This is a genomic window from Dialister sp., from assembly GCF_051885895.1.
Classification (GTDB): Bacteria; Bacillota; Negativicutes; order Veillonellales; family Dialisteraceae; genus Dialister.
In genome coordinates this window covers 1-57,671 of record NZ_JBJEXP010000002.1, presented here as the reverse complement: position 1 = coordinate 57,671, position 57,671 = coordinate 1, and the positions used below count along the sequence as shown (strand labels likewise).

The 57,671-nt window shown below is 44.5% G+C and carries 49 protein-coding genes, 4 tRNA genes and 1 other annotated feature (1 of these 54 running past the window's edge); of the genes, 14 read left to right on the top strand and 39 right to left on the bottom strand.

Going from position 1 to position 57,671, the window contains the following annotated elements; all coding sequences use genetic code 11:
* Positions 1 to 155, bottom strand: partial view of a metallophosphoesterase gene (locus ACI4N7_RS00290; protein ID WP_439731367.1) — the 5' end (the start) only. 1,126 nt of this gene lie to the left of the window's left edge; 155 of the gene's 1,281 nt are visible here — the first part of the coding sequence; its start codon is at positions 153 to 155; its stop codon lies off the left edge, out of view.
* Between the two features lie 206 nt (positions 156 to 361).
* Here ACI4N7_RS00290 and ACI4N7_RS00285 point away from each other — a divergent pair, with 206 nt between their 5' ends.
* Positions 362 to 826, top strand: coding sequence for a MerR family transcriptional regulator (locus ACI4N7_RS00285; protein ID WP_439731366.1), 465 nt, complete (start codon positions 362 to 364; stop codon positions 824 to 826).
* Between the two features lie 122 nt (positions 827 to 948).
* On the opposite strand, the gene ACI4N7_RS00280 is transcribed toward ACI4N7_RS00285, so the two are convergent.
* The 4 genes from ACI4N7_RS00280 to ACI4N7_RS00265 form a co-directional block, all read right to left on the bottom strand.
* Complete coding sequence (locus tag ACI4N7_RS00280) at positions 949 to 1,746, bottom strand: TIGR03915 family putative DNA repair protein (RefSeq protein ID WP_439731365.1); 798 nt, start codon at positions 1,744 to 1,746, stop codon at positions 949 to 951.
* A gap of 114 nt (positions 1,747 to 1,860) precedes the next feature.
* Positions 1,861 to 3,105 (bottom strand): putative DNA modification/repair radical SAM protein, encoded by a 1,245-nt coding sequence (locus ACI4N7_RS00275; RefSeq protein ID WP_439731364.1) that lies wholly within the window; start codon positions 3,103 to 3,105, stop codon positions 1,861 to 1,863.
* 173 nt (positions 3,106 to 3,278) lie between these two features.
* Complete coding sequence (locus ACI4N7_RS00270; protein WP_439731363.1) at positions 3,279 to 3,461, bottom strand: tryptophanyl-tRNA synthetase; 183 nt, start codon at positions 3,459 to 3,461, stop codon at positions 3,279 to 3,281.
* A 15-nt stretch (positions 3,462 to 3,476) separates the two neighbouring features.
* Positions 3,477 to 4,421 carry a cytochrome d ubiquinol oxidase subunit II gene (locus ACI4N7_RS00265; protein WP_439731362.1) on the bottom strand — a complete coding sequence of 315 codons (945 nt, stop codon included), beginning with the start codon at positions 4,419 to 4,421 and terminating at the stop codon, positions 3,477 to 3,479.
* Between the two features lie 258 nt (positions 4,422 to 4,679).
* Between ACI4N7_RS00265 and ACI4N7_RS00260 the strand changes: the two genes are divergently transcribed.
* Entirely contained in the window at positions 4,680 to 4,940 is a 261-nt protein-coding gene (locus ACI4N7_RS00260) for a hypothetical protein (RefSeq protein WP_439731361.1), read from the top strand.
* On the opposite strand, the gene ACI4N7_RS00255 is transcribed toward ACI4N7_RS00260, so the two are convergent.
* The 4 genes from ACI4N7_RS00255 to ACI4N7_RS00240 form a co-directional block, all read right to left on the bottom strand.
* The gene (locus ACI4N7_RS00255; protein ID WP_439731360.1) at positions 4,930 to 5,496 is read right to left on the bottom strand and encodes a hypothetical protein; all 567 of its coding nucleotides are present in this window, start codon (positions 5,494 to 5,496) and stop codon (positions 4,930 to 4,932) included. The genes ACI4N7_RS00260 and ACI4N7_RS00255 overlap by 11 nt on opposite strands.
* A gap of 100 nt (positions 5,497 to 5,596) precedes the next feature.
* Complete coding sequence (locus ACI4N7_RS00250) at positions 5,597 to 6,889, bottom strand: FtsW/RodA/SpoVE family cell cycle protein (protein WP_439731359.1); 1,293 nt, start codon at positions 6,887 to 6,889, stop codon at positions 5,597 to 5,599.
* Positions 6,862 to 7,512 carry a tRNA (guanosine(46)-N7)-methyltransferase TrmB gene (gene trmB, locus ACI4N7_RS00245; protein WP_439731358.1) on the bottom strand — a complete coding sequence of 217 codons (651 nt, stop codon included), beginning with the start codon at positions 7,510 to 7,512 and terminating at the stop codon, positions 6,862 to 6,864. Before trmB ends, ACI4N7_RS00250 begins: the two co-directional genes overlap by 28 nt.
* A 102-nt stretch (positions 7,513 to 7,614) precedes the next feature.
* Positions 7,615 to 9,612 (bottom strand): phosphoethanolamine transferase, encoded by a 1,998-nt coding sequence (locus ACI4N7_RS00240; RefSeq protein ID WP_439731357.1) that lies wholly within the window; start codon positions 9,610 to 9,612, stop codon positions 7,615 to 7,617.
* Between the two features lie 515 nt (positions 9,613 to 10,127).
* On the opposite strand from ACI4N7_RS00240, the gene ACI4N7_RS00235 reads away from it, so the two are divergent.
* From ACI4N7_RS00235 to ACI4N7_RS00220, 4 genes are all read left to right on the top strand, one after another.
* Positions 10,128 to 11,456, top strand: a complete 1,329-nt coding sequence (locus tag ACI4N7_RS00235) for an MATE family efflux transporter (RefSeq protein ID WP_439731356.1) — start codon at positions 10,128 to 10,130, stop codon at positions 11,454 to 11,456.
* 340 nt (positions 11,457 to 11,796) lie between these two features.
* Positions 11,797 to 12,069, top strand: coding sequence for an ACT domain-containing protein (locus ACI4N7_RS00230; RefSeq protein ID WP_439731355.1), 273 nt, complete (start codon positions 11,797 to 11,799; stop codon positions 12,067 to 12,069).
* 11 nt (positions 12,070 to 12,080) lie between these two features.
* Positions 12,081 to 13,439, top strand: a complete 1,359-nt coding sequence (locus ACI4N7_RS00225; protein WP_439731354.1) for a PFL family protein — start codon at positions 12,081 to 12,083, stop codon at positions 13,437 to 13,439.
* 170 nt (positions 13,440 to 13,609) lie between these two features.
* Positions 13,610 to 14,377: an exodeoxyribonuclease III gene (locus ACI4N7_RS00220; RefSeq protein WP_439731353.1), complete on the top strand. Its 768-nt coding sequence runs from the start codon at positions 13,610 to 13,612 to the stop codon at positions 14,375 to 14,377.
* Positions 14,378 to 14,432: 55 nt separating this feature from the next.
* Here the strand turns inward: ACI4N7_RS00220 and ACI4N7_RS00215 are convergent, their stop codons facing one another.
* Positions 14,433 to 15,239, bottom strand: coding sequence for an HAD family hydrolase (locus tag ACI4N7_RS00215; protein WP_439731352.1), 807 nt, complete (start codon positions 15,237 to 15,239; stop codon positions 14,433 to 14,435).
* A gap of 32 nt (positions 15,240 to 15,271) precedes the next feature.
* The gene (locus tag ACI4N7_RS00210; RefSeq protein ID WP_439731351.1) at positions 15,272 to 16,150 is read right to left on the bottom strand and encodes a DMT family transporter; all 879 of its coding nucleotides are present in this window, start codon (positions 16,148 to 16,150) and stop codon (positions 15,272 to 15,274) included.
* Positions 16,151 to 16,370: 220 nt separating this feature from the next.
* Here ACI4N7_RS00210 and ACI4N7_RS00205 point away from each other — a divergent pair, with 220 nt between their 5' ends.
* Positions 16,371 to 17,315 (top strand): NAD(P)-dependent oxidoreductase, encoded by a 945-nt coding sequence (locus ACI4N7_RS00205; protein ID WP_439731350.1) that lies wholly within the window; start codon positions 16,371 to 16,373, stop codon positions 17,313 to 17,315.
* 40 nt (positions 17,316 to 17,355) lie between these two features.
* Here the strand turns inward: ACI4N7_RS00205 and ACI4N7_RS00200 are convergent, their stop codons facing one another.
* From ACI4N7_RS00200 to rplM, 17 genes are all read right to left on the bottom strand, one after another.
* Positions 17,356 to 18,330, bottom strand: a complete 975-nt coding sequence (locus ACI4N7_RS00200) for an RluA family pseudouridine synthase (RefSeq protein WP_439731349.1) — start codon at positions 18,328 to 18,330, stop codon at positions 17,356 to 17,358.
* A 19-nt stretch (positions 18,331 to 18,349) separates the two neighbouring features.
* Positions 18,350 to 19,708 carry an AMP-binding protein gene (locus ACI4N7_RS00195; protein ID WP_439731348.1) on the bottom strand — a complete coding sequence of 453 codons (1,359 nt, stop codon included), beginning with the start codon at positions 19,706 to 19,708 and terminating at the stop codon, positions 18,350 to 18,352.
* Entirely contained in the window at positions 19,705 to 20,916 is a 1,212-nt protein-coding gene (locus ACI4N7_RS00190; RefSeq protein WP_439731347.1) for a thiolase family protein, read from the bottom strand. Before ACI4N7_RS00190 ends, ACI4N7_RS00195 begins: the two co-directional genes overlap by 4 nt.
* Before the next feature lie 634 nt (positions 20,917 to 21,550).
* A complete protein-coding gene (locus ACI4N7_RS00185; protein ID WP_439731346.1) occupies positions 21,551 to 22,087 on the bottom strand; it encodes a biotin transporter BioY in 537 nt (178 codons plus the stop codon).
* A 166-nt stretch (positions 22,088 to 22,253) separates the two neighbouring features.
* Entirely contained in the window at positions 22,254 to 23,552 is a 1,299-nt protein-coding gene (locus tag ACI4N7_RS00180; protein WP_439731345.1) for a glutathionylspermidine synthase family protein, read from the bottom strand.
* Positions 23,552 to 24,070, bottom strand: coding sequence for a hypothetical protein (locus ACI4N7_RS00175; protein ID WP_439731344.1), 519 nt, complete (start codon positions 24,068 to 24,070; stop codon positions 23,552 to 23,554). The genes ACI4N7_RS00180 and ACI4N7_RS00175 overlap by 1 nt, the downstream gene beginning before the upstream one ends.
* A gap of 88 nt (positions 24,071 to 24,158) precedes the next feature.
* On the bottom strand, positions 24,159 to 25,013 hold the full coding sequence (locus ACI4N7_RS00170) for a mechanosensitive ion channel family protein (protein ID WP_439731343.1): 855 nt from the start codon (positions 25,011 to 25,013) through the stop codon (positions 24,159 to 24,161).
* A gap of 153 nt (positions 25,014 to 25,166) precedes the next feature.
* Positions 25,167 to 26,027, bottom strand: a complete 861-nt coding sequence (locus ACI4N7_RS00165; protein WP_439731342.1) for a bifunctional 5,10-methylenetetrahydrofolate dehydrogenase/5,10-methenyltetrahydrofolate cyclohydrolase — start codon at positions 26,025 to 26,027, stop codon at positions 25,167 to 25,169.
* Between the two features lies 1 nt (position 26,028).
* Complete coding sequence (locus tag ACI4N7_RS00160; RefSeq protein ID WP_439731341.1) at positions 26,029 to 27,696, bottom strand: formate--tetrahydrofolate ligase; 1,668 nt, start codon at positions 27,694 to 27,696, stop codon at positions 26,029 to 26,031.
* A 248-nt stretch (positions 27,697 to 27,944) separates the two neighbouring features.
* The gene (locus tag ACI4N7_RS00155; protein WP_439731340.1) at positions 27,945 to 29,915 is read right to left on the bottom strand and encodes a penicillin-binding protein; all 1,971 of its coding nucleotides are present in this window, start codon (positions 29,913 to 29,915) and stop codon (positions 27,945 to 27,947) included.
* Entirely contained in the window at positions 29,896 to 31,407 is a 1,512-nt protein-coding gene (locus tag ACI4N7_RS00150; RefSeq protein WP_439731339.1) for a CCA tRNA nucleotidyltransferase, read from the bottom strand. Before ACI4N7_RS00150 ends, ACI4N7_RS00155 begins: the two co-directional genes overlap by 20 nt.
* A 284-nt stretch (positions 31,408 to 31,691) precedes the next feature.
* Positions 31,692 to 32,903, bottom strand: coding sequence for an NAD(P)-dependent malic enzyme (locus ACI4N7_RS00145; RefSeq protein WP_439731338.1), 1,212 nt, complete (start codon positions 32,901 to 32,903; stop codon positions 31,692 to 31,694).
* A 31-nt stretch (positions 32,904 to 32,934) separates the two neighbouring features.
* Positions 32,935 to 33,702: an adenosylmethionine decarboxylase gene (gene speD / locus ACI4N7_RS00140; RefSeq protein ID WP_439731337.1), complete on the bottom strand. Its 768-nt coding sequence runs from the start codon at positions 33,700 to 33,702 to the stop codon at positions 32,935 to 32,937.
* Between the two features lie 162 nt (positions 33,703 to 33,864).
* Complete coding sequence (locus ACI4N7_RS00135) at positions 33,865 to 34,452, bottom strand: XTP/dITP diphosphatase (RefSeq protein ID WP_439731336.1); 588 nt, start codon at positions 34,450 to 34,452, stop codon at positions 33,865 to 33,867.
* 17 nt (positions 34,453 to 34,469) lie between these two features.
* On the bottom strand, positions 34,470 to 35,960 hold the full coding sequence (locus ACI4N7_RS00130) for a hypothetical protein (protein WP_439731335.1): 1,491 nt from the start codon (positions 35,958 to 35,960) through the stop codon (positions 34,470 to 34,472).
* A gap of 171 nt (positions 35,961 to 36,131) precedes the next feature.
* Positions 36,132 to 36,524, bottom strand: a complete 393-nt coding sequence (rpsI, locus tag ACI4N7_RS00125) for a 30S ribosomal protein S9 (protein ID WP_008859421.1) — start codon at positions 36,522 to 36,524, stop codon at positions 36,132 to 36,134.
* 22 nt (positions 36,525 to 36,546) lie between these two features.
* Entirely contained in the window at positions 36,547 to 36,987 is a 441-nt protein-coding gene (gene rplM / locus ACI4N7_RS00120; protein WP_296097056.1) for a 50S ribosomal protein L13, read from the bottom strand.
* Between the two features lie 757 nt (positions 36,988 to 37,744).
* Between rplM and ACI4N7_RS00115 the strand changes: the two genes are divergently transcribed.
* The gene (locus ACI4N7_RS00115) at positions 37,745 to 39,205 is read left to right on the top strand and encodes a carbon starvation CstA family protein (RefSeq protein WP_439731334.1); all 1,461 of its coding nucleotides are present in this window, start codon (positions 37,745 to 37,747) and stop codon (positions 39,203 to 39,205) included.
* A gap of 170 nt (positions 39,206 to 39,375) precedes the next feature.
* Here the strand turns inward: ACI4N7_RS00115 and ACI4N7_RS00110 are convergent, their stop codons facing one another.
* The 3 genes from ACI4N7_RS00110 to ACI4N7_RS00100 all read right to left on the bottom strand — a co-directional run bounded on the left by ACI4N7_RS00110 (position 39,376) and on the right by ACI4N7_RS00100 (position 45,647).
* Positions 39,376 to 42,258: an ATP-dependent DNA helicase gene (locus ACI4N7_RS00110; RefSeq protein WP_439731333.1), complete on the bottom strand. Its 2,883-nt coding sequence runs from the start codon at positions 42,256 to 42,258 to the stop codon at positions 39,376 to 39,378.
* 10 nt (positions 42,259 to 42,268) lie between these two features.
* Positions 42,269 to 43,630: a DUF6020 family protein gene (locus ACI4N7_RS00105; protein WP_439731332.1), complete on the bottom strand. Its 1,362-nt coding sequence runs from the start codon at positions 43,628 to 43,630 to the stop codon at positions 42,269 to 42,271.
* 283 nt (positions 43,631 to 43,913) lie between these two features.
* Positions 43,914 to 45,647 (bottom strand): DUF6020 family protein, encoded by a 1,734-nt coding sequence (locus tag ACI4N7_RS00100; RefSeq protein ID WP_439731331.1) that lies wholly within the window; start codon positions 45,645 to 45,647, stop codon positions 43,914 to 43,916.
* Positions 45,648 to 45,888: 241 nt separating this feature from the next.
* Here ACI4N7_RS00100 and ACI4N7_RS00095 point away from each other — a divergent pair, with 241 nt between their 5' ends.
* A complete protein-coding gene (locus ACI4N7_RS00095) occupies positions 45,889 to 46,899 on the top strand; it encodes a uroporphyrinogen decarboxylase family protein (protein ID WP_439731330.1) in 1,011 nt (336 codons plus the stop codon).
* Between the two features lie 67 nt (positions 46,900 to 46,966).
* Here ACI4N7_RS00095 and ACI4N7_RS00090 read toward each other — a convergent pair whose 3' ends face one another.
* Positions 46,967 to 48,271 (bottom strand): dicarboxylate/amino acid:cation symporter, encoded by a 1,305-nt coding sequence (locus ACI4N7_RS00090; protein ID WP_439731329.1) that lies wholly within the window; start codon positions 48,269 to 48,271, stop codon positions 46,967 to 46,969.
* Positions 48,272 to 48,354: 83 nt separating this feature from the next.
* Positions 48,355 to 48,597: a binding site (T-box leader), on the bottom strand.
* A 73-nt stretch (positions 48,598 to 48,670) separates the two neighbouring features.
* Positions 48,671 to 50,011, bottom strand: a complete 1,341-nt coding sequence (locus ACI4N7_RS00085) for an MATE family efflux transporter (protein WP_439731328.1) — start codon at positions 50,009 to 50,011, stop codon at positions 48,671 to 48,673.
* A 162-nt stretch (positions 50,012 to 50,173) separates the two neighbouring features.
* On the opposite strand from ACI4N7_RS00085, the gene ACI4N7_RS00080 reads away from it, so the two are divergent.
* The 4 genes from ACI4N7_RS00080 (at position 50,174) to ACI4N7_RS00065 (ending at position 50,867) form a co-directional block, all read left to right on the top strand.
* Positions 50,174 to 50,249: transfer RNA gene (locus ACI4N7_RS00080), tRNA-Val, on the top strand.
* A 384-nt stretch (positions 50,250 to 50,633) separates the two neighbouring features.
* Positions 50,634 to 50,709 (top strand) — tRNA-Asn (locus tag ACI4N7_RS00075).
* A gap of 2 nt (positions 50,710 to 50,711) precedes the next feature.
* Positions 50,712 to 50,786: transfer RNA gene (locus ACI4N7_RS00070), tRNA-Glu, on the top strand.
* A 5-nt stretch (positions 50,787 to 50,791) separates the two neighbouring features.
* Positions 50,792 to 50,867 (top strand) — tRNA-Val (locus ACI4N7_RS00065).
* Positions 50,868 to 51,374: 507 nt separating this feature from the next.
* On the opposite strand, the gene larA is transcribed toward ACI4N7_RS00065, so the two are convergent.
* The 4 genes from larA to ACI4N7_RS00045 form a co-directional block, all read right to left on the bottom strand.
* On the bottom strand, positions 51,375 to 52,622 hold the full coding sequence (gene larA, locus ACI4N7_RS00060) for a nickel-dependent lactate racemase (RefSeq protein ID WP_439731327.1): 1,248 nt from the start codon (positions 52,620 to 52,622) through the stop codon (positions 51,375 to 51,377).
* 242 nt (positions 52,623 to 52,864) lie between these two features.
* A complete protein-coding gene (locus tag ACI4N7_RS00055; RefSeq protein WP_439731326.1) occupies positions 52,865 to 53,896 on the bottom strand; it encodes a 3-deoxy-7-phosphoheptulonate synthase in 1,032 nt (343 codons plus the stop codon).
* Positions 53,897 to 53,932: 36 nt separating this feature from the next.
* Positions 53,933 to 54,172, bottom strand: a complete 240-nt coding sequence (locus tag ACI4N7_RS00050) for a TIGR04076 family protein (protein WP_439731325.1) — start codon at positions 54,170 to 54,172, stop codon at positions 53,933 to 53,935.
* An 11-nt stretch (positions 54,173 to 54,183) separates the two neighbouring features.
* Positions 54,184 to 55,023, bottom strand: coding sequence for a pyridoxamine kinase (locus tag ACI4N7_RS00045; protein WP_439731324.1), 840 nt, complete (start codon positions 55,021 to 55,023; stop codon positions 54,184 to 54,186).
* Between the two features lie 125 nt (positions 55,024 to 55,148).
* On the opposite strand from ACI4N7_RS00045, the gene ACI4N7_RS00040 reads away from it, so the two are divergent.
* Positions 55,149 to 55,964, top strand: a complete 816-nt coding sequence (locus ACI4N7_RS00040; protein WP_439731323.1) for a DNA-3-methyladenine glycosylase family protein — start codon at positions 55,149 to 55,151, stop codon at positions 55,962 to 55,964.
* A gap of 145 nt (positions 55,965 to 56,109) precedes the next feature.
* Here ACI4N7_RS00040 and ACI4N7_RS00035 read toward each other — a convergent pair whose 3' ends face one another.
* Entirely contained in the window at positions 56,110 to 56,535 is a 426-nt protein-coding gene (locus ACI4N7_RS00035; RefSeq protein ID WP_439731322.1) for a hypothetical protein, read from the bottom strand.
* 69 nt (positions 56,536 to 56,604) lie between these two features.
* On the bottom strand, positions 56,605 to 57,387 hold the full coding sequence (locus tag ACI4N7_RS00030) for an alpha/beta hydrolase (RefSeq protein WP_439731321.1): 783 nt from the start codon (positions 57,385 to 57,387) through the stop codon (positions 56,605 to 56,607).
* Positions 57,388 to 57,671 lie beyond the last annotated feature (284 nt).

The window sequence follows — 57,671 nt, the reverse complement described above, 5'->3', positions numbered from 1 at the left end:
GCCACCACCTGGTGTACATGATAGGGTTTCATGGTTTCCGTTACCGGCCCGGATTTCGCCTGTCTGGAAGCAGGTGAGCCCTGGTTCCCGCATCCTGCCATGAGACCAGCCGCCAGTCCTGCAGCCAGGACCAATGCTGTCCACTTTTTATTCATTATTATTCTCCTTTACCTTTCTATTTAAATTTCTTCTACTGCTTATTTTACCAACATTTGATGATTCCATTGCAGAACCAGGAAAATATTAACAACTCATATTTGTCAACAGTTCTCTTAAACCGCTTGACAATGTTCCTATAATAGCTTATTCTACAAGTTGAAGTTAACTTTAAGTCAAGTATTTTTTAAGGAGGAGTGGTCCTATGCTGTATACTGCCGGTGAAGCTGCTGAAATCCTGAATCTTCCTGTTTCCACAGTCCGCTACTATGATAAAGAAGGGCTGCTTCCCCATCTGGAACGTTCTTCCAGCGGTATCCGCCTTTTCAAAGAAGAAGATATTGAAGAGCTCCGATTAATCCAATGTCTGAAAAAGACAGGACTCTCCCTGAAAGATATAAAAATTTTTATCAATCTTCCTGAAGATGGGGAAAAAACGATTCATACAAGACTCTCCATCCTTCTTCAGCAGAAACAGGTTTTGGAAGAAAAGAAAAAAGAATTGGACAGTATGATGGGGGTTGTAGATTATAAATTATGGTTCTACCGGACTGCTGAAGCCGCCGGAACGACCCAGGCCGGTAAGGATCCTCGTAACATTCCAAAGTCCCTACGCAATGGCTATGAATGTCTTCATTTTCTTACAGGAAATAAAAAAAGTAAATCCTGAAAAAAGGCAGCCTGGACCGCAGGCTGCCTTTTTCTGCACCTTTGAAAAGCTGGAATTTATTTGCATAATTTGGATTTAAAATAAAATGGGGCAGTAAATGAAATCACAGCTGCTTTTGAAATTTATCTGTTCTTTTTCCTTTCTTCCATGCCCTTCAGCGGAAGATCCTGTCTGTTATAAGGATCCTTCATTTCAGTAAGATAAGCCCAGTATTTTTTAGGAAGGAAGCTCATTCGTTCCCGGGGGTTTCTTCTTTCTTCGATTCCCATATGCCGATAATAATTCTGCCACAGCTCACGGAAATCTTTTTCAGAAGCGCTGTAGTTTATATTTTTATTTATATTTTCTATGTTTACCATGGATATTCGGCCATTCTGGTATACTGCCGCCTCATGGCGCAGTGAGTCATAAATACCCCAGGATCTTTGGGAAAAACGGTCTTTGAAATGAACAGCCAATATAGGAAGTATGCAGCACTGCGGACGAATAACCGCATAAAGAAAGCCATCCTCCAGCTCACTGAACCGAAGAATACCCCGAAATTTTTCAGCTTCATTGCCTACCTTTCGATTCATGGCAAGGATATCCTGTATCCATGGCTCCTTTCTTCGAGCATAAATCTGCTTTCCTGTCTTGAATCCCTCTCTAATAAAATAAAAAATCTTCAGCTCTTTTCCCTCTTCATCAGAAAGAAAGGCCCGGTACATCCACCGCACTGCTTCCATACCGCATTTTTTCTCAAAAGCCGATACAACTTTTTCCGCTTTCAGAAATTGGGTCTCTACTCTGTACTGTTCTCCGAAAAGACAGTCTTCTCCCCTGTCAGGTGTGAGCCCTTCCATCGTGCTGGTACCAAAATGATAAATTTCATACACCGCAGTCAGAAATCCCGGATAGGTGCCATCATACAGAAAATACATATATCCTCCCTTTTGAACAAGTCTTATGCCAGCTGCTTCCTGCTTTCCGGAAAAGCTCTATATACCATCTGACACAGCTTGGAATCTACAAATAATACATCGCTCCTGAGCACCCTATACCTGTACATCAAAAAGGCTTGTTTCTCGCACTTCACGAACTGCTGACTTTGAAAGAAGATGATTTCTCAGATTTCTATCATCCAAAAATACGCCGCCATAATACCTTCCATTGACCGTCATAAAATAACGAGCTCTCTTCATGACCAGCCCCACCCGCTTTAAATCATCAAAATTCAGACTGCCATATCGCCGCAGGCGGACAATACGAAGCGCACTTTTGACCCCGATTCCGGGCACCCGCAGGATCATTTCATAGGGCGCACGATTGATTTCTACAGGAAAAAGCTCTCTGTGCCGAAGTGCCCATGTGCATTTGGGATCCAGTTCTTCATCAAAATTCGGTTCCTCCGGCGTCAGTATTTCTTCGGCCTGAAAATGGTAAAAACGAAGGAGCCAGTCTGCCTGATACAGACGATTTTCCCTGGCCAGAGGCGGTCTTGTCAGTGCAGGAAGATTCTTCCCTTTCATAACCGGCACATAGGCAGAATAATACACTCTTTTCAAGGCAGCTTTTCTATAAAGCACCTGGGTTAAAAGCAGAATCTGTCGGTCATTTTCACCACTGGCGCCAACAATGAGCTGTGTCGTCTGCCCGGCAGGTACAAAAGAGGGAGCCTTCCTGAAATGCTTTTTTTCTTCTTTATGTGCTTCGATAGATTCCTTGAAAAATTTCATAGGAGCCAGAATAGCATTTTTTGTCTTCTGCGGTGCCAGAAGATGGAGTGACTTTTCAGAAGGAAGTTCTATATTCACACTGACACGATCCACATACCTTCCCAATTCATTTAAAAGCGCCCTGTCTGTACCGGGGATTCCTTTCATATGGATATACCCATTGAAATGTTCCCTTTCACGAAGGAGCTTCGCTGTTCGGATAAGCAGTTCCGTCGTATAATCAGGAGAGCGAATGATACCGGATGATAAGAAAAGGCCTTCTATATAATTCCTCTTGTAAAATTCAATAGTCAGAAGTACGATTTCCTCTGGAGTAAGTATAGCCCTTGGTGTGTCATGACTTCGGCGGTTCACACAATATTCGCAGTCATAGATGCAGGAATTGGTCATAAGAATTTTTAAAAGGGACACACACCGTCCATCCGCTGTCCAGGTATGACATATGCCGCTTTTATGACCGTTCCCAAGGCCACCTGCGTTTGCCCGCGATGAACCGCTCGATGAGCAGGAAACATCATATTTGGCAGCATCTGCCAATATATCAAGCTTAGCTCCAATATCCATAATCTCCTCCATAGAACATTTTTTCTTGCTTTATTATATCATAAAGCAGAATAATTGTTCCAGCAAATAGATCGGGTTTTCCTGAGGTAGAAAATTAAATTTTCTATGAAAATCATCCCCTCCGGAGTTATTTTTTACATACTGAAAAAGACAGGCCCTGCGGCCTGCCTTTTTTATTTTTCATCCTTGTTCTTCGGATCCTTTTTCTCTACCTTTTTCAGGACTACAGTTGAGCCCTGTTTTTCAGCTTCAAACTTGTCTTCTTCCGTCAAGTGTTCCGAATCCAAAACAATTTTTACACCCATCCGGTCCAGCATCTCATCTATAGTATGCTGTGTCTTAAAAAGTTCACCCATAGATATCCTCCTTAATCAGATATGATCCTTCCATTCATAATATTCCTTTTTCCGAATCTGCCTCCAGAGAAATGCTCCCAATGTCCATACAAAAGCAACCACAAGAAGTGCTGTCCCCGGCAGTCCATCCATAGCCAGTTTCAGAGAGTTTACTTCTACCGGGAAAATTTCCGGAAGAACCGCTGCATAGGCAGAAAGATAAATGGCAATGGCGAAGAAAGAAGACAGATAAGCTGCAGCCAGTCCGGCTTTAACATGGCGCATACGCGTCAGCAGGAAAGAAACGGCAAATAAGATTGCTGTGGCCACCAGACTGATCCAGAAAAAACTGCCATAAGTATGAGAATCTCCTGCATGACTTTTTAGAAGGACTGCAAGGATGATATAGACCACCACTGTCAGTACACTGGATACCAGAAAAGCAGCACGAAACCGTTCTGCCAGCGGATTCACTGCCTTGACTGCTCCATAAAGGGTTCCCAGCTGGAAAGCAGCCAGAATCATCCATAATGCACAGAAAAATCCCAGCAGTGAGATTCGGGATCCATCATTAACCAGAAGAGAAGCACCTGCCAGCCCCATAACTGCTAAAGCTGCGTAAGAGAAAAAAGACAGTGCTTTTATGGCTGCAGGCTGACTGCACAGGTTTCTCATGAGTGATGCAGCCATACGCAGAAGAGCTCCTGCTGCTACCAGCACAATGAGCACAATTCTTTCTGTATGAAAAAGAGTTTCAGATACACCTGGAATCGCTGCTCCCATCATAAAAAGTCCCAAGAAATACCAGAGTTCGTTACCATCAAGGCAGGGTCTCAGCAAACCAAGAACAGCTTTATTTTCCTCCCGGCTGCGGCAGACCAGGGGAGCTGAAAGGCAAAGCCCCCAATCTGCTGCTTCCAGAATCATGTAGAGTCCGAAAAAGCACAACGGTAAAAGCAATACATTCGAATCTGCGTTCATACAATCCTCCAACATTCATTTTTAGAAAGGAAGAAATACAAATTCTGCCTTCCTTCTTTTCAAGTAACACCCTTAAAAGTATACCACACCAGAGCAGATATAAACAAAAAATTTATATAGCCTTCCGCCCGGAATAAAGGAAATCCGGAAAACAATTTTGAACTCTTTTTCCGGATTTGCTATGATTAAGGAAAAGCTGATGAAATTCCCTTTTATACGAACAACTCGATTTTCTGTATGACACTGGGAGGAACTGCTATGAATTTTTCAAAACTGCAAAAATCCCTGATCTTTGCTCTGGCTGCTGCCATCGTTTCCAGAAAAATAAAACCAGCCGCCGGGCAGATCATAGCCAGGAAAGAAATTCCCGATTTACAGTCATCAAATATCTTGAAGCCGCTGGAACCAATTACAAAAGCCTACTGGCTCCTTCATCCACAAAAAGCACTTTATCTCTGGCTTTTCCAGAAATGTTTCGGCTTTGCCTGGGTACTGGCAAAAAAATATTTCAAGAATTAAACTGCTTTTCCACACTCTTTGGAGCCGATGCTGCCCGCCATAAGCATCGGCTCCGATCCATGGCTTCCAGCAGTGAAAACGTATTTCCTGCACTATAAATCATGAGACCCGTATAAATCCGAAGCAGGGACGAAAAGAAAATCGTTTCTTCCTGATCACCAGATTTAATGCTGCTCGAAATCACCGGAAAAGCAAAATCTGCCATATAGATTTTTTCTGAATGGAAATTATCTGCGCAGAAGAAAGAAAATATATTCCCATCTTTCAAGTTGATGCCAAAAGAAGTTCCTCCGTATACAGAAAGGCCTTTCATTCCATCCATTCCTGCATGAAAGGAAATCTGCCCCGCTTTTTCTGCAGAATCCGAAAATATGAGAAGATTCTCTTTTGGGGGTATTATTCGAGTTTTCTGAGAAGAAAGGACTGCCTCAATTCTATCACTTTCAAGCACAGAAACTGCTTTTTGGAGCAGACAGGCTGCTGGGGATCCTTCTTTAAAAAAAGCACATACCTGTAAATGGACAGGTTCTTTTTCTTTTTTCATGGTTTTTAACATATGATCCCCTCTTCTTCTGCTTTCCTTTATAAAAAGAGACATCTCTAAGGATGTCTCTTTTTTTACCATAAATAGAAAAATAAATTCCGTCATATCCTGATTATCTGGAACCATATACGGATCCAGACAACTCGCCAAAGGATAACGGCCTGCCCTCCATGGCTGCAATTCTCTTTTTTCTTTCCTGTTCATCATATTCTCGAAGACTCTGGGTTGCAGTGCCCCAAATCAGCCCCAGAGCAGCTATATTCATGAGGAGAGATGTACCGCCGAAAGAAATGAAAGGAAGCGGTATGCCGGTTACAGGAAACCATCCGATAACCATGGCAATGTTGACAAGCCCCTGCACAGAAATCAGAAGAGTCAAACCATAAACCAAAAGGGCCGGATAGGTCTGTTTCAATTTTCTCCCTACTGACAGGCCGAAAAGCATGAACGCCAGATACAGGCATAGAACAGCAGTGGAACCAATAAATCCGTATTCCTGGCTGAATACAGCATAAGCAAAGTCTGTGTACTGCTCCGGAAGGTACAGAAATTTGGAAAATCCTTCTCCCATGCCCTGGCCGAGAAAACCGCCGGAACCTACAGCAATAAGACTCTGCATGGTCTGGTAGCCCATTCCCTGCGCATAATCTTCCGGATGAAGAAGAACAATAATACGAGCCATCCGATAAGGAGCGATAATGGCAAGTCCGATAAATGCCGCAAAAGAAACACCCAATGACAGTAATATTTCTAAGAAAGGCATACCTGCAATCACATAAAGAAGTCCCGGGAAAATCAGAATCATACCGGCAGTTCCCATATCCGGCTGTTTCAGAACCAGCGCTGCCATGATGAGAGGCATATAAAGAGGCGTGAAATAATGAATCAAAGCGGAAAAGGAATTTTCCTTCTTTCCACTATTTAAATGGAAAAAAGGCCGCAGAAGATGACCCAGAATGGACATGCCCATTCCTGCATCCACTTTCTTAGACAAATAAGAAGCTGCCCATATCAGTCCAGTTACTTTTGCGATTTCAGAAGGCTGAATAGAAACTGGCCCGAAGGCAATCCATCGAGTAGCACCATTAACTGTACGTCCCGCTACCATAACAAGGAGCAGAAGGCCCAGAGTACCAAGACACCACAGAAAAGCGCCTTTTTTGATAATATGGTAATTCACGCGGGACAAAGCAAAAGCAAATGCCACACTGACTACCAGAAACAACAGATGCCTTATAATATGGCTGTAGGGATTGGCGCCGGACTCCATATTCATATAATAAGTCGAACTGTATACGTTAAAAGCCCCCAAAATAATCAGTATACCCGCCACAATGAACATTTTCTGTAATGCCCGGGGCGCATACTTCATATCAATCAGGGACGTCTCGCTATGAGACGACATACCGGATTCCCCTTTCTGGAGAACTTTTCCTCGTACTCCGTTTCCACATCTCCTTCTACCGGATTGGCATGAAGATCATAGGTCACATCAGAAAGTTCCCAGCCCATCGCTTTAAATTCTTCAATGGAAAAATCAAAAAGGTCCTTATTATCTGTCTTGAACCGGATTTCTCCTCCTTCTTTCAGGATAAGGGCATACCTCTTCAGAAAATCCCTGTAGGTCAGACGCCTTTTGGCATGGCGTTTTTTAGGCCAGGGATCGCTGAAATTCAAATAAATAACATCCACTTCCCCTTCGCCGAAAATATTCAGGATTTCGCTGACATCTCCCAGGATAAGACGCACATTGGTCAAAGGCGGTTCCTTTTCTGCTGTCTTTTTTGCTGCGTAATAAATAACGCCTTCCTGTACTTCCATTCCTATGTAATTTACATCGGGATGAATAGAAGCCATACCAGAAATAAACTGCCCCTTACCGGTACCGAATTCTACATGAAGTTCATTTTCCGGATGAGGAAAAACTTCACGCCAGCGCCCTTTTTGGCTGGTGGGTTCTTCCAGGTATAAAATATCAGTGTAATTTTTAATTGCTTCATCAATCCACGGTTTCCTGCGAAGCCTCATATATCCTCCTGAAAAATAATAGGAAATGAGTAAGTTAAAAAATCAAGTATTTCTTTAATAGTATCACACAGCCCAAGGCATTGCCAAACACCCCGAAATGCATCAGCTCTCCTGACTGATACCGGAGTTTTCTACCTCCGGTACAGACTGACCGGCAATATTGACCTGGTGGAACGAATTCCAGTCAAAATTCCCGCTGCTCAAAGTTCTGTCCTGAATCTGCCGGTTCCACTGATCATCCATGTATTGCTGATCAGGACCAAGCTGTTCCACGTCATTCCTGATCATTACATTTCCATACATGGTCATAAGGGTGGTTACATCTTTATCAAAGCGGGAGGAGAATATGTCTGCGGTAGGGTCGTAATGAGCTGCCGTCAGCCCCATCATCCCCATGAACGTATCATAAAGCATATCATTGGAGAAAGGCATATTTCTTCGTTCCGCCATGGTTCTAACTTCTACCGGATGAGAGGCCTTATAGGAATCGGAGAGATAAATCCAGAAAGGAATGTGAACCATGGTATAGTCAAACTGGTCCGCATTATGTCCCGGTCTTTCAGTCACCTGCTCACCATGATCCGAGAAATAAAGCACTCCATCCGCATGAAGATGATTCTCTGCTTCATTCATAATATTTTCCATGACATAATCGTTAAAGAGCACGGAATTATCATATTCATCATTCATAATTTCCGCTGTACTTCTTGTTTTTCCTGCATTTTCAGGCCAGTGGTAGAACTCAGAGGGATAGCGGTCCCAATAGCTGACATGACTACCCATCAGATGAACTACAATCAGCTGCCGGCGGTTATCAGGATCAACCTTTTCCAGATACGGAATAAGGGCTGTATCATAATCCTTGGTAACCACATCCGTACCTACGTAAGAATTAATCCAATACTGGTCATCGCAGGCAGAACCAATGGCACCAATTGGTGTATCCCATACGCCGAAGCGGGACTGATTGGAAATCCAGGTCGTCCTGAATCCTGCTTCTCTGGCCAGATCGATGATGGAATAAGCCTGAGCCAGGCTCATATCATTGTACTGATTCTTTTCCGTCAGTGCTTCGGTCAGCACCTGCACCGTCTGGGTATAGCAGGAATAGGCGTGATTGAAGAACAGATAATGAGGATCCCCGGAAGCTGCTGTCTGGAAAGGCGTAGTTGCTCTGGGATATCCATAAACATTCATATGATCTCGGGTCAGAGATTCCCCGATAACAAGTACATATACCCCATCAGGAGCCGATTTCAGCTGCCGCACTATATTGTCATCCTGAATGTGCATATGCCTTCTGGCATTGACCATTTTCTGAAAATCCGCAAAGCTGGCAAGGGTCTCATAAGTTTCATAATATACATGCGCCAGTCTGGTACCGCCAATCGAAAGAGCGCAGAGGCCTACATTGGCAAAGAAAAGAATAAGCATGGCAAACCAGGACTTGCGGGATACCTGCTCCCGATTAAAGCTGAAACGGCTCGCCTTGAAAATCAGACATCCCAGGATAAGGAGTGCCAGTACACCGGCGATGATTTCCGCATAAGGAATATTGACTTCAATATATTCCATGGTCTCCGCCAGATTCGTCTGGGCCAGAGCCAGCAGCATATTAATGGAAATCAGGGAATGAGTAATGAAATAATACCCGATATAAGTAAACTGGATCAGTATATAAAGAATAATCAGGATTACACAGGCAATCCTTGCAATCATCCTGGCCTTTCCCGGAAGAATCCACGCAGCAGACAGGCAGGATACGAAAAGATAGAGTGGTGTAGACAATTCTCCCGACACATCAGACATGTCAAGAAGCACATCTGTCTGGGAGGCCAGATAAGGCACAATCAGGGACAACAGCCACAAAAATGCGATCGTAAGCCAAAGATGCACTGCCGCCTTTTTCAAATGATGGCGAATAAAATAGGCAGTCACAAAACCTACCTGCAGGAAAAGGAGAAATACCTTGACCTGGGAAAAAAGTTCATATCCGCCCGGTGCGCCAAAATACCAGGACAGGAAAAAAGCAAGGCAGAACGGTACCAGCGTGGCGATAGCCCACCACCGTTTCCAATGACCTGGACTCTCTTTTTTCATGGGAGAAGAAATGTGCTCCTTTCTATATTTTTCTTTCATAGTTTCCTTTGTTTTCCGGGTTTCTCTTTCGGAATCACTCTTTTTATGGTTCATGGATTTTACACCTTTTGTATATTAATGATATATTTTTGACAATAAAAATAACCGCAACTGATTTATTTTATCACAGAAAGGCTTTTAACGGTACATAAACATGAAAACAAGAAATCTGCAGACGAATAGAATTTGAAAGCAGTCGTTTGATTCTTTGAACATAAAGACCTGTATTTCTCCGAAAATACAGTTAGTTATGGTAAAACGACAAGGGATCCCCACCTGTTTCCTCTTTTTATTCTGATGACTTTTCCACTCTTCTCCGTTATTCTTAAAATATCTTCTCTTTTAAAGATATGATGAAAACTGTATCATTCCCCTTTTTACACCACAGGAAGAACATGGTATTCTTATAGAAACAAAGATTTCCTTTTTTATTATTACTATTATTACAATTCCTATCCATAGGATAAGGAGTACCTATGATTCTACAGAATGATCTTACCAGCGGATCCCTCTTTCCCAAAATGATGAAGTTTGCCATTCCCTATCTGGCTGCCTGTTTCCTTCAAACTTTCTATGGTATGGCAGATTTGTTCATTACCGGCCAGTTCTATGGGGCTGCTCCGGTAACAGGCGTATCTATCGGAAGCCAGGTCATGCATATGATTATTGTCATCCTGGCAGGCCTTGCCATCGGAAGTGCTGTATCCATCGCCCGAAGTCTTGGAGCCAAAGAAGAAAAAGAATCCTTTCATCTTATGGGAAGTGCAGCTCTGCTCTTTATCCCGCTTTCCATTCTGCTTACCGTTTTCCTCTTTCTTGCCATGCCTTTCATTCTCTCTGCTCTCCAGACGCCGAGAGAAGCACTGCAGGATACCCGTGATTATCTGACTATATGTTTTGCCGGCATTCCTCTCATAGCTTTTTATAATACTATCAGCAGTTTCTTCCGAGGCATGGGCAACACGAAAGCTCCTATGATTTTTATTGCCCTCTCCGGCATTGTGAATATTGTTTTAGACTATATACTCATCGGATCCTGCCATATGGGAGCTTCTGGCGCCGCTTTGGGTACTCTGGCCAGCGAAGGCGTAAGCGTCATATTGTCTCTCCTTTATCTCTGGAAAAAATTTTCACCTCTGGGGCTTTCTCGAGAAGATTTTCTCCCTGGGAAACAGTGGATTCGCCAGATCTTATCCATTGGTTTTCCTATATCCTGTCAGGACGGACTGATTCAGGTATCTTTCCTTGTGATTACCGCCATTGCCAACAGCCGCGGCGTAGAAGCAGCCGCGGCCGTAGGTATTGTGGAAAAAATCATCAGTTTCCTCTTCCTCGTTCCTTCCGCCATGATGTCCACAGTTTCCGCTACGGCCGCTCAGAATGCGGGAGCAGGACTCCATGAAAGGGGAAAGAAAGCATTGGGCTGCGGCATCTCTGTCTGTGTCATTTTTGGTCTTTTCTGCATTTTACTGATTCAATGGAAAGCAGCTGCTATTCTTTCCCTTTTCGTTCCTGGAGAACAGACAGTCATCTCCATGGGCGTGGACTATTTCCATTCCTATGTCATAGACTGTGCTATAGCAGGCATCCACTTCTGCTTCAGCGGATACTTTGCAGCCTATAGGAAAGCCTCATTTTCCTTCCTGCATAATGTTATCTCCATCTTTGCTGTCCGTATTCCCGGAACTTATGCAGCTTCTGTCTTTTTCCCTGCTACTCTCTATCCTATGGGGATGGCCGCTCCGGCCGGCTCCCTGCTTTCCGTGATTATCTGCATTTTTCTATATAATAAATACCTGAAATAAATACACATCTTCACATCAAATATCTGCCTCCTGCGCAGAAAGTATTTTTCCTGCCTGCACAAAGTTAGAACTTCCAGTTTCCTGTCACACTGGAAGAGCATCTTATGATTGAAGCAATAAGTTATCTTCCTGATTACAATTATTCTCAGATGTATGGATATAAGAGTCATATGCATCAGACTTCCGCCCCTGCATCGTACAACGGCATCAGGCGGCACCCATCCGTTTTTATTTATGCTATAATGAGAAAAGACATTCTGCAGAAGTGATTTCAATTTCGGGAAAATGGGCTGCAGCGGTCTAATTTCTTTTGAAACGAGAATATGGAAGGAGCAGATGTATGAAAAAAATCGTAGTAACCGTCATTGGCGCTGACCGTGTCGGCATCGTTGCCGGTGTAGCAGCCGCTTTAGCAAAAGACAATATTAACATCCTGGATATTTCCCAGACAATCCTGGGGGATATTTTTGATATGGTTCTGATTTGTGACATGGAAAAGGCCAAAGGATCCCTTAAGGAAGTACAGGATGATCTGGGGAATCTTGGAAAAGAACTGGGCGTAGATGTTCGGGCCCAGCTGGCTGACATTTTCTACGCTATGCACCGCATCTGAAAGGGGGAGCCATGCTCGATATTGAAGAAATTCTTGCCACTGAGCGCATGTTTGACCAGAACAAGCTGGATGTACGAACCATCACCATGGGCATTTCTCTTTTAGGCTGCGTTTCCGATGATGAAAAAACTCTGTGCCGTAAGATTTACGATACGATCTGCACCAAGGCAGAACATCTTACAGAAGTGAGTCATGATATTTCAAGGGAATACGGTGTTCCTATTATCAACCGCCGTATTTCTGTTACCCCTATTTCCCTGGTAGCCGGCGGAATCAAAACTTCCAGCTATGTTTCCATCGCTAAAACACTGCAGAAAGCAGCCGACGAAGTAGGCGTTGATATTCTCGGAGGATTTTCGGCTCTAGTGGACAGAGGCATGTCTTCTTCCGACAAAATCCTGATTGATTCCATTCCTGAAGCTCTGGCTTCCACCAAAAGTATCTGCAGTTCTGTGGCTGTAGGATCAACAAAAGCCGGCATCAATATGGATGCGGTAAAGCGTATGGGCGAAATCGTAAAAGAAACGGCAGAACTCACCAAGGAACAGGATGCTTACGGATGCACCAAACTGGTAGAATTCTGCAACGCTGTAGAAGACAATCCTTTTATGGCCGGTGCTTTTCATGGTGTTACCCAGGGCGATACCGCTATCCATGTCGGCGTATCCGGTCCCGGCGTAGTAAAAAGAGCACTGGAAGATGTAAAAGGGGCTCCTCTTAATGTAGTCGCTCGTACCATTAAAAATACGGCCTTCATGATTACCCGTCTCGGCCAGATGGTGGCTGAAGCAGCTACAGAACGCCTCCACGCTCCTTTCGGCATTATTGACTTATCTCTGGCCCCTACCTCTGCAGTAGGCGACAGTGTGGCTCAGGTGCTGGAAGAAATGGGACTCGAAAGCTGCGGTGGTCCCGGAACAACAGCTGCCCTTGCCCTTCTGAATGATGCAGTCAAGAAAGGCGGTCTCATGGCTTCCTCCAGTGTCGGTGGTCTTTCTGGCGCCTTCATTCCTGTCAGCGAAGACCTGGGCATGATTGAAGCAGTAGAAAAAGGCAGTCTCTGCCTGGAAAAACTGGAAGCTATGACCTGCGTATGCTCCGTAGGTCTGGATATGATTGCCATTCCGGGAGATACACCGGCTTCCACTATTTCCGCTATTTTGGCTGATGAAGCGGCTATCGGCATGATTAATAACAAAACCACTGCCACCCGTCTTATTCCTGTTCCCGGCAAAAAACCGGGAGATATGGTGCAGTTTGGCGGGCTTATGGGATATGCCCCTGTCATGGGAATCAATAAATTCCGGGCAGATGAATTCATCAACCGCGGCGGCAAGATTCCTGCTCCCATGAGATCTCTTACTAACTGATAAGTAAAACGGGAAATCCGATCATAGGATTTCCCGTTTTTATTTTTTCTGAATACCGCTGGTAATAATTCATTTTCTTGCTTTCAGACATGCATCTTTCCAAAAACGCTGCTTCCCTGTATAATAAAGTCATGCCATATCTAAATATTTAAATTAATAAGGAGAATGGAATGAAAACATTAAAATATATTTCCTGGAATGTAAATGGTCTCCGTGCCTGCATAAAAAAAGGATTCATGGATACTTTCCATGCCCTGGATGCCGACTGCTTCTGCCTGCAGGAAACAAAACTGCAGCCTCATCAGATTGAGCTTGACCTTCCCGGCTACCATCAGTATTGGAACAGTGCTGTCAAGAAAGGATACAGCGGCACTGCTATTTTTACAAAGGAAGAGCCTCAATCGGTTACCTACGGTCTTGGCATAGAAGAACATGACCAGGAAGGCCGTCTTATCACTGCTGATTTCGGCACCCACTTTCTTCTGTGCTGCTACACTCCGAATAGTCAGAGAGGGCTTGCCCGTCTGGACTACCGCATGACCTGGGAAGAAGAAATGAAAAAGTATATGACTAAACTGGCCGAAGAAAAACCGGTAATTCTCTGCGGTGACTTGAATGTAGCTCATGAGGAAATCGATATTGCCAACCCGTCTTCCAATCACAAAAATGCCGGATTCACCGATGAAGAGCGGGGTAAGATGACAGATCTCCTTTCCGCCGGATTTACGGATTCATTCCGTCTGCTCCATCCGGATGAAAAGGACGCCTATTCCTGGTGGAGCTATTTTGCAAAATCCAGGGAAAGAAATATCGGCTGGAGAATTGATTATTTCCTTGTATCCAATGTATGGAAAAACCATATCAAAGGAGCTTCCATCCATCCTGATATTCTGGGAAGTGATCATTGTCCGGTTGAACTTGATTTGGAAATCGAATGAAACTTTACCATAAAAAATGCTGTGAAAAAAGAAAAATCTTTTTTCACAGCATTTTTTATTTTTCCAACAGCATTTCATCAATCACTTTTGCTACCCCATCCTCTTCATTGGAAGGGCAGAGGAATCGGGCTGCCTTTTTCGCTACTTTATCCGCATTGCTGACAGCATAGGAAAATCCGGCCATTCGTAAAAGAGGCACATCGTTTTCCGTATTTCCAAAAGCCATGACCTCTTGGGGAGAAATTCCCTTTTGTCCGCAGAGGAACTGTACTGCCGCCGCTTTGTTGACTCCCTTTTTATGAACATCAATAAAATCATCGCCGGGAAATACTACATCCACCTCACTGCCAAACCGTTTTTCTATGCCTTTCCTGATATCCATCCGTTTTTCCGGAGAAGGATCAGCAAACACAATACGGGTCACCGGCTTAGTCGGACAATAAAAGTCCTCCCCTATATACGTCGGTTTTTTGGACCGGTATTTCTGATACTTTTCCTCTGTGCCGTTAGGTTTATCCATATAAATCCGGTCATCAATAAAGGAAGTTGCCTGCCATCCCTGTTTCCGGGATTCTATAAGAATAGCAGATGCCAGCTCAGGCGAAAGACCTTCCTGACGTACCGGTTCCCCTGTCTCACTCATCATGATCCATGCGCCGGTATAGCAGATCAGAGGCACATTGCCAAGCTGAAGCATTTCTGCTTTTGCCCTGGCAGAGTCCCACATTCGGCCTGTCGCAACCACAATTTCATACCCTTTCTGCATTGCTTTTCGAATCACCCTCCGGGAATACGCAGAAATAGTCATATCATCATGGAGAAGAGTACCATCCAAATCAATAGCTATCATACGAACAGGCATAGAAAAACTTCCTTTCTTTTTTGCATTTCAGCTTATTTTCTCCGAAATCCGGCCAGGAGTACAGGACTGGGAATCTGGGAAAGAAAAACGCCGGCAGTCATAGCAGCAACTCCGATAGTCTGCCGGAACGTAAAGGATTCATTCAGGAAAAGCAGACCGGAAAGACCGCCGAATACCATTTCCATACTGAGTATCATGGACGCTTCTGTAGGAGGCATATATTTCTGTCCTACCGCCTGCAGAGTGTAGGCTACACTGGTGGAAAAAACACCTGTATACAGGATGGGCCAAGCTGCGCCTTTCACTCCGGAGAGAGTAGGCGTTTCAAAAAGAAAAGCCAGAATTAGATTCAGTACACCGGTGACCATGAACTGTCCCGCTGAAAGAAGGACAGGCGAAAAGCGCTGCGTCAGATAATCCAGCATATGAATCTGCACAGTAAACGCAACGGCACATAAAAGCATAAGCCCATCACCGAAATTGATGGACAGATCTTCTGTAATAGAAATAAAATAAACCCCTGTTATAGCCAGAAGTGCCCCTATTAAATGATTTCGAAGAAGAGGATGTCCCAGGAAAAGTCCGGCTATAGGCACCATAAGAAGATAGTTGGCAGTAAGGAAGCTTGCTTTAGAAGCCGTCGTATACTGCAGTCCCACCTGCTGCAGGGTAGCCCCCAGAAAAAGAGGAATACCTACCATCAGAAAAGCTATCCACTGCGGTATACGGGTAGGGACAGGGCTTTTCTCCTGATGATGGAAGTACAGAAAAGGAAAAAGCGCCAGAGAACCAATGACGAATCGGACACCATTAAAGGTAAAGGGACCCACTGTATCCATTCCCACCACCTGGGCCACAAAAGCAAATCCCCATATCAAAGCAGCTGACAGCAGCAGCAGACGATATTTCATATATCCTACTCCTTAAGGTATAATAGAGGAAGATTCCATCATTCCGGAAGCACTGAAGATTTTTGTTGTATTCTCATCCAATGAATCAGTGCTTTCATTATATCAGATTCTGAAGCGGCAGGGAAAATAAAAGGCCGAAGAGTGATTTCTATGATATAATTCTCCCTTCCTATACTTTAATCCTTTTTCGCTTCATATTGTATGTAAAAAGGAGTCTTCCATGAAAGAAATCGTAATTGCTCAACCCTTAGGCATTTCAAAAAAAACACTGCAGGAACTTTCTTCTCCTCTCATCGAAGAGGGATTTCACATAAGCGTCTGGGACAGTCTGCCTGAAAATCAGGAAGAGCTGGGACAAAGACTTGAAAAGGCCGATCTTGCAGTGATTGCCAATTATCCACTAAAAAAAGAAGCCCTGAATAAGGCCTCTTCACTGAAATATATCTGTGTAGCTTTTACAGGAGTCGACCATGTGGATATCGATACCTGCAGAGAAAGAAATATCGCCGTATCCAACTGTGCCGGCTACTCTACGGAATCGGTAGCTGAACTTACGCTGGGCATGATTCTTTCCCTCTACCGCAAACTGGCAGAAGGCCGTGAAGCTGCTGCAGGAGGAAGAACAGGTCTGGGCCTTAGAGGCATTGAAATCAAAGGCCGCACGGTAGGCATCATAGGGACCGGTGCTATCGGCTATAGAACTGCTGAACTGGCTAAAGCGTTTGGCGCTTCTGTCATTGGCTTCAATCGCTCACACAACCATCCTGATCTGCAGTACAGCGATCTGGATACTCTGCTCAAAACAAGTGATATCGTCACTATTCATCTTCCTCTTACAAAGGAAACAAAACATTTTATCAATGAAGAAAAATTATCTCTCATGAAAAAAGATGCTATTTTAATTAATACTGCCAGAGGCGGAATTGTTGATAACGAAGCCCTGGCCCGTTTCCTGCAGGAAGGAAAAATTGCCGGAGCCGGTATTGATGTATTCGATATGGAACCTCCTCTTCCCCAGGATTATCCTCTGCTTCATTCTCCTCATACGATTCTTACACCTCATGTAGGTTTCGATACACAGGAAGCCATGAAGCGGAGGGCTGTTCTTGTCTTTGATAATCTGAAAAGCTGGATTGCCGGCAAGCAGAAAAATGTGATCTGCTGAATTTAGAAATCTTCTGATTTCTGTTTAAAGATGAACATCCTCATTCTATTACCAGCCCTGCCCCAAGGCAGGGCTTTTTCATATCTTCAGGAACAGGAGCATACAGTGTTCTGCCTGACAATCCTTCCAGTGTTCCTGTTAATGATGGAAAAACCATTTCCCATGCGTGGAGGAGCTGCCGCTCCGCATGAATTTTTTCCGAGAAATGACGACTTTCCGGAGTGCAGTATTTTCTTTCTCCCAAAAGAGGATGCCCTGCATGGGCAAAATGAACCCGGATCTGGTGAGATCTTCCGGTAATAAGTTCTACCTTTACCAGTGAAAAATAATTTCCCTGCCATTCTCCTTCTCCCAGTTTCTTATACCTGGTTTCTACAGGCTTTGCTCCCGGGGCGGGGCTGTCAGAGCAGGAGACTTCATTACGATTTCTATCTTTGATCATATATCCTTTAAAAATGCCTTCCGCTTCCGTCTTTCCCAAAACCAGTGCCAGATAAAATTTTTTAACCTGCCGGGTACGTATCATTTCATTAAGTCTTTGAAGAGCTTCCATATTTTTCCCTGCCAGCACAAGACCACTGGTATTCCTGTCAAGTCTGTTGCAGATCGATGGATGAAAAACCGGTGTAATCTTATCATTTAAATATGTCAGAACGCCATCATTCAAAGATGGCACGCTGCTCCCTCCCTGAGATGGAAGGCCTGCCGGTTTATTCAGCACTAAAACATCCTGGTCCTCATAGATAATAAATGACTGAAAACGAGGTATTTCTTTCTTTACTTCATCCCGCTCCTTTTCCATAAATTTAGCCAGGGTTTCTGCAGAAAACCACACTTCTATCCTGTCTCCGGCAGAAAGTTTTTCCCGTCCCTCCATCTTTTTCCCATTGAGGGTAATATTTTTCTTCCTCATACTTTTCCGAATCAGCCCCATAGGCGCCTTCGGCAGGATACGAGTCACATACTTCAATGACAGTGTTCCTGCTTCTGCAGGAGATATGATCCAGTTTTTCATAAACTCTCACCTCCTGATTTCAAAATGAAATGCTGCCATCTTTCATTTCAGCAAAGGCTTCCAGCTTCCTGCGATCCGTCTTTCCCGTTGATGTCCGGGGAATGGAAGCAAGTACCAGAAAACGGGATGGAATTTCCCATGCCTGCAGATGGCGGGACAGTTGTTTGATGATATCAGGCACATAAAGCGCATTTCCAACTAAAAAGGCAGTCATCCGGTCATCACCGTTCGGCTGATGAATACCGATAATTTCCGCATCCTCCACTCCTTCTGTCATGAGAAGAAAAGACAGTACCTTCTGCCTTGACACATGATTGCCCTGAATATGATACATATCCTCTCGCCGCCCAAGGAAATGAATATATCCATCTTCGTCCAGCCTGCCCAGATCATGGCAGCTCCAGGGCATGGATATGCCTTCCACTCCATAAGGAGTGTTAACCATAATTTGTCCATCTTTAATTGAAACCTGTATTCCCGGGAAAGGCCTGCCAACATTATCGGGAGAATGCAGAATGTCTTTGCCTTCTATATAGGAGACATAACTTAATTCCGAAGCACCATAGTATAGAATGACTTTGGCAGAGGGAAACCGCTGTTCCAGACGTGAATACAAGGATGCCGTCATAAGCTGGGATCCTGTAAGAATATAGGAAACATTTTCTGCCATCCCTTTAACCTTGGAAAGAGGTGACAGTTTGGAAGGAATCATATACACATGGGTTATTTTTTCCTTTGAGAGACGGGTCATCCAGTTTTTCGGAAGCAGCCGGCTGCTTCCATGAAGTGAAGCCCCCTCAGAAAGAAAATCCATAACCATGTTCAGATTCCCTGTAAAAGCCAGGGAGCCATGAAAGAAAAGCCGGGAACTGCCATCTACTTTAAATATCCTGTCCTGCACAGGAAAAAAGTCCGACCAGCTCTCTTCCCTGCGAAAAAGTACTTTGGGAAGGCCGCTGCTGCCGGAAGTCAAAACGCCAAAGCCTGCGGAATGAATCGGAGCACTCACCTGCTCAAAAGCATATAACCTGCCAGAATCTTTCATGGGAAGCGTTGAAATCGATTCATCTGAAAGAAGCAGACCTACCGGCTGTTTTTCCAAAAGCGCACGGATCTCTTCCTCTTTCAGATATTCATGGAAAAGAACAGGTACACCTCCAGCCGCTTCTACTGCAAGAAAATAAAGAAGCTGGTCCAAAGGATGATGAAGGTAAAGAGCAGTCAGTCGACAGACAGGAGAAAAAAGAGACAGCCTCTTTTTTTCTTCTTCCACAAAGTGCAGTGCCTGACCAAATGTTAAGGAAATATCCTCATCCTGATAGAAAAGAGCCCCTTCTTTCTGTTTTCCCCAATGGATCAGATAATCATAAAATTTCATTTTATCACCTCCAGGGGAAAAGAAAAGGATCTTTTTCTTTCCATTGATCCCCGTATCCAGGTTTCTTTTTCTACATGACGAATCAGAATTGCTTCCGCTACTCCTCCGGCTGCTGGAATAGCAACCACTCCATAACGGCCATTTTCCTTTTCCAAAATTTTCATCAGATGAATCATAATTTCTGCTCCGCTGGCACCATAAGGATGACCATAGGCAAGGGCTCCGCCCCAGCGGTTCAGCCGCGATGCCGATTCAGGGTGCTTTTTACGAAAAGCAGCACTGATGACGGCAAAAGCTTCATTATACTCAAACGCATCTATATCACTGTAAAAAAGCCCCTGTTCTGCCAATAGAGAAGCTACCGCCATATCTGCTGACAAAGGCGGTATCTTGGGGTCAGCACCAATCAGTCGAATGGCCTGGATTTCCGCCGACGGTATGATTCCCTGTGACCGGAACCATTTTTCCGATCCAAGAAGGACAAAGGCAGCACCATCATTAATAGTACATGTATTAGCAGCTGTCAGAATGCCATCAGGAACCTCAGTTACCCTGGGGGCCCGGGCCAGCAGTTTTTCTGTCATCCTCTTACGAACAGCTTCATCCCTGAAACTGCCAAAAAGAGGGACAATAACATCCTTCAGCCATCCTTTTTCATCAGCATCCTTTGCTCTTTTCTGACTGATCAGAGCAGCTTCATCAGCCTCTTTTTTTGAGATTCCCGCAGCTTTGGCCGCTCTTTCGGCGCCCAGCAGCATGGCATTATCTCCAAATTCCCCAGGAATAAACTGGGCCGCAGTAAACTGGGGATTTCTTAAATGACTCCGCTCATCATTTTCAGGATACCGGCGCAATGGCTGAAGAGAAGCACTTTCTGCGCCGCCTGCCATAACCACACTCCATTCTCCCGTCATAACGGCCAGCGCAGCCATATGAATCGCCGCCAGTCCGGAAGCGCACTGCATATCTATGGTAAAAGCAGGGATTTTCTCTGAAAACCCACCTTCCAGCAGAAGGAGACGGCCTATATTCCCTCCCGGCCCCACTGCATTCCCGCAGATAAGGGCATCCGGTCCCTCTATGCCATACTTCTGGCAAACTTTTTGGGCCACTAAGCCACCTAAAATTTCCGGTCTTATTTTTTTAAATATACCGTTTCTGATTCCGATATGGCTTCGAAGTCCGCCGGCCAGATAAACTCTATTCATTGCCGCACCGCCTCAAAACATAAAAACTGAGTAGTTCCATAGAGGGTATTCCCTCTTTCTCTAATATATACTGCTTCTTCTCCATACACAGGATAATGAAAACGGATTCGAAACGTTTCTGCTTTCCATTGCTTCTGCAGTTCCAGGGCAATTTGAAAACCACTGACTACCGGATGCTGCATCTGGTGAATATTGTTGTGATCTCCCAGAGACCTGCTGCATTTTCCTATTTCATCATTCCGAAAGATCCGCCAGAATATCCCCTTATCCCCTGCAGCCGGTTCACTTTTTACAGGTGTGGAAAAGGGAAATAAAAGAATATCCATTCTTTCTCCTCCGACCCGATCAAACGCAGAAATTTTTATAATTCTATTCCCCTCAAAGGATATATCATACCTGCTCGAAGGGTCCTGCTTTCCTCTCCTGTATTTCAATTCTCCCATCACCATCCCCTGCCATTCTTCCCTCCATGTACGGCAGAGAGCCTTTATGATTTCTTCCATTTTGTCACCTTTTTTACAAAAAGTCCCTGTTTTCTTTAAAACGGAAAAAGCGGAAAGCTTCCTGCTTCCCGCCTATTTTCTGCAAGAAATGCCATCTGAAATCATCCAATTTCCGGATAGACAGCATCTTCCTAAAATTCACCAACCAATCTTCTCCTGTACTTGCTCACAAGGAAAGAGGCCAGAAGAATTTTGGCGAAATCTCCCGGAAGAAAAGGAAACATGCACATCACCATGGAAGCCCAGATTCCTGTGCCGGTAAGGAACATAAACCATGCCAGTCCCATCACATAGCAAACTGCTGTACCGGCAATGGTAGCAATCATCATATTTTTAAAAGAGTATCCCCATTTTTCTGATACAAGGCCAACGACAAAGGCCATAGGTGCAAATCCGATGATGAATCCACCGGAAGGGCCTGCAATAACTGATACCCCTGCACGCATCATGGAAAATACAGGAACTCCTGCCATTCCTAAAAGAAGATAGATGATAATTGCAAGAAGTCCATACCTTTTTCCTAAAAATCCTCCCGCCATAAGCACTGCAAAAGTACCAAGAGTGATGGGGACAGGCTGAATAGGAATGGTAATCTGAGAACAAACTGCCGTTACTGCGGCAAATAAAGCACATAAAACCTGCATGCGGATGGAATGATTCTGATTCATAATGACCTCCTGTTGTTGGATTCATTATAAAATCATCAGTATAATTTGTCAACTGTCATAATTATATAGTTAACAAATGTTAATGATAGAGGCCAAGCTCTATTATCCTGCCGAATCATATTAATCATCCATGAACCACATTCTTCCCGCACCATCACCCGCTGTTTCACTCATAGAGCACCGGTATCCAGTATGCTTCATTTCCTGCTATCTTCTCATCGCTGAAGCGGGCATAAACAGCGGAAGGCCGATCACCCAGCATAAAGCAGGACAGAGTAACATATCCCTCCATAATTCCTACATCTGTTTTCGTAACAATCTTCTGCTGTGGGATATACTGCTGGATCAGGCAGGATTCACTGTTCCGACATACTATATCTTCCTCTTCTTCTACTTTTTTCCGGTATACTGTTTCCCCGTTTCCATTAATAATGTCTATGCCACGTCCTTCCCTGCCCCATACTGGCTTCCTGATCCATAAAGAGTTCTTATCTTTTCCTTCCAGTCGGAAATCCCTCTGGAAAAAACACTCCGGAATATATGTCCTGATGATTTCCTGTTCTTTTTCATTAAAAAAGGCATGTTCTTCCATTAATGCATATAAAAGGGCCTGAAATGCCTTTGACTGCATAATAATAGATTCCGGTGGATTCATCATATGGAAACGGTGATTAATATAGCCGTCCATCATCAATTCTCCCAGGGATGATCCATCCTGATCCGCCCGCTCTTCTATAAGAATTTCCATGGGATGCATACGATATAGAAAAGAAACCTTTCTGCCGTCAGGCAGGGCAGGGCTTCCATCTTCCATCACCGCCAGACGATAAAAGGATTCAAAAAGAATATGGCTCCTTACATCCTCAGGCACCGCTTCCTTCATGGCATTCATCAGGAACTTTGTGGTTCCCAGATCTTCAATATAATCATCAAAGCAGGAAAAAAGAATCGGATGCTCTTCCAGTTCCCTGCTGTTCATATTTCCACAGCATCGGAGATATACATCCAGCATAAAGCTGCGGAGCCCATTCATCTCAAAGGCATTGGGATTTTCTTTTCCGAAATATCTGCCTGCCACACCATTGGCATAATATGCTTCAATCTCCGCGCAGGGTGTATCTGCATTGATTTCCACCATGCGGATCTGTCCTGTCTTTTCATCAATGACATAATCAAATCTAGAAATCCAGGTGGGAAGATCTTTCATGGCATTTCCCTGGTGCAGGTATTTTCTGAGTCCTGCAGGAATTTCCATAGCATCCATAAAGTCATCCCCACAGTCTTGTGCTCTTTTTACCGCTTTGGCAAAAATATGATAAAGTGCCCCGCTGACTCGACGCAGTTCTTCTATCTGTTTCCTGCTTACAATTAAAGGCAGATGCGTAGGATAGCGAAATGGATACCCCGGGTATTCCACATAGGGAAAAATATTTCTATCCAGTTCATCCATAAAAGTCTTTTCCATCAGGACGCACCTCCTCTGGCACCGGCACTGCCAAATCCGGTTTTTCCTCCTGCCGGTGCTTTAACGGTAGAATCCCCATTGGACTTGCCGGATGTATAGGATGAATCCTTATTTTTATTATAAGATCCGCTGCTGGTATTCTGCTGTTTCTGCTCTGTATAGGCAGGTCTGTCATTCAGTACACTGCCGGTATTTCTGTCGTAATGACCTGAATAACCGTTAATTCCATGAAAGAGGAAATAACTCATCATCAGGAGCGGCAGCAGACTGGAAGCACCGGATACATACTGAAGATTATCATTTTCATCCCGCCGGAAAGTTACTTCTTCTCCATTATCATACCTGGCTGTTTCTGTCCCATCTGCATTCTTAATGAGATGATAGGTCCTGCCATTCTCATCAGTCAGAGTATTTTCCTCCACCTTCTGCTCCTGCCCGCAGCCTGCCATCATAACAGCAGCACCTCCGGCCGCCATAAAAGCAGCCAGTATGGCTGCTGTCCTAGCACTTCTATACATGCCCTGTCTCCTTTATTGATACGGTAAAAAATCAGGTTTCACTGCTCCAAATCCCCTTTTGCCAAAAAGCACCGATGCATTTTCTGTATTAATTCTTTGCCTGATGCACCACAATCTGGGGAAAAGGAATATCTATGCCTGCCTGATCGAAACCTTCTTTCACTTTGATATACAGTTCATTCTGGGCATCATAATATTTCTGCCGGTCTACCTGCGCTCTTACATAAATGCGGATAGACGATTCCGCCAGAGAATTAACATAAATCGGAAGATTATCTTTATTCAGTACAAAACTGTCCTCTGTAAAAATCTTTTTTAAAAGAGCAATGCAGTCAGGCAGGTTAGTATCGTATCCTACATCAAATGTAAATTCCAGATTCCTTGTCTCAAAGGCAGAATAATTTTTAATTACGCTGTTAATAAGAGAAGAATTCGGAATAACAATCATCTGGTTTCCTAAAGTAGAAATCAGGGTATACATGATACGGATATCTGTAACCGTTCCCTGGCTGGATCCAACCTGAATATAATCCCCTACGCGGAAAGGGCGGAAAATCAGAATAAAAATGCCGGAAGCCACATTTCCGATATTATCCTTAAGCCCCAGAGCAATAGCAAGGCCAATGCCGCCGAAGGCCGCTGCCAGCGTTCCGGCCGCTACCCCGGCAGTTCCCAGGGACACGATGGCTACAATTGCAAGGCAGAAGAAAAATATAATTTCTGAAATAAATGTCTTGGCTGAAGGATCCACATTGCTCTTTTCCAGGATATGTTCCACTGCTTTACGGATATACCGGCAGATGATATAACCTACAGCAAATAAGATAACCGCTTCAATAATATCCAGTCCCTTTGTCAGAGCAAATAATTTCAAATCGCTGATAAATTTAGCAGTAATACCGATTTCATCGGTTACTACTTTTGTCACTGCATTTGTTTCCAATAGAAAAATCCTTTCTGCATAAAAAACATAAATCCTGATTCATTAATTCAATCTCTGTTTCTTTATTTTATCATACTTATGAAATAACCTGCTCCCAAAGTAAAAGCGGTGTTTCATAAGAACACCGCTTTTACTTTGGAAATATAACTTCGGTTAAATATCTGCTTTTCCTGCAGCCTGTCTTTCACCGGCAGCAATAATATTTTCAATCACCATAGTAGTCGTTACACTGCCTACACCGCCGGGAACAGGAGTAATGGCTCCGGCCGTTTCTGAAACCGCCTCAAAATCCACATCTCCTACTGTTTTCCCATTGACCCGGTTAATGCCTACGTCAATGACAACAGCTCCCGGTTTCACCATATCCGTCGTAATGGCACCTGCGTGACCGACTGCGGCTACAAGGATATCCGCCTGCCGAGCTGTTTCCTTCAAATTTTTCGTATGGGAATGACAGATGGTAACAGTAGCATTTCTTTTCAAAAGCATGAGGGAAACCGGTTTTCCTATGACATTGCTTCGCCCTATAACCACTGCCTTCTTTCCATCCGGATTGATTCCATAATGGTCAAGAATAGCCATCACTGCCCGGGGAGTGCATCCAAAGAGACCTTCTTTGCCGGCAAAGAGCCTACCTGCATTGGTATCTGTAAGACCATCTACATCCTTGTCAGGATCTATGAGGGAAATCATCTTTTCTGCATTGATTCCGGCTGGAAGCGGCATCATCATAAGGATTCCTGTTATTTCACGATCATGGCTCAAATCAGTGATCAGGCTTCCGAGTTCTTCCTCTGTAATATCTTCTGACTCCCGGAAAATTTCCGATTCAATTCCATAGCCTTTGGCCACTTTCTGCATAAAAGATGCATACATGGCGGAAGGCTTGCTGTTCCCGGCCAGAATAATGGCCAGCTTGGGTTCATAATGTTTTTCTCTTAAAGCAGCCAGTCTCTCTTTTAGAACCTTTTCGAGAGAAGCTGCCGTTTCTTTTCCATCTAAGATTTCTGCCATTTTAGAACAGTCCTGTGATATTTCCATCATCATCTACATCAATCCGTTCTGCTGCCGGATGTTTCGGCAGTCCGGGCATAGTCATAACCTTACCGGTAAGAACTACTACAAACCCTGCGCCCGCTGAAATTTTGACTTCCCGTACATGAAGAACAAAGCCGGAAGGTGCTCCTAACAGAGCAGGATCATCACTGAAGGACGCCGGCGTTTTGGCAATGCATACAGGAACATTACGGAAGCCCATGTCTTCAATATGTTTCAATTCCTTTTCTGCAGCACTGTCATACTGTACGCTTCCGGCACCATAAATTTTCTTGGCAATCGTTTCAATCTTATCTTTCAAGGGAAGATCAAGATCATAAAGCGGTTTATAGTCTGAGCCCCTGTCAATGGCTTCCAGCACCTTCCTGCCAAGATCAAGACCACCTTTGCCGCCATCTACAAAGACAGTGGATTCCGCTACCGGAACTCCTGCTTCCGCGCAGGCATCTTCAATAACTTTCTTTTCTTCCGCCGTATCACTGGGGAACATATTCAGTGCCACCACAATAGGAAGTCCAAACTTCTTCAGGTTGGAAATATGGCGAAGCAGATTGGGCAGCCCTTTCTTTACCGCTTCCGGATCGGATTTAGTCAATTCATTCTTCGCTTTTCCACCATTCATTTTAAGAGCGCGGATGGTAGCTACCAGAACGGCTGCTTCAGGTTTCAATCCGGCAAAACGGCACTTGATATCCAGGAATTTTTCAGCCCCCAGATCAGCACCGAATCCCGCTTCCGTTACCACGTAATCTGCCAGATGAAGAGCTGTGCGGGTAGCAAGGACAGAATTACATCCGTGAGCAATATTAGCGAAGGGTCCTCCGTGAATAAAGGCCGGTACATGCTCAAGTGTCTGAACCAGATTCGGTTTCAGCGCATCCTTCATCAAAGCAGCCATAGCCCCCTGGGCATGGATATCACCTGCTGTTACAGGCTGATTGTCATAGGTATAGGCCACAATAATTTTAGCAAAACGCTCCTTCATATCATGAATAGAATCTGCCAGGCAAAGGATAGCCATCACTTCAGAGGCTACAGTAATATCAAACCCGTCTTCTCTGGGAACTCCATTGGCGTGACCGCCAAGGCCTACTACAATATGACGAAGTACGCGGTCATTCATATCCTCTACACGTTTCCAGACAACCCGTCTCGGATCAATGCCCAGGGCATTGCCCTGCTGAATGTGGTTGTCAATCATGGCAGCCAGAAGATTATTGGCTGCGGTAATGGCATGAAGATCTCCGGTAAAATGAAGGTTAATATCTTCCATAGGAACTACCTGGGAATAACCGCCGCCGGCAGCGCCTCCCTTAACACCCATGCAGGGGCCAAGAGAAGGTTCACGAAGACAGATCATTGTTTTCTTTCCAAGCTGTGCCAATGCCTGTCCAAGTCCTACAGTAGTGGTTGTTTTCCCTTCACCCGCAGGAGTGGGTGACATGGCGGTAACAAGGATCAGGTGACCCATGGGGTTCTTTTCCAACTCTTTTGTCAGTTTTAATGAGATCTTTGCCTTATAAGGGCCATAATTTTCGAGATCTTCTGCAGGAATACCAATGGAAGCACCAATTTCTTCAATCGGTTTTAATTTTGCTTTCTGTGCAATTTCAATATCACTTAACATCGTTTCCACTCCTTCAATGCCCAACCGCTAAAAAATTGTTATAGCTTTTTTTATTATAGCATACGAAACACATCGTTTATACAGAAGCTTTGACTGAAATCTTTACCCGATACCAGCGAAAAAATGATGAATTTGCAAAGTCAAATTTCACAAGTATTTTGATACAGGATACCTATACAGGCATCCTGTATATCTTATGAAAATCAACGTGCAAAAAGAACCTCAATAATAATTCAATCAGTATGTCCCTAGTCATGGTGTGAAAAATGAACCTTCACATTATCTCCTCTCTTTACCCGAGCTCCGATTCCCGGATCCTGCCTGTCAGCAAATCCACTGCCATCAGGCTGGAATCCAAGCCCTGCTCTGGTCAGCCATTCTCCTACATCTCTCATGGACCAGCCGGTGAAGCTGGGAAGACGGAATTCCCTGGCATTCTCCGGTGGAAGCTTAGGCTTGTACAGTTCAATAGGCTTGTTCTGAGGTTTAGCATGAATGCTCTGATCATCCAGAGTCGGAACTTTAAGATAGCGCATAATCTGCGTCATAGCTTCCTTAAAAACCGGCGCTGCCACCTGACCGCCGTAGTAAGTTCCTTTCGGCGTATCAAGCACAACAAGGCATATGGCCTTGGCATCTTCCGTAGGTCCAAATCCGCAGAAAGAAGCTATATACTGGCCATTCAGATAGCCGCCGTTCACCGGATCCAGCTTTTGGGCCGTGCCGGTCTTCCCTGCCATATGATATCCTGGAACTTTGGCATTCGTCCCGCCGCCTTCGGATACTTCCTTTTCCATCATATCCTTCACATCATCGGCTACCTTCTGAGAAATAGGATCCCCGCTGTATTCCACCGGTGTCACTTTGTAATCCGAGCCATCTGCATTTTTGATGGATTGTATAATATGAGGCTTCACCATTTTCCCGCCATTGGCAATAGCGCTGTAGGCCTGCACCATCTGCAGCGGCGTCACTGCAATTCCCTGACCGATTGACATGGTGGCTACATCAATAGGACGCATGTCTTTAGGTTCAAAAAGAATGCCGCTTCCTTCACCGGGAAGTTCGATGCCTGTAGGCTTGCCGAAGCCAAATTTTTTTGCATACTCCGTCAGTGTATCTCCGCCTGTCAGGAGGCCGATATGAGCAAAGCCTGTATTTATGGAAAATTTCAAAATATCAACCAGACGGACATCACCATAGGATTCATCATTCCAATTGCGGATCGCATGCCCGGACGCCCAGACTGCCCCGGGATCATGCCAGACTCTGGTCGTATCATAAGTACCGGCAGAAAGAGCTGCAGAAGCTATAATAGGCTTAAATGTGGACCCCGGCTCATAAATATCTACGACTGCACGGTTTTTAAATTCCGCTTCCGTAGCTTTGTCATAATGGTTTGGATCATAAGACGGACGATTTCCAAGAGCCAGGATAGCTCCCGTTTTAGGATCCATGACAATAATGATGCCTCCCCCTGCATGGGTGGCTGTCATGGCCCGGTCCAGTGCCCGTTCCGCATAGAACTGGATATTCTGATCAATGGTAAGATAAACTGATTTTTCTTTTTTAGCCTTATAGGGAGCCATGGCTGACTTCAGGATAGGATTTCCTCTGGCATCAGTTAATATATGCTGTTTATTCGCTCCGCCGCGGATCAGATCATCCAGAGACATTTCCAGCCCGTCCAGCCCTTTATCATCAAGGCCTACAAAACCAAGGACATTGGCTGCCATAGATCCATTAGGATAAAATCTTCGGCTTTCATCGAAGAATCCAAACCCTTTCCATTTCTTTTCTTTAATCAGGTTTTCTACTTTATCCGAATCTTCAGGATCCATAACCCGTTCCAGCCAGACAAACCGTGTATCTTGAGACAGATCCTTTGCCAGATCCCCCTCTTTCCGATGCAGGAGCGGCGCCAGTTCTTTAGCTGCTTCTTCCGGACTGACGTTCATGGTACCGGGATCGGCGTAGAAAGATTTAACCATAATAGAAAAGGCCAGTTCTCTTCCGTTGCGGTCAAAAATTGTACCGCGGGGTGAATAGAGCGTCTGTATGCCTTCTGTCTGGTTCATAGCCATTTCTTCATACCGATGTCCCTGTACGATTTGCACCCACATAAGACGAAGAAGTAAAAGTCCTCCTATAAGACAGATGACGAACGAAAGTCCCAGGCTTCGCTTCCGCATCCGATTTCTAGGCAGTTCCTTTTTCATGGTCCCTTCTCCTCTTAAATCTTACTGCTGCATCATAGAGAGCAGCAGGTTCATTTTTCAGATTTCCATTCTGTACGCGGAGAAGAAGGTTTTTCATACCTTCCCCTGTAAGACTGCCCAGCACTTCAGGCACCTCTCTGCCATAATGAAGTTCCCGAGTAGTAACCGGTATAGTCATGGCAAGATCTTCCATATATTTTCCAAAAGCACTATGGCCTTCTGTAGCGGAAAGTGGGCGTCCACATCCGATAATATCTGCATTTCCCAGATCTGTCATCTGTCGAAAAGCTTCTGCCATATCAGCGGAAGAACGGAATGTCCCGCTCCGTGCCAGACTGCGCATCCATTTCACTGCATTGGCATCCTGGAAATTGGCAAAATAGTGAAACTTCATATGATTCTCCACCAGCCATACCACTCGATCAATAAAATCGGCAGGTTTCCGCCAGCGGGTCAGAATGTCCCGAGCCATTAAAGCCCCTTTTGTATCATGCCCATAATCTGTCAGTTTTCCTTTGCGCACAGCTCGAATTCCAGGCATTCCTTTTCCTACATCATGGAGCAGGGCGGCCCAACGGTTTACCGGAAGAGGTGCGGATGCATCCACTACAGCCAGAGTATGATACCAGCCATCATATTTATGAAATTCCTTCTGCTGCGGCAGTCCCACCAGATGAGAAAGTTCCGGAAGAATGGGAACCTCAGTGAAAGTACCATTTTCCCGAATCCGGCAGGAGAGATTATTCAGTCCACTCCGTACCAGAAGATCCAACCCGCGAGCCGCATGAGGTGTCAGCAGAAGGCGGTCTATTTCATCTCTAACCCGTTCCAGAGACAGCCCACTGACCCTGGGAAAAGCGGCTTCCATTCCTTCCACCAGTCTGCTGTCCGCCATGAAATCAAGTTGTCCTAAAAAACGGCAGGCGCGAAAAAGCCGAAGAGCATCTTCTTTGAAACGGCTTTCTGCATCTCCTACGGTACGTAGCTTTTTATTCTTCAGATCTGACAATCCATTGAAATAATCATAAAGACAGCCGTCTCTATCCACTGCCATGGCGTTCACCGAAAAATCACGGCGGCTTACATCTTCTTCCAGTGTATCCGCAAATGATACGGACAGGGGCCTGTGAGAATCGTCACCGTAAAACTCTCTGCGAAAAGTAGTAACTTCATAACTTTGGTCTTTCCGCACTACGATCACCGTACCAAAGCGTCTTCCTCCGCCGTCAAACGTTTTCCATCCATGCGCTGACGCTATCCGGGCAATTTCATCTGGACGGGCGGACGTAGTAATATCCCAGTCATGGGGAGACAATCCCATGAGAAGATCTCGCACGCAGCCGCCTACTATGTAAGCTTCCCTGCCTGCACCTTCTAATCCCTGGAGAATGGCAAGTGCGCCCTCATCTATTTTTCCCTTTCTCTCCTCTTCTGAAAGATCCTGAAACCCGACCTGACGAATACGAGAAACGAAATGATGTATTAAGTCCATCCGAAACTGCCTTTCCTACGCTTCTGCACTCCAGAAAGCATTTGAAATTCGCTTTCACAGGCAGAGCATATATATTTGGTATGTATTTCTATTATATACTTCTGGAGAATAGGAGAAAAGGGCTTTGCAAGACAGATGCCCCATGATCAGCAGAACCGGATTTCATCAGGAGTATGGATAAAAATCTATACTGCCCTGAGTTTCCTCTCCACAAAAACAAAAATCCACAGACAGTCAGCAGTTGACTGTCTGTGGATTTAGAAAAAGTCAAAGGAAATAATTCCTCAGTCCTTGTACTGTTCCGGAAGTTCAGTAACTCTGGCCACGCCGGAAGCAATGGCAGCTTTAGCTACGGCTTTGGCCACTTCATGAGGAACTCTTTCATCAAATACATCGACCACCACATGGTCCGGATCCAGCGTACACTTGGTAGCCAGATCAGCCAGTGCATGAGCAGCGGCCAGCTTCATTTCTTCATTAATCTGACGGGCCCTCACATCCAATGCACCGCGGAAAAGTCCGGGGAATACGGAAGAGTTGTTTACCTGGTTATGCATATCGCTTCGACCGGAGCCATAAATATAAACTCCTTTGGCTTTTGCTTCTTCTTCCATAATTTCCGGTACCGGATTGGCCATTGCAAAGACAATGCTCTTATCCGCCATTGTCTTGATTGCATCATTATTGAATACGCCAGGCGCAGAGCAGCCGATAAGTACATCAGCACCTTTAACTGCATCGGCAAAAGTGCCCTGCCTGTTTTCCGGATTGGTTTTATGAATCAGTTCCAGCTGTACCCGATCCCGGTTTCCATTGTCATAAAGAATGCCTTTAGAGTTAAGGACTGTCATATTTTCCGGTTTTACACCATCTTCCAGAAGCAGTCTGGCAATAGCAGTACCTGCTGCACCGGCACCATTCATAACAACCTTGATTTCATCAATCTTTTTACCAGTCACTTTCAGTGCCCCAAGAAGAGCTGCCAAAGCGGCAATGGCTGTGCCATGCTGGTCATCATGGAATACAGGAATATTCATGATTTTTTTCAGCTCATCTTCAATATCATAGCATTTCGGAGAAGAAATATCTTCCAGGTTGATGCCGGCAAAATTCTTTTCCAGAAGTTTTACTGTATGAATAAATTCATCTTTATCCTTTGTATCCAAAACAATCGGAATCGCATCAATATTGCCAAATCTCTTATACAGAGCAGACTTTCCTTCCATAACAGGCATAGCTGCAGCAGCTCCGATATCTCCCAGACCAAGAACACGGGTACCATCAGAAATAACTGCCACCACATTGCCTCTCCAGGTCATTTCCAGAGAAAGATCTTCATCTTTTTTGATTTCCAGACAGGGAGCAGAAACACCGGGCGTATAAACGATAGCCAGATCATGTCCATCTTTCATATCTGCATTTAATGCAGTCTTAATCATCTGATGCTTTTCTTTTCTAAGCGCAATAGCTTCTTTTTTCAGTTCTGCTGTATCCATTTTTTCCTCCTTATAAAATAAAAGAATACAATCAGTCTTTAATGGCAGGCATATTTCTGCCATTGAAAATTTCATACATTTCCTGTTTCAGCAGCCGGCGGATTCTTTTCACTTCTTTTTTATCCAGGTCATTTTCTGTCATATCAAAAAGATAGTTATCCAAATGAAAATCATGAAGAAGCATTTTCGTATGGAAAATATTTTCCTGGTAAACATTGACATCAATCATGTCATATTTATGCCGAAGTTCCGGTGCCATGTAATTCTGAATGGAATTGATCCTATGATCAATGAAGATTTTCTTGCCCCTTACATCCCGGGTAAAGCCTCTTACCCGATAGTCCGTAATGACAATATCTGCATCAAAGGAGCGAAGAAGGAAGTTCAAAGCATTTAAAGGCGAAATCTGACCACAGGTGGATACATCAATATCAGCCCGGAAAGTACAGATACCATCCTGCGGATGCATTTCAGGATAAGTATGCACCGTAATATGGCTTTTATCCAAATGGGCCACCACATCCTGTCTTTCCACTTCTTCTTCCGCAATGAGCATTGTTACACTGGCTCCCTGGGGATCATAGTCCTGCTGGGCGATGTTCAAAACCTGCGCACCAATGGTATCGGCCACTTTCTGAAGAATTTTAGTCAGTCTTTCGGCACTGTACTGCTCATCAATATAAGCAATGTACTTTTTTCTCTCCTCTTCTGTACTGGCATAGCAGATATCATACATATTGAAGCTCAGAGTCTTCGTCAGGTTATTGAATCCGTAAAGTTTAAGCTTACTCCTTTTCATGAAGTAAACTGACACCTCCCCCATCTGTCCCATCTGGTGGAACACTCAAATTATAACATAAGGTTATATAAATTAAAATAGGCTATCAATAGGTATACCTTTTAAGTATCAATAAGTGTAAACTCTATAACTTTATAGTAACCTATTCATTTCTATTCATTTCTATTCTTTTTTCAGTTCTTCCAGCAGGGCACGTAAAGCTCTGCCGCGATGGCTGATTTTATTCTTTTCTTCCATAGGAAGTTCTGCCATGGTTTTACCATACTGAGGCAGATAAAAGAGAGGATCATAACCAAATCCACCCTGGCCCTGATAAAAATCACGAATTATCCCTTCACAGGTTCCTTCTGCCGTCAATTCCCTGCCATCAGGCCACACCAGAGCCACGACACAAACATACCGGCCTTTGCGGTCATCTCCTGTATAAGAAGAAAGGTCGCGGATCAGCTTTTGGTTATTTGCCTCATCATCCCCATGGACTCCGGCATAACGAGCGGAATAAATTCCCGGTTTGTCCCCTAAAACGTCAGCAATAATTCCCGAATCATCGGACAGGACCGGAAGATGAACAGCTTTGGCATAATAACGAGCCTTTATAAGTGCATTTTCCTTAAAGGAAGTTCCCGTTTCTTCCGGTTCCGGAACATGAGCTACGTCTGCTATGGGAATCGCTTCCCATCCGATTTCAGAAAAAGCTTTCTGAAATTCTCTGATTTTACCTTTATTATGGGTTGCTAAAACAATTTTCATATAGTGCTTCCTTTCATTTATGTTAACGAGTGCCCCATCATAAGGCCCACTGCGTTTCTCTTCGCCTTTCGCCAATTTTCCTCTGCATCCGCCAAATTAGACACCGCTTCCCTTGCCATCCTGCTGCTCTCTGCAATAGTATGCTCATCAGATACAGGAAGAGGTATCCTCAGAAAACGGGAAAGCGTAAAGGCATACTCTTCTCCTGCTTTCATAGTGTTCAGGAAAAGATGCCCTACCGGACCGTCAAGATACAATTTTAAGTACCAGGCTGAATATTTTCCTTTACTTCTGAGTCCAAATACCTGATCCCCTGCCATATACACATTTCCTTCCTCCACAGGAAGCAAATGGATTTGACCTTTATGGACTGAAATGGCCAGATCTCCTTCCTGAAGAAGAATCCCTTCTTTCTTTCCATCCGAGAGGAAAGCTTTGACTTCATCTTTTCGGATTTCCGAATCTGTTATGGAGGCAGTTGTAAGAAGAGAATACTGTCCCTCTGGAATAGTTTCTTTGGTAATTATCTTAAACTCCTGCTCCACGGCATGATCCATCTGAAGGATATTTCCTGCCAGAATAGCCTGCAGCGCCGGAAATGCATTATAAATATATACGTCATAATTCCATTCATCAGCCTGCGCAAAGGAATCAAAAGGCAGTCTGAGCATTTCAAAAAAGCGGCAGGCTTTTTCCGCAAATATGACATTGCCAAAAGAGATGGACTGCTTTTTCTTCTCTCCAAAACGAAGGAAAGCGTATTCAAGGCCTCCCAAAGAAAGATCATAATAGGCTTCCATCTTTTTTTCGGAAAGAATTTCTTTCTTAATGTTTTCCATAGAAACATCAGAAATGGAAAAAGCCGGATAAGGGAGAATCCAATCCATCGTTCCTTCATCCGATAATCGTGAAAGAAGAGATAATTCTTCGCTGCTGTCCCCATGTCCAAAATGGAAAATATAATCATAGGATATGGTATCTTCTTTCAGTTCATCTGAAGTAAGCAGACGGCAGCGGGGAAAGACCAGCTGCAGTTTCTTTTTCCAGGAAGGACTTTCTACCACAAAAGCCAGCCGTTTGTCCGGCAGCCGGTCCGCTATCCTGGCTGCATAGACCATATAGGATTCTACGCCGGAAAAAAGAACTGTCTTTCCGGATTTCTCTGCTCGCTTAAGAGCTTCTTCCACCAGAGATTCCATTTCCTTTCCAGTCTGGTGTATTCCCGGTGCAAAAGCCATAGGATCCACCCGCAGAGCAAGGGTATATACCCTTACATATGTATCAGCATCTCCTTCGTACATGCCGAGCCGGTCTGCGGTCTTTTTCATATTTTCGTAAAGGTCTTCAATAGATATACCATACTGCTGATTGGCAGGATTTAAAAAAAGGACATAATCCAGATACCGTGCCCGCATAATTTCGTAGAAAATCCGGTCAGCCGGCACTCCATACCTGGCAAAAGTCTCTGTTGCATCATGGATATCTTCCATTGTCATTACCGGTATCATAATTTCCTCCTGTTGCATCTTTATTTTGTATTATACGACATAGATGCTGAAAAAGGCTACTCCCCCTAAAAAGTGCCTCTCCCGTCCACCAAAAAATTCAACAGACTGAAAACTTTCTCAAAAGAAAAACGCCCATGGATAACCATGAGCGTTCCACCATTCTGCAACGGATTAACGTTTGGAGAACTGGCTTGCTTTTCTTGCTTTCTTAAGGCCGTATTTCTTACGTTCTTTCATTCTCGGATCGCGGGTAAGCAGTCCTGCACTCTTCAGTACTTTTCTGTAATCTGCATCTACATCCAGCAGTGCTCTGGAAATGCCATGACGGATAGCACCTGCCTGGCCGGTACGTCCACCGCCCTGTACATTAGCGATTACGTCATAAGCGGAGGTGGTCCCTGTCAGTTCCAGCGGCTGTTTAATGATGAGTTCAAGAGTAGCCAGATCGAAGTAATCTTTCAGATCACGGCCATTGATAGTAATATTACCCTGTCCCGGTACCAGACGGACTCTGGCAACGGATGTCTTTCTGCGGCCAGTGCCGTAGTATGTAGCTTCTGCCATTTCTTATTTCCTTCCCTTCCGGTTAACGGATATCAAACTTTAATTCTTCAGGTTTCTGTGCTGCATGCGGATGTTCGCTGCCTGCATAGACATGAAGCTTACGATACATCTGAGCGCCGAGCTTGTTCTTCGGAAGCATGCCGCGGATTGCATGTTCAACAACCCATACCGGTCTTTCACGAAGAGCATCTCCTGCCTTCTGGTATCTGTCGCCACCGATGTAACCGGTGTAATGGAAGTAAACTTTTTTCAGTTCTTTCTTGCCTGTCAGAACGACTTTGTCTGCATTGATGATGATGACATTGTCACCGGTATCAACATGCGGTGTGTAGGTAGGTTTATTTTTGCCGGACAGAACTTTTGCAACGTTAGCAGCAAGGCGGCCAACGGTCAGTCCATCAGCATCTACGATATACCATTTACGGGTAATATTGCCCGCATTGGCCATAAATGTGGTTTTCATTATAAATGATTCCTCCTGAATAAAAAACAGAACCGCAAGACATCGTCCTTCCTCCGGGGCTAGTGGTTTCCGGACAAATCTCACAAGGAGTATTATAACCTTTTCTGATAATCCTGTCAAATTATTTTTTATATGTTTTTACAGAAGTCTCAAAAGCGTTAAATCAGCTGTTTGATGATTCAAGAGACACAAAAACCTCACCATAAAAAGCACTGCACTATAACTCATTCATATTCGGAATTCAGATATAGATTTTTTTTATTTCTATGTTTAATGTCACTTTATATCAGTTATATGTACACTATCCCTTTTACGGCTTTCTTTTTTGTGTTTTTTATATATGTATTATATATGATTTTCTACATTCGCTTTTATTGGATTTACCTATCTGTTTAAGTTATAAGGTTTAGTGTTTATATCATTTAGAAGTATAAATGATATCTGTTACTTTTATTTGTCGCATTTCAAGAAAAAATATACTCTATTTGTACTATTGACGGACTCTTTATTTCGTTATATTGTATTATGCGTACGAATCATCTAATCAGAAGCAGATGGCATCGTATATGTGCTTTACTCATAATATTCCCTTTCTATTACGAATAGTCATTCTGCACTCTGACGAGAGGAGATGGATTAATAAGACCGTTAAGCTGCGTGGTGTTTTTTTATTTATTTCATAAAGACTTCTGTCTTCAGGGGATTTTACAGAAATTATTTTTATTTTGTATTCACAACATTGCAAGGAGGCATTCCATTGACTACTTTCTTACTTGCCCTGGCTGCCCTGGTAGCGGGATATTTCATTTACGGTGCTGTGGTAGACCGTCTCTTCGGACCTACCAGCCGCAGAACCCCTGCCCTGATTCACAATGACGGCGTTGACTATATTCCTCTACCCACGTGGAAGGTATTTTTAATTCAGCTTTTAAACATTGCCGGTCTCGGCCCTATTTTCGGCGCTCTTGGCGGTGCACTCTGGGGACCTTCCGTTTATCTCTGGATCGTTCTGGGAACTATTTTTGCCGGTGGCGTCCACGATTATCTTTCCGGCATGATGTCTATCCGGGAAGATGGCCATAGTATTTCTGAAATCGTCGGGTGTCATATGGGACATACCATGCTGACCATTATGCGGTTTTTCTCGGTAATTCTGCTTGTGCTTGTTGGTACCGTGTTTATGACCGGTCCGGCCATGCTTCTCTCCAAGCTTACCGGCTGGCAGGTTCTTCCCTGGCTTCTTATCGTCCTTTTCTATTATTTCCTGGCTACGCTCCTTCCTGTAGACAAGATTATCGCCCGTTTCTATCCGATTTTCGGGATCTGCCTGATTATCATGGCACTTGGTATTGCCGGAGGCATGCTCATGGGGGTAGATGGTCATGTAATGCCGGAAATGGTCCTTGCCAATCTGTATCCTGGAGAAAATCAGCTGCCTATCTGGCCTCTTATGTTCATTACTGTTGCCTGCGGCGCTATTTCCGGATTCCATTCCACTCAATCTCCTATCATGGCCCGCTGCCTGAAGGATGAACGCCTTGGCCGTCCTGTATTCTACGGTGCCATGGTTGCCGAAGGTATTATCTGCCTGATTTGGGCTGCAGCCGGCGTTACATTCTTTGACGGTACCGGTGGTCTGCAGGCTGTGTTGAAAGCTGGCGGCCCCGGCGGTGCAGTATATGATATCTGTGTAGGATATATGGGAACAGGTATTGGTGCTATTCTGGCCATGCTTGGAGTCATCGCCTGCCCCATTACTTCCGGTGATACGGCATTCCGTGCAGCTCGTCTGACACTGTCCGACTGGTTCCATATTGATCAGCAGAAAACAGCTAAACGTCTTGCTTTTGCTGTACCGCTTCTGGCTATCGGCGGTCTTCTTTCTCAGATTGACTTCAATATTGTATGGCGTTATTTCTCCTGGACAAACCAGACACTTGCCATGATCGTTCTTTGGACAGGCTCTGTTTACCTCTATCATCAGTGTGCTAATCGTTATGCATGGCTCATAGCCTGCATTCCTGCCACATTCATGTCCGTGGTTACCTTCACCTATATCCTGCAGGCCAAGGAAGGCCTCCAGATGGATCCTTCCATCACCTACCCCGCAGGCATCCTGTTCGGCGCTGTATGCCTCCTCCTCTTCCTGAAGAAGACAGTCTTCAAGAAAAATGCAGAAAGAGAATGCGACGGCACCATGGAATCCACGCTGAATTAAAAGCAATAAAAAGTCCCGCTTTTGCGGGATTTTTTATTGTTTCTTTTGGGAGCACTGATTCATTCATAGAGTCTTCCTTCATAATTTCATGGGCTGCTTTGTCATGGGATTTCTTCCATGGCAGAAAATTTCAAGAATAAAAGCAGCCACTCATGGAATCAGGGCTTCCCTTACGGGCCCTTTCTTTCGCAGTAAGCCTTCCATTCACAGAAGCGGCAGCTTTCCGGAAGTTTTCCATTCACCATTTTCTTCCGATGGTTGAAATCTTCTGCCATGATACGGTGAGCAGTCTCATCAAATGCTTTCATCCTCTCTTTCACTTTTTCCCGATTTCCTTCTACCGTAAGGACGGGCTCTTCCGTTTCTCCGGTGAAATAGAGAAGGAGCTTTCCCACCGGTATTTTCAGTTTTTTCTCTACCAGGTAAGCATAAATCCTGAGCTGGCTTTCATATCTGGCTAAGAGGGGGCTCTTCCTGTCAGTCTTCCTGCCTGTTTTGAAATCGATAATATCCACCCTGCCTCCGCCGCTCTGGAGAAGGTCGATGGTACCGTTCAGGATGTAATCATCCTTCACCAGCTCCAGGGGGTATTCCGCTTCCCGTATCATGGACCAGTCTCCCTTTCGGTAGGAAATATATCCCAGCACCTCCTGAAAAGCCCTGTCCAGTTCCTTCCTGGAAAGCCATGTATTTTCCGCTTTGGCAAGAGCCTGGTAATCGGCCATAAGCCAGGCGTATACATTGGCCGGCGTAAGCCTTTCCTTCTGTCCGGACATGACAGCCCGGTGGATATCTTCAATGACCTCATGGACCAGGGTGCCGTAGAGGAGAGAAAGCCCCCGCACCGGTGCAAACCGGTACACCCGGCTCAGTTTGTACTTCAGCGGACATTCCTCATAGAGCGCTGCCTGGGAAGTAAAGGAAATGCGGGGCTTGAAGTGGCCCTTCTCTATGGGGCGGAATTGAAGCTTTGTGAAATCAATTTCCTTCCTGTCAAACTCCGGCAGGCTGAAAAGAGGTTTTTGGAATACAAAAGCAGGCTCTTTCCCCTTTTTCACACAGCACGCCAGAGCCAGCACCGTTTCCGCCCGGGAAAAAGCTGTATAGTACTTTCTTCGGAAATCAAATTCCCGAATATCGCTGTAAGGTTCATAGGAACGGCGGCCTGTCATCTTTTCTACCACCCTTGGGATGAGGGAATCCTCTCCCTTGGGCTTGTCATAAAGGGAAGCCACAATAACCACCGGATATTCCAGTCCCTTGGACTGGTGAATATTGAGGAAAGACACCTGCCCCGGTGGAGCATAGGCTTCTTCATCTTCATATTCACCTACCCCGTTTTCATACCACAGCCTGAGGTAGCGGGTAAAAAAGATATATATATCATCCAATGTTTCCTTGCCGTAGCCGTGGTTTTCCTCAATGAAACAGTCGAACCGGCTGATGAGCCTGGTAATGGAGGAAAGATTTCTGGCTTCATTGCATTCTCCCACTGCCGCTTGATCAATCCATGTGGAAAAAGGCGGGAAGGAAAGAATCTTATAGGTCATAGGGAGCAGATTTTCCGGAAGCTTCTTTTCCCTTTCTATTTTTCTCTTCATGGAGCGGATCCACTGTCCAAGCTCCCCGTTCTTATTCATCACGGTTTCCGCCATGGACAGAAAAACGGCGTAAGTGCCCCGGATGCCTTCAGTTTCATCCATCACCCGGTCCTGTCCCATTTTCCGCCGGATGGCAGAGAACATGTAAAGCAGGCAGCCGAAGAAGGAAGCCACTTCCTTCCTTTCAAAAAAATGGCCCGACCGGGGTGCGTACACTGCAATATGCCTTTTTCCCAAAGCAAACTGGAGACGGATGGACGTATCCCCTTTCACCGAATCAAAGAGCAGCGCCACCTGGTTGTAGTCCGATATGCATCCGCTTTTTTTCAATCCTTCTATAAAATCGCATACCCTGTCTTCAAAGAGGTTCTCATCCTCTTCTGCCGTAATCCGCACCACCGAAGGAACTGCCGCCCCTTTCCGGGCGGACTCCACCATGCCCTTCCGGTAGCGGTACAGGCGGCCCATGCGCTCCCAGGAAAACCACTCCGGCTGGGCCATCCAGCGCATGCAGAAAGAAACAATACCCTGATTGGACCGGTAATTGGTGTGGAGGGTAATGACACGGCAGCTGTCGCCGAAATGCTTAGAAAACTTCCGGATATTAGCCACCGTAGCGCCGCGGAAGCGATAAATGCTCTGGTCATCATCGCCTACCACGAAGACATTTCTTTCCCTCCCGCCCAGAAGCTGCACCAGCCGCTCCTGGATGTAGTTGGTATCCTGGTACTCATCCACCAGGATATACCTGATTCTTTCCAGCACCTGGCGCCGCACATTGTCCTTTTCCGAAAGAATGTAGTAAGCTTCTGTCTGCAGTTTAGTGAAATCCAGGAAATTTTTCTTTTGGGCCAGCTTTTCATACCGTATCATCATCCAGCCCAGCACACGGATTTTTTCATCCCTGCTCAGGATCATGTCCTCTGCATTCATCAGCTCTTCCGACAGGCGGTTCACGTACTGACAGATGCTGCGGCACCTTTTCCACGGCGATACCGTCACTTCTTCCCCTGCCCTGTTCACATAGGAAGAGGGCACCACCAGCTCAAAATTCGGAATTTTTTCAAATTCCTCCAGATACTCATACACCATGTACTGCTGTTCGAACTGGTCCGTTTCGATGAAATTCCGCTCCAGCCTTGTATATTCCCGGAATTCCTTCAAAAGGCGGCGGCAGATATGATGAAACGTGCCTATATACATCTCATGGAGGTTGATTTCAATGCCCTGCCGGGACAGCTCATTAGTCAGTCTTGTCATGAGCTCTTTTGATGCTTTCACCGTGTAGGTCACTATCATGATCTGCTCCGGTTTTACCTTCTTATCACGAATGAGGTAAAGGACCCGCTGGATAATGGTATAGGTTTTCCCTGTCCCCGGCCCTGCGATGACCAGAGTAGGCCCCTCGGAATGAATCGCTTCATACTGGGCGGAATTTTCTACGCTTTCCATAAAAAGCTCCTTAGTTTAAACAATTGCTTTTTCCATTTTCATTTCTCACAAGAAAAAGGATAAGAAGCAGGGGCAGCCCCAGAACATAGGCAAAAGAATAGCGAAAAACAGCAGATGCCGGTGTAGAAGCAAGAAGTGTCATTGTATTCGCAAGAAGTGGAAGCGCCGCCGGAATATACCTGCTTTTTCCATCACAATAAAAAAGGAGACAGAAGAAAAGAGTCATCCACAGGCATAGCCCACTTCCTAAAAAACGGCTGCCGGAATAAGTATAATTCCCTAGAAATGCCTTCACCTTGAAAGGCATGGGAAAATCCCCCAAAGCCAGCATATCATTATCTGAAGGCTGCATATTTCTGGTATTTTCATCGCTTAATGCCCAGCCAAAGCGTGATTGTACCCCATGCTCCAGGGGATCAAGATTCCAAAGCGCATAAGTTTCCGTCATCCAGCCCTCCAGATAAATTCGGGGATTTCGAAGGCCTGTATCTGCCCAGGCCAGAAGAAATTTTCCTTTCTCTTCATTCAGTTCATTTCTCCGGAATCGGTCATCCCATTTAACAAAGTCTACCGTAGCCGGAGAATAATCCTTCTTCCACTTTTCCTCAGGCAGGAGGTGATTCATGAAATTCACCGTTTCTTCAGAGCGGGAGCCTTCCATGACCAGCACTCTTCCCATCTGCTGCAGAGGAATGGCCATGCTCTCCTGGAAAAGAGGTTTCCAGTTATGATGGGTAAGAATGATCTGTCCTGGAAGAATGGATGCCAGTGCACAAAAAATAAGAATAACCGCTCCCTTTTTCCATTGTTTCCTGTAAAAAGAAGAAGCAAAAATTAACAGAACAGCAATATATACCCCATTGTTTCTCAAAAGCATCATTCCCAGTGACAGCAGGGCAAGATAGACATAGTCCCGTTTCTCCCATTCTTTTTTGATCATGAGTAACATCCAGCCTGTAAGTGAGAGGGAGAACAGGCCATCTCTTACAGCTGCCATTCCATAGTTTCCTATTATGGGAAGAAAGGTAAAAAATATATAAAGCCCTGCTGCTGCTCTTTTCCCTACGCTTTCCTTAATCCGAAACACGATCTTTGTAAGCCCATAAGCATAGAGCATAAGCTGCGCAACCGCCAAAAGAAAAATTACCGGCTCCCTTGTGCCAAAGATCTGTTTTCCCGCCAGGGAACCATATCCGTACACCAGGGAATAGAGCCAGGGAAACTGGACTCCTGCATAAAGCGGATTTTCCATCATGAAAAGAGTATCATTCATCCCGGGAGCTGGATACAGCGCCAGAAGAAAAGGCATCTGCCAGAAAAGCATGATAAGAAAGGCCGGCAGAAACAGCCTTCGATTCCCACTCTTTTCCATTGTGAAATCTACAGAAAGGAAAACCCTTATCACGGGAGGAAGCACTGCTATAAAAAACAGGTAAAGAAGAATCAGAACAGGCCAGTCATCCCACGAAAGAATATGATTACCGGCTTCTGCCACCCTGGATCCCATACGGTCAATTTTGAAAGTATACCAAACTGCCGGGGACAAAAAGATACAAAACAGCATCGAAGCTTTGAAAGGCCGATCCCAATGAAACAGTTTCCTGTATTTTTCTTTCCTGAATAATACTTTATTCATAAAAAGAAAAGCCTCCCTTTTAATCTTTCCAATGGGTATACCCATCATCCTTTTTCCAGGATCCTGTGGAAGAAAATCCTTTTTGATCATCCTTTTCTATCATCAGGGTATCTGCCCATTTAGTTTCACCATATTTTCCTTCCGGAAGGAAAGGAAGGAGAATAAATAAAGGCATGCACAGGGGGAAAAAATAGACATATCGGTATACAAATGCAGCAGGTGTTGCAATCATCAATGTGCCCCAAAGAAGACAGGCAGGAAGAAGCACCAGAAAACGGCTGTACTGACGCCGGTAAAATAACAGCAGACCTATACACAGTGTTATCCAAAGGCAGGTGCCTGCTCCCAGGTACCTGCTGTGGTTCCAAAGCCACCGTCCCAGCTTCTCCTGGGTATCTTTTTGGAAGAAAGTCCTGATATCTGCCGTCTTGTAAGCATTATTATGATCAGGACTGAGGCCATTTTTCAAATCACTTTCAGAAAAAGCCCAGCAGAAACGTGACTGGGTCATCTCATCCGGTGCAGGAAATGCCCAATATCCGTAAGTAGCGAACAGCCAGGCTTCCACGTAAATTTCCTTATTTCTTTTCCCTACTGATTTCCACGCTTTCCAAAAATCATCAGGATGACTGTTAAAGTAATAGAAATCAAAATCACTATTCCATTTAATCAAATCTACGGTAAACGGATCATACCATTGGGCAATACGGCCAGGAATCATCATTCTTACGGAATAAGCTTTTTCTTCTTCCGTCAGAGGGACCCCCACTGCTACAGCCCGGGAAAACTGCTGCAGCGGAATACCCACCCGTTCCTGAAAAAGCTGTGGCAGGTCCAGAATCTGTTTAATGGCAGCATCCGGAGTAACTGCGATTACAATCATCACAAGTCCGGTAAGAAGAAGGTTCATCCGGATTCTTTTCATCAGGAAAACCAGACAGAGAAGCATAACAATAAAAACATAAATTCCATTGTTCCGAAGAAGCATCATGCTTAAACCGGCCAGAAAGAAAAGACGTCTATTGGCCTGCCAGGCATTCTCCTTATAGCCGGATACGAAAGATGTGACCAGTGGTATCCAAAGGAGAATAACAACAGAAAAAAGCACATCCTTCACATTGGAAAAAGACATGTTTGCAATCAACGGCAAAAAAGCATAATAAAATGATAGAAGTACAGTAAGCCACAGGCGTCCCGTTTTTCGATACAGCCAGGACAGGCAGTAGGAAATTCCGCAGGCAAACAGAGCCATTTGAATGAGTGATGCCGCCGCCAGGCCATAGGAGGTTGTATGAAACAGCATATCTGAAGCCTGGGTCAGTCCGTAAATATACATACAGTAAACAAAAGTATGCTGCCCGGCCGCCCATATGCCTGCACGCATGATATCTGTCGTATCATTCATTCCTGTTCCCGGATAGAATACAAGAAAAAAGGGCATCCATGAAAGAAGCAGAAATACAGTGATCAGTGCAAAAGGCGCATCCGTAGGTTTTCCATCCGGCTCCAGACGTAAAGAGAAAGCTGAAATCCTGCCGGCATATTTCATGATAAAAGAAAGCAGCACAAATGTAACCGCTGTCAATGCCAGCACTGCCGGTATATCCGATGCATGCAGAAGAGACTCCCGGTTCCAGGGAGTTGAGCCGGGATGCCAGCCTATACGCCAGGTATAAAATTCAGAGAAACCCATAAAAAGAGAAACTGTCCCTGTCAAAAGAGCCAGCCAATATCTGTCTTTATACATATTCATAATCCAACCGCCTTTGAATCTATGAGTATTATACTTTTTTAGAAAGAGACTGACAATAGCGAGTAAAACAGCTGAATTTTTTCCCGAGCCCTGCCTTTTTCTTTTCCTTTAAAAAATGGTGACGTAATCTTGTCCAATTAATTGAGCCTTTCTTCATTTTCAGTTGGCCATTCATTTTCCTTTTCCCTATGGTATAATCAAGGAAATAATTGTATCCAGTGTTTCTGAAAGGAGATTTACGATGAATAGAGAAGAGCGAATCAGAGCCGCCCTGGCCGGCAAGGATGTGGACCACGTACCTGTAGGTGCATGGATGCACCTGTCTGCCTATGACCAGGATCCTATATCTCTTGCTGAAGCAGAAGCTGCCTTTACAGAAAAATATGATTTTGATTATATCAAAATGATGCCTTTTGGTCTGTACAGTACTCAGGATTTCGGCAATCAGATTACCATTTACTGCGATCCGTACAAAGAACCTATTGTCAAAAAATTTGCTATCCAGAGTCCTGCAGACTATGATACTCTGAAAGCAATTCCGGCCATTCAGGGAACTTATGGAAAACAGATTGAGTTTGCCAGAGAAATGGTAAAAAGAAGAAAGCCAGGTACTCCGGTAATCCAGACCATTTTCAGCCCATTTTCCACATTGAAAAAAATGGCTGGCGATCGTCTCCTCATGGACATGCTGAACTATCCGGAATCGGTTCATCATGCTCTTTCCGCCATTACTGCCACCACTCTTGATTTTGTAAGCTATAACATTGACGCAGGTGTAGACGGATTCTTCTTCGCCACGCAGAATGCCACCCGCTCTGTCATGAACCTTCATGAATTTGAAGAATTCGGCCAGTTTTATGATCTTCAGGTTATTAAGTCCTATACAAAGAAAACATGGTTTAATCCCGTTCATATCCACGGTGAAGACATTTATTTTAACGAGGTTGCTTCTTATCCGGTAAACTGCATTAACTGGCATGACCGCCATACCTGGCCCACGCTGAAAGAGGCACGGGCTCTTACTGACAAATGTCTTCTTGCCGGCATTAAATCCGCTCCTTACTTTGTAAATGGCGTACTGAAATATGATGACATCATCCTTGACGGTACACCGGAAGAAATCACTGCCCATGTAAAAGATGCCATTGCTCAGGTAGACGGCAGAGGTCTTATTTTAGGACCTGGATGTGTTGTCAATCCCAAAGCACCGGAAGAAAACCTTCTGGCGCTCAGAAAAGCAGTAGAAGCCTAAAAACTAAATGAGTCCACAAAAAAGACACCTCTGCCTTTTATGACAGAAGTGTCTTTTTTCATTGATTTTATGCTTCTAACGCTTTTCCTTCAGCAGGTTCAGGAATCTTTCCTTTCAAATCATGATCCGTCATAGCGCATACAGCAGAATCAGACCAGACGTTTTCTGCAGTTTCAATCATATCAATGATCGTATAAATCGGGAGAATAACACCCATGATTCCGATAGGTGCACCAATACCGCTCATGAGAGAAAGGGTAAGGAAATAGCAGCCCATAGGAACACCTGCATTGCCGATAGCTGCCAGCACAGCTACAAAGAGCCAGGTAATCATGGTAGGCATAGTCATTTCATAACCTGCATTCTGCATAACGAAGAGAGACGTCACCAAAATAAAGGCAGCGCATCCATTCATGTTGATAGTTGTGCAGATAGGGAGAACAAAACGGGAAACAGCCGGATTTGCCTTCATGTTATGCTCTGCAGAAGCAAGAGTTACAGGCAGCGTGCCGGCAGAACTCTTGGTAAAAAGAGCTACCGCAATAGCAGGAGACATCTTTTTAAATACATGGATCGGATTGAGTCCTCTGATAAGCAGGAAAATAGGAATAACAATAAAGAACTGAATCACGTTGCTTCCAATAATCACCGCCGTGTATTTCCCCAGAGCTCCAACAATCACGCCTGCTTCAATCTGCGCAGAGAGCTGGGCGGAAAAAGCAAGAATGCCCACAGGAAGAATAAAGAGAAGTGCACGAATCAGAGTGAAAAGAAGTTCCTGAAATCCCAAAATACCTTTCATCAGAATATCCCGGTTTTCCGTTTTAGGCATGAAAGCCAGTCCCAAGCCAAAGGATGCGGCAATTATCATGACTGCCAGCACATTGCCTGACAGGAACGGCTGAAGAAGGTTGTTCGGAATAACACTCAAAATATGGTCATAATAGGTCAGATGTCCCAGCTTCTGCGGTACATTGGCTGTACCGGCTCCAATAATATCAGCGGGAAGGTTTCCCGGAGCAATCCAGAGATACATGAAAAGACCAATGCCTGCAGCGCAGATGGTAGTAAGCAGCGTATAGGTCACGGCATGAGCAAATATACGTCCTGTTTCCTTCTTACCGCCCAGCTGGGCCAACGTAGTAATAACTGCCAACGCAATGGTAGGAACAGCAATAAACTGGAACAGCCTGGTAAACACTGTCGCAATAAAAGTGAATAATTCATTCAACGGCTTAATTCCCAGCCAGCCAAGAACCGCCCCAACCACCAGGGCAAGCATCCACAGGATAAACTGCCGGCCCTGCTTTCTGCTTTTGTTAGCTTCCAGCGCTTTTTGAGCCGCAGCCTGTACTTCCTCGTTTTTCTTCATAAAATCCTCCTAAAATAACTCCTGGAAAATAGATATAAGGAACCATTTCCGGCAAGGCATCCATATAAAAAAGTCTTTCATCCCTTTGGGACGAAAGACTCGTGATTACCACCCAGATTCGCATACATGTCGCCATGCATGCCTCTTCAGGTTTCCTTCCTTATAGAAACCATACTTCTGTAACGGGAATTCCCGGAAAGACATACTTGATTCCGTCCTTCAGGCTCAGAAACGCACTTCCATTTCTCCTGTCCTATCCGCTTCCACTCTCCGGACTCGCTGTCAGAGCATCAAAGAAATCTACTCTTTTTCTTCATCGCTGTAAACGTCCATACTATAACATGATAAAATCAGACTGTCAAGTTTTTTTATAGCAGAGCATATCCACTTCACCTATCTTTATACCAGACGTTTTCGCCATACTCCCTGATGCCAGCGCCAGAAGAAAACCAGGCCGCGGCTGCATTCATCTGCCGCCATAGCGATCCATATACCGGCCAGTCCCCAATAGAGATGTACTCCAAGGAACCAGGCTCCCAGTGTAGCAATGGACCACATAAAAATGATCCCTACAGTTATCGGGGCCCTTACATCCCCTGAAGCATTCAGTGCCATCACCATGCACATATTCACGGCTCTTCCGATTTCCAGGAAAATTTCAATAAACAGAATTGTTTTGCCCAAGGCCAGCACTTCGGGATCCGTTGTGAAAATAGACAATACTGCATCGGCATTAAGATAAAGCATAAAGGCAATAGAACCGGAAAGTGCCATGGCTACGGAAATGGTAAACTTTACCCGCCGGTCTACCTCTTCATTATCACCGGCTCCTTTGAAATAACCTACCAGAATCTGGGTCGCCATGGCGAGAGACTGAGAATAAACATAGCTCATCATGGCAATAATATAACAATATACTTTAGTCGTAATAACCACTACGCCAAATATATTAACAAACTTCATAATGACAGTCTGAGAAAGCTGGTAGGAAAAGGTTTCTCCTCCTGAGGGAATTCCCAGATATAGAATTTTATGAAGTGTATCCCATGGAAAGGGAGAAAGATATTTCAAGGAAAACCGAACCGGCGTATAGCGGTGAAACAGATAGACAATAAGGAAAAATCCGATAAATTTTGAAATATTCGTAGAAATGCATACTCCTGTTACACCAAGAGAAGGAATCGGTCCCCATCCGTGAATCAGGATCATATTTCCACTGATATTCATAATATTCATGACCATGGAGCAGAGCATCGTCAGCTTCAGCAGTGCAAAGCCTCTCAAAAAGGAAATAAATGCCATATACATACTCTGAATAAAGACAAAAAGACCGATCCAGCGAATATATAAAGATGCATCCCCCCAGATCTCCGACGGAATCCCCAGTGCATGCAGGAAAAAATCATCAAAGAAAAAAAGAGCAAAACTGATGATAAGCCCAAGCACAAGATTGGTTGCCAGCGCCACAGTGCAGACTTCATTGACTTTCCCCATATTCCCGGCTCCTCTGTGGTGAGCAATCAATATGGTAGCCGCCTGAGAAAGCACGGCCAGCGTCAGAATAACCAGGTTAAATACCACATTATCGTTACCTACAGCTGCAACGCTGTCTTGAGAATAACGGCTCAGCATGAACTGATCTACATTGGGAACCATCATCTGCAGTGCCGTTTCTATAAATATAGGAACCGACATGGAAAAGACCGTCCATCGGCTCTGATATAATTCATGGGATTTCAATGCTATCCCTCCTTATAACATAACTGACGGTTATATATGGTAACATCAGAAATAAATCGTTGCAAGAGAAAATATAAAACCCATATGCTGTGAGAAAAAAAATATATAAACCCTCTTGCAAAATAACGCCATATAAGGCATAATAATTTATGTCAGATTTATGGGCGATTAGCTCAGCTGGGAGAGCGTCTGCCTTACAAGCAGAATGTCAGCAGTTCGATCCTGTTATCGCCCACCATTTAAAAAGCTCCATGTGATATTTACTCCATGGTGCTTTTTTATTGCTCCTTTCCATTTCTCTCATCTGCTATTTAACCTCCTTTCTCCGCGATTCACTTTGATTGGCACGTCGCTTCTGCTCCTTCCAATCATGTTCTCTGCGGAACCAGTTCGACCCTGTTATCATTCACCATAAAAAAGTGCCATGTGATGTTTACTCCATGGTACTTTTTTATTGCTCTTTTCCTGTTCTCTCATCTGCTATTTAACCTTCTGCATCCGTGATTCACTATGATCGGCGCTTTACTTCCGCTCCTTTTCATTTCTTACTATTTTCTAATAAAGAAGTGGTTGCAAAAGAGAAAAGGATTTGTTATTATAATTGACGTACTTACGTACAGATTCCTGAATAGCTCAGCCGGTAGAGCGCGTGACTGTTAATCACGATGTCGCAGGTTCGAACCCTGCTTCAGGAGCCAGTGGCCTGTTCGTCAAGTGGTTAAGACACCGCCCTTTCACGGCGGGTTCGGGGGTTCGAATCCCCCACAGGTCACCAGATATGGGCGATTAGCTCAGCTGGGAGAGCGTCTGCCTTACAAGCAGAATGTCAGCAGTTCGATCCTGTTATCGCCCACCATTTAAAAAGCTCCATGTGATATTTACTCCATGGTGCTTTTTTATTGCTCTTTTCCTGTTCTCCCATCTGCTATTTAACCTCCTTTCTCCGCGATCCACTTTGATTGGCGTGTCACTCTCATTTCTTCCAATCACGATCTCTGCGGAACCAGTTCGTTTCTTTTATCACCCATCACTTAAAAGCACCATGGAATATGTACTCCATAGTGCTTTTTTATTATTTCTTCCCAGTTTTCTCATCTTCTATTCAATCTCCTCCATCAGCGATTTACTATGATCAGCACATGGCTTTTACTCCTTTCAATCTTGTTCTCTGATGAGTTAGTCTGATAGAGTCATGGTTTACCGTCGGAAAAGGCACTATGTAATTTTGTTCCAAAGAATCTCTTTTTTATACATATCAACTGGCCCGCCATATGATTCATCATGAAGAAATTCATTATATAGCAAAAAGAGCGCCTTTTTCGGGCGCTCAAAGAATTTTATTTCATATAAAAGAGGTTTATGCTTATTCTTCCATGGGAAGAGTAGATCCTCCTACGGGAATGACATAGACACTGGCATTTTCACCCATTTTATCAAGAGCGGCATCCACTGCCTGCTGCAGATCATGGAAAGGCGTCATGTTGGCTTTTGTTACCATAGCGTCATCCATATCAGTGACAAGATAAATACTGCATTTCTTCTGAACCAGAGCCAGGGCTGCTGATTTATGTCCCCCTAATTCAAAATGTTCATGAATAGCCTTGATCCTGTCATCAGGTGTATCATATTTTTCAATCCATTCCCCGAATACCGAGCTCCCATACCCTTCTTTACAGGACGCTGCCACCACCATAATGCCTCCTTCTTTCACTGCATGTTTGGCATTATCAATGGATTTCTGTGCCTGATACAAATTAATATCTTTAGGATAACCGCCGGTAGATACAATAACCACATCTGCCGGATGGTCAATTTTAATTTTATAAATGCTGTCCAGAAAACGGCATGCTTTCCGATGGGCCTGGATTCGATCACCTGCGGCAGCAAAAGCGATTTTCTTATGATCATCCAGTGCTACATTGACGATAAAATCCACAGGACAGAAATCAAATACTTCTTCAATGTCCTCCCGTACGGGATTACCTTCCAGATGGCCTGCATAGGCACCCGGGCGGATCATATTCTTGTGGTTGGACTGGATGGCATCATGTGAAGAGACACCGGGCATAATAGCCTTCATGCCGCCGGAATAACCGGCAAAATAATGATATTCCACATTACCGGTAAGAATTCGACGGTCTGCCTCCGCTACCGTTTTAAAAATATCTACAGATGTTCCATTCCTGCAGGTTCCCATATGAACACACTGTTCCGGATCGCTGTCAATACACTTGATACGGTTATAAATATCATCACCTACCAGACGTTTCTTTTCTTCTTCTGTCTGTTTTCTGTGAGACCCAAGTCCAAAAACAACCGTAATGTCTTCATCCTTGACCCCTGCTTTTTCCAGTTCTTCTACCACACAGGGCACCATCACCCAGGAAGGAGCCGGACGGGTCACATCACTGGCTACAATCACAATTTTTTCTCCCGGCTTTACAATTTCAGAAAGACGGGGTGTTCCAATAGGATGCGCCAATGCTCTTCTTACCTCTGCTGCCTCAGACTCTACCTCCGGACATTTTTTAGGGTTCAGTTCCACCGGATGGTGACTGTCTGGTACCTGGAAGGGTACATAATCTTTGAAATATTTAATTTTAAATTCCATCCTGTCCATCTCCTTGTTGTATGGAAATATTGAGTTTTCATGATGTAACGAGGTATTTCTATATTTTTATTATACCTTATTTGATGAAAGAATCCCATAGGCAACCGTTTCGTAACTCTGAGAAAGGCACAGAGCTCATTAGCTTTCCTCTTTAAAAAGCGGTGTCCTTTTAAAAAGCACCGCTTCTTCATTCTCCTATTTTCCCTTTTACTATGCAGGAATGGCATCCTCTGAAATTTTACTTACACCATATCTGCCAGGGACAGGATTAAATCCCTGCTCTTTTCCCAGCCAAGGCAGGGGTCAGTAATGGATTTCCCATATATTCCTTCGCCAATTTTCTGATTTCCATCCTCAATATAACTTTCAATCATAAGTCCCTTCACTAAGTGACGGATATCTTCCGTATATTTTCTGCTGGCCATGACATCCCGAGCAATGCGGATCTGTTCCATATATTTCTTCCCGGAATTATTATGATTGCAGTCTACCACAATAGCCGGATTCTTTAAATTCCTTTCTCCATACATATCTGCTACCTTCCTGAGATTTTCATAGTGGTAGTTAGGCATGCTGGTACCAAAATGGTTCACATATCCCCGAAGGATAGCATGGGCCAGAGGATTTCCTGTAGTATGTACCTCCCAGCCGTGGAAAAGGAAATCCTGTTCACTCTGAGCCGCTTCTATGGAATTCATCATAACCGACAAATCCCCGGAAGTAGGGTTCTTCATACCTACCGGTATGCCTGCACCGCTGGCAATCATACGGTGAAGCTGATCTTCCACGGAACGGGCCCCAATGGCACCGTAGGAAAGAAGATCGGAAAGGTAACGGTGGTTTTCCGGATAGAGGATTTCTTCGGCGCAGGTAAAGCCCGTCTTCTCAATCACATGGACATGCATGCGGCGTATTGCCTTGATTCCTTCCATCATATTTTCCTTACCCTCAGGATCCGGCTGGTGAAGCATCCCCTTATATCCTTTGCCTATGGTTCTTGGCTTATTGGTATAAACACGGGGAATAATAAAGAGCTTGTCTTTGACCTCTTCCGCTGTTTTAGCCAGGCGGGTGCAGTAGTCAAGCACCGCCGGTTCATTATCGGCAGAGCAGGGACCGATAATCAGCAGAAAGCGGTCATCCTTTCCTGTCATAATATCGGCAATTTCCTTATCTCTTTTTTCCTTCAACCGGCGAAATTCCGGTTTCAGCGGTATTTCCTGTTTAATTTCCATAGGTTCCGGAAGTTTCCGGATAAACTGCATCTGTTCCATTCTATTCACCTTCTGCATTCATTTAGCTTTCATCAGCTATTCGTCAATTTTTTCTATTTTAAATACGTTTATGGTTTCCACATCAGGACAGCAGAATATGGCTGTTCCCTTTTTCTGTCCCGGCTGCGGAATCTCACCGCCATACCGTAGAATATCTATATAGGGAAAGGCCACATGCATGACCATAGGACAGATTTGCCCACGGTCTCTGTCAAAATCCCAGGAGTCACCCGGTCTGTGTCCTCTATGGCAGGGGCATTTTCCCAATCTCTCCATACAGGTAATCTTTATTTTCGGTCTTCTTGGCATGTATCGAGCACCTCCAGACAGGTTTCCACAGGAATGCCCTTAAACGAATCCTTTGTGTCCCTGTTTAATGCAATCATTTGACGAACCGCAGTCATCGCTCTGTCCACGGACTCCATCATAGGCGTGCCGTTCATGATATGGCCCATAAATATGGCAGAAAATATATCCCCGGTACCGGGAAACCGGATAGGTATCATATCAAAAGTACGAAGGAAAAACTCTTCCCTCTCTTTATCAAAACCTGCCACAGCATCCTGTCCATCCACTCTGGCACTGGTAATAGCTACAGATCCATTCCCCATCCGATGAAGTTTGCCCAAAAGGCCTTTCATCGCCACCCATGAAAGGCCTTCCTCTTCATAGGGTTCATCAGCAATCATAGCTGCTTCTGTATAATTGGGAACCATATAGTCAGCCTGGGCCACGAGCCTTTTCATTCCTTCTATGGTTCGTTTCGTAAGGCCATTATACAAGTGTCCTTCATCGCCCATAATGGGATCCACAAAAATTTTCGTTCCTTTTTCCCGTTCACGACTGCAGTAATTGGCAATCATGGCTGCCTGCGAAGGAGATACGATAAAACCTGTAGCAATCGCATCAAAAGTAAATCCAAGTGATTTCCATACGCCAATGGTATTCCTCATATACTCCGTTGTGTCCAGAATTTCAAAGCGCCCATAATCCAGCGTATTGGAAACAAGCGCTGTCGGCAGATTATATACATGGTGCCCCATATGCGTCAGCACCGGCATCATGGCTGACAAAGCCACCTCTCCGTATCCGGGAAGATCATTGACCAGTAACAGCTGTTTTCCCATGGTATCCCTCTTTCCTGCAATCATGTGCTTTTATTTTAACATATCTTTGAAAAAAGCAGGTAAAAGAATATAATAGAAAACAAGACTCCACAAGGGTTTTAAAAGTAAAAACGGAAGAGTGTTTCATGCATATAATCATAAAAGACGACTTTGACCTCTACAAAATTATACACAGCGGACAGTGTTTCCGGGCAGTAGAACTTGAAAAAGGAACTTATCGGTTTATCACCGGCTCTCACGTTCTCTATATCTGCCATCTCACAGGCATTCATTATGACATTTCCTGCTCCCGCTATCAGTGGAACCGGCTTTGGAAGCCTTATTTTGATATTTCTGCCTGCTACGAAAAAATTAGAAACAGCATAGCAGCAGAAGATGTCTTCCTTTCTCAGGCTGCTGCTTACAGCAGCGGCATTCGTATTTTAAGACAGGATCCCTGGGAAACCATGATTACCTTTATCATATCCCAAAGAAAATCGATTCCGGCTATTCATACATCCGTCGAAAAGCTCTGCCACAAAGCAGGAAAAAGACTAGAGACTCCTGGCGGGATTCTATATACTTTCCCTTCCGCGGAAGATCTTTGTACCCTGACGGCCGAAGATCTTAAGAACTGCTCTTTGGGCTATCGAAGCCCTTATATTGCCAAAACTGCGGAAATCATAAAAAAATCGCCACACCTTTTACAGAATATGGCGAAATATACAGATGACAAACTGATGGAAGAACTTATGAAATTTCCCGGAGTCGGCATAAAAGTAGCCAGCTGCGTTGCCCTTTTTGGTTACCATCGTACAGCTCTGGCTCCGGTGGATGTATGGATTCAAAGAGTCATAGACCGTTTCTATCAGGGGAAAAATCCATTTCCCGCCTACGGAAAATATGCAGGAATCATGCAGCAGTATCTCTTTTACTATGCCCAGAGTACAGGTATGAAATAATTTCCGGGAAACCGATTGAATCATTATGCACTCTTATTTCCTGCTTCAGATTCCACCAGATAAATGCATCCGTTGTCTGCACCGGCTTATGCCGAAGTATAGAACACAAAAGCTTATGAAATGAACCTGTTTAGTCAGAAATCCTTTAGAACTTCAAGCCTGCTTTTTTTAAAGTTTTAAAGGTATAAACTAAAATATTATATAAAGTCTCGCTGTCCTCCGCAGTGAGATTTTTTTCGTCCAATTTTTTTAAATCCTTATAATAAAATCCCAGTTTCTTTTCCAACTCCTCCCGGCTTTCCGAAACAGGAACCGCCGGCGTATTCATTTCAGTGCCCTCTTTTGCCTTAGATGCCTGCTTTAAAGAATCCAGCTCCGCTTCCAGCTGGAATGCCTTTTCCTGAAGATTTCCATTTTCATCACGGAGAGATTCAATGGTCAAATTAAGCCCTTCATTGGCATCCCGCTCCTGGGAAAGATTGACCTGGAGACATTCTACCGTTCCCTTTAAAGCCTCTATCGTGTCCCTGGCCGCAGCAATGCCTTCTCTGTATATACTGTTCGCGCTCATACCAATTCCTCCCATCTTTAATATGGTCCTGTTATCTTTATTGTAGCATACAATATTCCATAAGATAAACTATGAAAGTTCCTTCACAAATTTCTGAACTGTTCTTTTGTAAGCAGGACCGTTCGTAGCCATTTCCATGGTATGAGCCGCCCCGTCAAAAATATAAAGCTCTTTCTTTGTACTGGAAGAATCAGCCAGCAGTTCTTCTGCAGCAGATGGAGGAACCAGCATATCTGCCCCTCCATGCAGGAAAAGTACAGGCGATGTCATATGCTTCACCTGGCAGGCAGGATCCACATCGGAAAGAATCTTTCCCGTATGGAAGAACATAGCTGCCTGCATAAAAGGATTCAGTACGTCCATCCCCAGCACCAGCCGGTTATCGCCTGTATATGTCATAATTTTATCCCGACCCAGAGCAAGAAGATTGCCATAAGAACTGTCAGAAACATAAAACTTCATATTCTTTCCTTCGCTGCTTCCGCTATAAATGAGAGCCATAGCTGCTCCAAGAGAAATACCGTGGAATCCGATTTCCATGGAGGGATTCTTAGAACGAAGGAAATCCACCCAGGCATTCATATCATCCACATCATGAATGCCCCAGTCTGTTTGGTTGCCGCCGCTTTCCCCATGACCGCGAAGATCAACGAGAAGAACGTTATATCCCATTTCTTCATACATATCTATATAAGGGACACACATAGAACGGTTCTGGTATAAGCCATGGAGCAAAACCACCGCTTTACGACCGCCTTTTACCGTTTCTATATAAGTTCCGCGAAGCACTGTACCATCTTTAGAAGGCACCCTCACCCTCTGCCAGCCATACCGATCTTCCAGAGCGTGCATCCTGCCTAAATCCTGCCGATGATTCTCGATCCCTAGAATGCGATCCCAGGGCGCTTTAAAAAGCTCCTCATAAGAAAGATTACCTGCATAGAGGCCGACTCCAACAGCAGCAAAAAAAGCGAGTATAATAAGCCACTTAAAAAGTTTAAAAATAAAATGCATAATGAATCACCTGATTCAAGTATAAACCATGGAGATGAGTGTGGTAAATGATAAATATCAAAAGAGCACCAAGGATTACCCAATGGTGCTATTCTCAATATAAGAAAGAAGAAAAGACATCC

Bases quoted from the DNA above. Each gene is read 5' to 3' on its own strand.
- ACI4N7_RS00285 (WP_439731366.1), top strand. From the start codon at position 362: ATGCTGTATACTGCCGGTGAAGCTGCTGAAATCCTGAATCTTCCTGTT.
- ACI4N7_RS00280 (WP_439731365.1), bottom strand. From the start codon at position 1,746: ATGTATTTTCTGTATGATGGCACCTATCCGGGATTTCTGACTGCGGTG.
- ACI4N7_RS00275 (WP_439731364.1), bottom strand. From the start codon at position 3,105: ATGGATATTGGAGCTAAGCTTGATATATTGGCAGATGCTGCCAAATAT.
- ACI4N7_RS00270 (WP_439731363.1), bottom strand. From the start codon at position 3,461: ATGGGTGAACTTTTTAAGACACAGCATACTATAGATGAGATGCTGGAC.
- ACI4N7_RS00265 (WP_439731362.1), bottom strand. From the start codon at position 4,421: ATGAACGCAGATTCGAATGTATTGCTTTTACCGTTGTGCTTTTTCGGA.
- ACI4N7_RS00260 (WP_439731361.1), top strand. From the start codon at position 4,680: ATGAATTTTTCAAAACTGCAAAAATCCCTGATCTTTGCTCTGGCTGCT.
- ACI4N7_RS00255 (WP_439731360.1), bottom strand. From the start codon at position 5,496: ATGTTAAAAACCATGAAAAAAGAAAAAGAACCTGTCCATTTACAGGTA.
- ACI4N7_RS00250 (WP_439731359.1), bottom strand. From the start codon at position 6,889: ATGTCGTCTCATAGCGAGACGTCCCTGATTGATATGAAGTATGCGCCC.
- trmB (WP_439731358.1), bottom strand. From the start codon at position 7,512: ATGAGGCTTCGCAGGAAACCGTGGATTGATGAAGCAATTAAAAATTAC.
- ACI4N7_RS00240 (WP_439731357.1), bottom strand. From the start codon at position 9,612: ATGAAAAAAGAGAGTCCAGGTCATTGGAAACGGTGGTGGGCTATCGCC.
- ACI4N7_RS00235 (WP_439731356.1), top strand. From the start codon at position 10,128: ATGATTCTACAGAATGATCTTACCAGCGGATCCCTCTTTCCCAAAATG.
- ACI4N7_RS00230 (WP_439731355.1), top strand. From the start codon at position 11,797: ATGAAAAAAATCGTAGTAACCGTCATTGGCGCTGACCGTGTCGGCATC.
- ACI4N7_RS00225 (WP_439731354.1), top strand. From the start codon at position 12,081: ATGCTCGATATTGAAGAAATTCTTGCCACTGAGCGCATGTTTGACCAG.
- ACI4N7_RS00220 (WP_439731353.1), top strand. From the start codon at position 13,610: ATGAAAACATTAAAATATATTTCCTGGAATGTAAATGGTCTCCGTGCC.
- ACI4N7_RS00215 (WP_439731352.1), bottom strand. From the start codon at position 15,239: ATGCCTGTTCGTATGATAGCTATTGATTTGGATGGTACTCTTCTCCAT.
- ACI4N7_RS00210 (WP_439731351.1), bottom strand. From the start codon at position 16,150: ATGAAATATCGTCTGCTGCTGCTGTCAGCTGCTTTGATATGGGGATTT.
- ACI4N7_RS00205 (WP_439731350.1), top strand. From the start codon at position 16,371: ATGAAAGAAATCGTAATTGCTCAACCCTTAGGCATTTCAAAAAAAACA.
- ACI4N7_RS00200 (WP_439731349.1), bottom strand. From the start codon at position 18,330: ATGAAAAACTGGATCATATCTCCTGCAGAAGCAGGAACACTGTCATTG.
- ACI4N7_RS00195 (WP_439731348.1), bottom strand. From the start codon at position 19,708: ATGAAATTTTATGATTATCTGATCCATTGGGGAAAACAGAAAGAAGGG.
- ACI4N7_RS00190 (WP_439731347.1), bottom strand. From the start codon at position 20,916: ATGAATAGAGTTTATCTGGCCGGCGGACTTCGAAGCCATATCGGAATC.
- ACI4N7_RS00185 (WP_439731346.1), bottom strand. From the start codon at position 22,087: ATGAATCAGAATCATTCCATCCGCATGCAGGTTTTATGTGCTTTATTT.
- ACI4N7_RS00180 (WP_439731345.1), bottom strand. From the start codon at position 23,552: ATGGAAAAGACTTTTATGGATGAACTGGATAGAAATATTTTTCCCTAT.
- ACI4N7_RS00175 (WP_439731344.1), bottom strand. From the start codon at position 24,070: ATGTATAGAAGTGCTAGGACAGCAGCCATACTGGCTGCTTTTATGGCG.
- ACI4N7_RS00165 (WP_439731342.1), bottom strand. From the start codon at position 26,027: ATGGCAGAAATCTTAGATGGAAAAGAAACGGCAGCTTCTCTCGAAAAG.
- ACI4N7_RS00160 (WP_439731341.1), bottom strand. From the start codon at position 27,696: ATGTTAAGTGATATTGAAATTGCACAGAAAGCAAAATTAAAACCGATT.
- ACI4N7_RS00155 (WP_439731340.1), bottom strand. From the start codon at position 29,915: ATGAAAAAGGAACTGCCTAGAAATCGGATGCGGAAGCGAAGCCTGGGA.
- ACI4N7_RS00150 (WP_439731339.1), bottom strand. From the start codon at position 31,407: ATGGACTTAATACATCATTTCGTTTCTCGTATTCGTCAGGTCGGGTTT.
- ACI4N7_RS00145 (WP_439731338.1), bottom strand. From the start codon at position 32,903: ATGGATACAGCAGAACTGAAAAAAGAAGCTATTGCGCTTAGAAAAGAA.
- speD (WP_439731337.1), bottom strand. From the start codon at position 33,702: ATGAAAAGGAGTAAGCTTAAACTTTACGGATTCAATAACCTGACGAAG.
- ACI4N7_RS00135 (WP_439731336.1), bottom strand. From the start codon at position 34,452: ATGAAAATTGTTTTAGCAACCCATAATAAAGGTAAAATCAGAGAATTT.
- ACI4N7_RS00130 (WP_439731335.1), bottom strand. From the start codon at position 35,960: ATGATACCGGTAATGACAATGGAAGATATCCATGATGCAACAGAGACT.
- rpsI (WP_008859421.1), bottom strand. From the start codon at position 36,524: ATGGCAGAAGCTACATACTACGGCACTGGCCGCAGAAAGACATCCGTT.
- rplM (WP_296097056.1), bottom strand. From the start codon at position 36,987: ATGAAAACCACATTTATGGCCAATGCGGGCAATATTACCCGTAAATGG.
- ACI4N7_RS00110 (WP_439731333.1), bottom strand. From the start codon at position 42,258: ATGGAAAGCGTAGAAAATTCCGCCCAGTATGAAGCGATTCATTCCGAG.
- ACI4N7_RS00105 (WP_439731332.1), bottom strand. From the start codon at position 43,630: ATGGAAAAGAGTGGGAATCGAAGGCTGTTTCTGCCGGCCTTTCTTATC.
- ACI4N7_RS00100 (WP_439731331.1), bottom strand. From the start codon at position 45,647: ATGAATATGTATAAAGACAGATATTGGCTGGCTCTTTTGACAGGGACA.
- ACI4N7_RS00095 (WP_439731330.1), top strand. From the start codon at position 45,889: ATGAATAGAGAAGAGCGAATCAGAGCCGCCCTGGCCGGCAAGGATGTG.
- ACI4N7_RS00090 (WP_439731329.1), bottom strand. From the start codon at position 48,271: ATGAAGAAAAACGAGGAAGTACAGGCTGCGGCTCAAAAAGCGCTGGAA.
- larA (WP_439731327.1), bottom strand. From the start codon at position 52,622: ATGGAATTTAAAATTAAATATTTCAAAGATTATGTACCCTTCCAGGTA.
- ACI4N7_RS00055 (WP_439731326.1), bottom strand. From the start codon at position 53,896: ATGGAACAGATGCAGTTTATCCGGAAACTTCCGGAACCTATGGAAATT.
- ACI4N7_RS00050 (WP_439731325.1), bottom strand. From the start codon at position 54,172: ATGGAGAGATTGGGAAAATGCCCCTGCCATAGAGGACACAGACCGGGT.
- ACI4N7_RS00045 (WP_439731324.1), bottom strand. From the start codon at position 55,023: ATGGGAAAACAGCTGTTACTGGTCAATGATCTTCCCGGATACGGAGAG.
- ACI4N7_RS00040 (WP_439731323.1), top strand. From the start codon at position 55,149: ATGCATATAATCATAAAAGACGACTTTGACCTCTACAAAATTATACAC.
- ACI4N7_RS00035 (WP_439731322.1), bottom strand. From the start codon at position 56,535: ATGAGCGCGAACAGTATATACAGAGAAGGCATTGCTGCGGCCAGGGAC.
- ACI4N7_RS00030 (WP_439731321.1), bottom strand. From the start codon at position 57,387: ATGCACGCTCTGGAAGATCGGTATGGCTGGCAGAGGGTGAGGGTGCCT.